Annotated in this window: 43 protein-coding genes, 1 riboswitch and 1 other annotated feature (1 of these 45 running past the window's edge); of the genes, 28 read left to right on the plus strand and 15 right to left on the minus strand. The window is 44.6% G+C overall.

The window, feature by feature from the left end:
• Positions 1-228: 228 nt before the first annotated feature.
• The 5 genes from QZZ41_RS13755 to queA form a co-directional block, all read right to left on the minus strand.
• Positions 229-540, minus strand: a complete 312-nt coding sequence (locus QZZ41_RS13755) for a GIY-YIG nuclease family protein (RefSeq protein ID WP_367267481.1) — start codon at positions 538-540, stop codon at positions 229-231.
• On the minus strand, positions 537-2,912 hold the full coding sequence (locus tag QZZ41_RS13760; RefSeq protein WP_295073332.1) for a hypothetical protein: 2,376 nt from the start codon (positions 2,910-2,912) through the stop codon (positions 537-539). The genes QZZ41_RS13755 and QZZ41_RS13760 overlap by 4 nt, the downstream gene beginning before the upstream one ends.
• A 34-nt stretch (positions 2,913-2,946) precedes the next feature.
• On the minus strand, positions 2,947-4,077 hold the full coding sequence (gene tgt, locus QZZ41_RS13765) for a tRNA guanosine(34) transglycosylase Tgt (RefSeq protein WP_295073335.1): 1,131 nt from the start codon (positions 4,075-4,077) through the stop codon (positions 2,947-2,949).
• Positions 4,078-4,202: 125 nt separating this feature from the next.
• Positions 4,203-4,580 (minus strand): hypothetical protein, encoded by a 378-nt coding sequence (locus QZZ41_RS13770; protein ID WP_295073338.1) that lies wholly within the window; start codon positions 4,578-4,580, stop codon positions 4,203-4,205.
• A gap of 25 nt (positions 4,581-4,605) precedes the next feature.
• Entirely contained in the window at positions 4,606-5,637 is a 1,032-nt protein-coding gene (queA, locus tag QZZ41_RS13775; protein WP_295073340.1) for a tRNA preQ1(34) S-adenosylmethionine ribosyltransferase-isomerase QueA, read from the minus strand.
• A gap of 220 nt (positions 5,638-5,857) precedes the next feature.
• A riboswitch (Lysine riboswitch) is annotated at positions 5,858-6,030 on the plus strand.
• A 102-nt stretch (positions 6,031-6,132) separates the two neighbouring features.
• On the opposite strand from queA, the gene asd reads away from it, so the two are divergent.
• From asd to QZZ41_RS13800, 5 genes are all read left to right on the plus strand, one after another.
• Positions 6,133-7,212 (plus strand): aspartate-semialdehyde dehydrogenase, encoded by a 1,080-nt coding sequence (asd, locus tag QZZ41_RS13780; protein ID WP_295073342.1) that lies wholly within the window; start codon positions 6,133-6,135, stop codon positions 7,210-7,212.
• A 302-nt stretch (positions 7,213-7,514) separates the two neighbouring features.
• Positions 7,515-8,405 carry a 4-hydroxy-tetrahydrodipicolinate synthase gene (gene dapA / locus QZZ41_RS13785; RefSeq protein ID WP_295073345.1) on the plus strand — a complete coding sequence of 297 codons (891 nt, stop codon included), beginning with the start codon at positions 7,515-7,517 and terminating at the stop codon, positions 8,403-8,405.
• A 94-nt stretch (positions 8,406-8,499) separates the two neighbouring features.
• Positions 8,500-9,249, plus strand: a complete 750-nt coding sequence (dapB, locus tag QZZ41_RS13790; RefSeq protein ID WP_295073348.1) for a 4-hydroxy-tetrahydrodipicolinate reductase — start codon at positions 8,500-8,502, stop codon at positions 9,247-9,249.
• A gap of 81 nt (positions 9,250-9,330) precedes the next feature.
• Positions 9,331-9,894 carry a GNAT family protein gene (locus QZZ41_RS13795; protein ID WP_295073351.1) on the plus strand — a complete coding sequence of 188 codons (564 nt, stop codon included), beginning with the start codon at positions 9,331-9,333 and terminating at the stop codon, positions 9,892-9,894.
• 3 nt (positions 9,895-9,897) lie between these two features.
• Positions 9,898-10,299 carry a PaaI family thioesterase gene (locus QZZ41_RS13800; protein ID WP_295073354.1) on the plus strand — a complete coding sequence of 134 codons (402 nt, stop codon included), beginning with the start codon at positions 9,898-9,900 and terminating at the stop codon, positions 10,297-10,299.
• A gap of 15 nt (positions 10,300-10,314) precedes the next feature.
• On the opposite strand, the gene QZZ41_RS13805 is transcribed toward QZZ41_RS13800, so the two are convergent.
• The 3 genes from QZZ41_RS13805 to QZZ41_RS13815 all read right to left on the minus strand — a co-directional run bounded on the left by QZZ41_RS13805 (position 10,315) and on the right by QZZ41_RS13815 (position 13,589).
• A complete protein-coding gene (locus tag QZZ41_RS13805; protein WP_295073358.1) occupies positions 10,315-11,082 on the minus strand; it encodes a zf-HC2 domain-containing protein in 768 nt (255 codons plus the stop codon).
• Entirely contained in the window at positions 11,079-11,576 is a 498-nt protein-coding gene (locus QZZ41_RS13810; protein WP_295073361.1) for an RNA polymerase sigma factor, read from the minus strand. Before QZZ41_RS13810 ends, QZZ41_RS13805 begins: the two co-directional genes overlap by 4 nt.
• Before the next feature lie 102 nt (positions 11,577-11,678).
• Positions 11,679-13,589 carry a GGDEF domain-containing protein gene (locus QZZ41_RS13815; RefSeq protein ID WP_295073364.1) on the minus strand — a complete coding sequence of 637 codons (1,911 nt, stop codon included), beginning with the start codon at positions 13,587-13,589 and terminating at the stop codon, positions 11,679-11,681.
• Between the two features lie 651 nt (positions 13,590-14,240).
• On the opposite strand from QZZ41_RS13815, the gene QZZ41_RS13820 reads away from it, so the two are divergent.
• The 3 genes from QZZ41_RS13820 (at position 14,241) to QZZ41_RS13830 (ending at position 20,680) form a co-directional block, all read left to right on the plus strand.
• A complete protein-coding gene (locus tag QZZ41_RS13820) occupies positions 14,241-18,410 on the plus strand; it encodes a glycoside hydrolase family 11 protein (RefSeq protein ID WP_295073367.1) in 4,170 nt (1,389 codons plus the stop codon).
• Positions 18,411-18,653: 243 nt separating this feature from the next.
• Entirely contained in the window at positions 18,654-19,139 is a 486-nt protein-coding gene (locus tag QZZ41_RS13825; RefSeq protein ID WP_295073370.1) for an RNA polymerase sigma factor, read from the plus strand.
• A 35-nt stretch (positions 19,140-19,174) separates the two neighbouring features.
• The gene (locus tag QZZ41_RS13830) at positions 19,175-20,680 is read left to right on the plus strand and encodes a hypothetical protein (RefSeq protein WP_295073373.1); all 1,506 of its coding nucleotides are present in this window, start codon (positions 19,175-19,177) and stop codon (positions 20,678-20,680) included.
• Between the two features lie 36 nt (positions 20,681-20,716).
• On the opposite strand, the gene QZZ41_RS13835 is transcribed toward QZZ41_RS13830, so the two are convergent.
• The gene (locus QZZ41_RS13835) at positions 20,717-21,577 is read right to left on the minus strand and encodes an AraC family transcriptional regulator (RefSeq protein ID WP_295073374.1); all 861 of its coding nucleotides are present in this window, start codon (positions 21,575-21,577) and stop codon (positions 20,717-20,719) included.
• A gap of 275 nt (positions 21,578-21,852) precedes the next feature.
• Positions 21,853-23,433: an SPFH domain-containing protein gene (locus QZZ41_RS13840; RefSeq protein ID WP_295073377.1), complete on the minus strand. Its 1,581-nt coding sequence runs from the start codon at positions 23,431-23,433 to the stop codon at positions 21,853-21,855.
• Positions 23,434-23,969: 536 nt separating this feature from the next.
• Between QZZ41_RS13840 and QZZ41_RS13845 the strand changes: the two genes are divergently transcribed.
• From QZZ41_RS13845 to asnA, 13 genes are all read left to right on the plus strand, one after another.
• A complete protein-coding gene (locus tag QZZ41_RS13845; RefSeq protein WP_295073380.1) occupies positions 23,970-25,175 on the plus strand; it encodes an RtcB family protein in 1,206 nt (401 codons plus the stop codon).
• 129 nt (positions 25,176-25,304) lie between these two features.
• Positions 25,305-25,748, plus strand: coding sequence for a GNAT family N-acetyltransferase (locus QZZ41_RS13850; protein WP_295073383.1), 444 nt, complete (start codon positions 25,305-25,307; stop codon positions 25,746-25,748).
• A gap of 12 nt (positions 25,749-25,760) precedes the next feature.
• Entirely contained in the window at positions 25,761-25,928 is a 168-nt protein-coding gene (locus QZZ41_RS13855) for a hypothetical protein (protein ID WP_175460940.1), read from the plus strand.
• Between the two features lie 90 nt (positions 25,929-26,018).
• The gene (locus QZZ41_RS13860) at positions 26,019-27,104 is read left to right on the plus strand and encodes a hypothetical protein (RefSeq protein WP_295073387.1); all 1,086 of its coding nucleotides are present in this window, start codon (positions 26,019-26,021) and stop codon (positions 27,102-27,104) included.
• 177 nt (positions 27,105-27,281) lie between these two features.
• Positions 27,282-27,755 (plus strand): sigma-70 family RNA polymerase sigma factor, encoded by a 474-nt coding sequence (locus QZZ41_RS13865; protein WP_295073390.1) that lies wholly within the window; start codon positions 27,282-27,284, stop codon positions 27,753-27,755.
• Positions 27,756-27,787: 32 nt separating this feature from the next.
• The gene (locus QZZ41_RS13870; RefSeq protein WP_295073393.1) at positions 27,788-28,873 is read left to right on the plus strand and encodes a hypothetical protein; all 1,086 of its coding nucleotides are present in this window, start codon (positions 27,788-27,790) and stop codon (positions 28,871-28,873) included.
• A gap of 10 nt (positions 28,874-28,883) precedes the next feature.
• Positions 28,884-29,723: a hypothetical protein gene (locus QZZ41_RS13875; RefSeq protein WP_295073396.1), complete on the plus strand. Its 840-nt coding sequence runs from the start codon at positions 28,884-28,886 to the stop codon at positions 29,721-29,723.
• A gap of 278 nt (positions 29,724-30,001) precedes the next feature.
• The gene (locus QZZ41_RS13880) at positions 30,002-31,138 is read left to right on the plus strand and encodes an exonuclease SbcCD subunit D (RefSeq protein ID WP_295073399.1); all 1,137 of its coding nucleotides are present in this window, start codon (positions 30,002-30,004) and stop codon (positions 31,136-31,138) included.
• The gene (locus QZZ41_RS13885; protein ID WP_295073402.1) at positions 31,135-34,428 is read left to right on the plus strand and encodes an SMC family ATPase; all 3,294 of its coding nucleotides are present in this window, start codon (positions 31,135-31,137) and stop codon (positions 34,426-34,428) included. Before QZZ41_RS13880 ends, QZZ41_RS13885 begins: the two co-directional genes overlap by 4 nt.
• Positions 34,429-34,646: 218 nt before the next feature.
• The gene (locus QZZ41_RS13890; protein ID WP_295073405.1) at positions 34,647-36,869 is read left to right on the plus strand and encodes a leucine-rich repeat protein; all 2,223 of its coding nucleotides are present in this window, start codon (positions 34,647-34,649) and stop codon (positions 36,867-36,869) included.
• Between the two features lie 349 nt (positions 36,870-37,218).
• Positions 37,219-37,476 (plus strand) — a binding site (T-box leader).
• Positions 37,477-37,548: 72 nt separating this feature from the next.
• Positions 37,549-38,919 carry an asparagine--tRNA ligase gene (gene asnS / locus QZZ41_RS13895; protein ID WP_295073408.1) on the plus strand — a complete coding sequence of 457 codons (1,371 nt, stop codon included), beginning with the start codon at positions 37,549-37,551 and terminating at the stop codon, positions 38,917-38,919.
• A gap of 29 nt (positions 38,920-38,948) precedes the next feature.
• On the plus strand, positions 38,949-40,136 hold the full coding sequence (locus tag QZZ41_RS13900; protein WP_295073411.1) for a leucine-rich repeat domain-containing protein: 1,188 nt from the start codon (positions 38,949-38,951) through the stop codon (positions 40,134-40,136).
• Between the two features lie 69 nt (positions 40,137-40,205).
• Positions 40,206-41,216, plus strand: a complete 1,011-nt coding sequence (gene asnA / locus QZZ41_RS13905; RefSeq protein ID WP_295073413.1) for an aspartate--ammonia ligase — start codon at positions 40,206-40,208, stop codon at positions 41,214-41,216.
• A gap of 71 nt (positions 41,217-41,287) precedes the next feature.
• Here the strand turns inward: asnA and QZZ41_RS13910 are convergent, their stop codons facing one another.
• From QZZ41_RS13910 to pheS, 5 genes are all read right to left on the minus strand, one after another.
• Positions 41,288-44,143 carry an insulinase family protein gene (locus tag QZZ41_RS13910; RefSeq protein ID WP_295073416.1) on the minus strand — a complete coding sequence of 952 codons (2,856 nt, stop codon included), beginning with the start codon at positions 44,141-44,143 and terminating at the stop codon, positions 41,288-41,290.
• Positions 44,144-44,393: 250 nt separating this feature from the next.
• Complete coding sequence (gene pheT, locus QZZ41_RS13915; protein WP_295073418.1) at positions 44,394-46,850, minus strand: phenylalanine--tRNA ligase subunit beta; 2,457 nt, start codon at positions 46,848-46,850, stop codon at positions 44,394-44,396.
• Between the two features lie 34 nt (positions 46,851-46,884).
• Positions 46,885-47,196, minus strand: a complete 312-nt coding sequence (locus tag QZZ41_RS13920; protein WP_295073421.1) for a hypothetical protein — start codon at positions 47,194-47,196, stop codon at positions 46,885-46,887.
• A gap of 375 nt (positions 47,197-47,571) precedes the next feature.
• A complete protein-coding gene (locus QZZ41_RS13925; protein ID WP_295073424.1) occupies positions 47,572-48,135 on the minus strand; it encodes a hypothetical protein in 564 nt (187 codons plus the stop codon).
• Between the two features lie 2 nt (positions 48,136-48,137).
• The gene (gene pheS, locus QZZ41_RS13930; RefSeq protein WP_295073427.1) at positions 48,138-49,166 is read right to left on the minus strand and encodes a phenylalanine--tRNA ligase subunit alpha; all 1,029 of its coding nucleotides are present in this window, start codon (positions 49,164-49,166) and stop codon (positions 48,138-48,140) included.
• A gap of 618 nt (positions 49,167-49,784) precedes the next feature.
• Between pheS and QZZ41_RS13935 the strand changes: the two genes are divergently transcribed.
• The 7 genes from QZZ41_RS13935 to QZZ41_RS13965 all read left to right on the plus strand — a co-directional run.
• Entirely contained in the window at positions 49,785-50,312 is a 528-nt protein-coding gene (locus QZZ41_RS13935; protein WP_295073430.1) for a hypothetical protein, read from the plus strand.
• An 11-nt stretch (positions 50,313-50,323) separates the two neighbouring features.
• Complete coding sequence (locus tag QZZ41_RS13940; protein WP_295073433.1) at positions 50,324-52,033, plus strand: hypothetical protein; 1,710 nt, start codon at positions 50,324-50,326, stop codon at positions 52,031-52,033.
• Positions 52,034-52,066: 33 nt separating this feature from the next.
• The gene (locus QZZ41_RS13945; RefSeq protein WP_295073436.1) at positions 52,067-53,773 is read left to right on the plus strand and encodes an NAD(P)H-hydrate dehydratase; all 1,707 of its coding nucleotides are present in this window, start codon (positions 52,067-52,069) and stop codon (positions 53,771-53,773) included.
• 52 nt (positions 53,774-53,825) lie between these two features.
• Complete coding sequence (locus QZZ41_RS13950; protein WP_295073439.1) at positions 53,826-54,443, plus strand: hypothetical protein; 618 nt, start codon at positions 53,826-53,828, stop codon at positions 54,441-54,443.
• A gap of 125 nt (positions 54,444-54,568) precedes the next feature.
• The gene (locus tag QZZ41_RS13955) at positions 54,569-55,666 is read left to right on the plus strand and encodes a DUF3810 domain-containing protein (protein ID WP_295073442.1); all 1,098 of its coding nucleotides are present in this window, start codon (positions 54,569-54,571) and stop codon (positions 55,664-55,666) included.
• 30 nt (positions 55,667-55,696) lie between these two features.
• On the plus strand, positions 55,697-56,851 hold the full coding sequence (locus QZZ41_RS13960; protein WP_295073445.1) for a hypothetical protein: 1,155 nt from the start codon (positions 55,697-55,699) through the stop codon (positions 56,849-56,851).
• Positions 56,852-56,854: 3 nt separating this feature from the next.
• Positions 56,855-57,671 carry the 5' portion of a hypothetical protein gene (locus tag QZZ41_RS13965; RefSeq protein ID WP_295073448.1) on the plus strand. 338 nt of this gene lie beyond the right edge of the window, so only the first 817 of its 1,155 coding nucleotides appear in the window; the start codon lies at positions 56,855-56,857; the stop codon falls past the right edge of the window.

Genomic DNA, 57,671 nt, shown 5'->3' on the forward strand with positions numbered 1-57,671 from the left:
GGGTCAAAGGTAGGGCGTTTCTGTATAACAGAGCCGACCACCTCCGCATTTGCGGTGGCAGCCAGCTCGGCAAGCTCGTCTATTGAAGCCTCCGCGTCGAATTCACCTGTATCGACGCAGGCGAGAACGGCTTTTACGGGCAGCTCCTCTGTGTTGTTTTCGTACATATGGTACTCCTTATGGATATGCTCCGATTGTTTATGTCCGGAAGTCGGAAAGTTCTTTTTATCATACAGGCTCCCGGCGGTAAAGCTTCGTGAGCTCCGCGCCGAAAAGCTCGCTGAAGCATGAATTATCGGCTATGAGCCTTAGCTTCTGCGCCTTTGTGAGATGTTTTATCCGGTATTCGAGCTTAGAAGCGATACTGCGGTTCTCACAGCTCCACAGCGCTTCAAGGGACTCAGCTTTGTGGGAACGGGTGTACTTTGCGCATTTTTCCGTCCTGCCGAAGTGCTCGTCCATGCGGCGCTCCACGTTGTTGGTAATTCCGGTGTACAGCAGTCCGCCCTCGCATTTTATGATATAAACGCAGTACATCATGTCCAGAAAGCGAACAGGCGCTGTACCTCATATGCCATTTCGGGGAAGCTCCTGTCATATATGTCGTAGCGGAAAGCCTGATTGAACGCCTGTACTCCGCCGACAACAAGAGCCCATATTACAGAGAAGCACATGAAGCCGCGGACAAGCTTTTTCATTGTTTCGTCCTTGGCCTTTCCGAAAAGGAAGAATATCACTGCAAATGCACCGAGGAGAGACTGCCACGCGAAGTCAGCCATATATCGCACTGCGTAGCCGCTCTCCCATACCGATGCGACTATACCGAAGGGTATGAGCAGACAGGGAACTCCGATAATGAATGCTGCTTTTAGCTTGTTCTTTCTGCCGTTGATCTGCTTCAAGGCCCTGAATGAGAGCAGATAAGCGAACATGGGGAGCGCAAGATAGAACAGTCCCGAGGTATTGGCTGTAGACGGGAAATCGTAATAGAAGAAGCCGCCAGCGTCCATTGACTGGTACGCCGAGCTGATAAACGGGTAGCTTGCTGAGAAAACGGGTGGATTGAAGAAATAGTTGTAAACGGGTATCCACGACAGACGGGTGTGGAACTGCGTCCTTGTAAAGTCGTTTATGGTCAGCGAGTATTGTATGCCGAACTCAAAGGGATTGCCGAAACGGTCGAAGTTGTACCACATCTGTACAAGACCGATACAGACCATGGGGAGTATTGCACAGAGCAGGTATCCTGATGTATTTCCGCCGTTTTTCTTCTTGTCTCCGGAAGCCGCCGACTTTACTCTTGGCACAGCCATGAGCATGAAGACGGCTGCCGTGATACAGTAAAGCACAAGTGTAGGCCTGCACAGCACGGCTGTGGCAAAGAGCAGGGAGGATACGGCAGTTCTCGGCAGAGAGGGCTTTCCCTTTCCTATTATGTTTGCAGAGAGCATGAAGTATACCGCCCATGTGAGGGTGGCAAAGCCTGCCGCAAGCGCTATTTCGTAGAACTGCGGTCTGCCGATGCTGAAGCATATGCCGCTGACTGTCTGTATTATCATAAGTCCGCATATCACTATACCCGATGGTATCTTCGGGAACAGCTTCCTTATGAACATCATGTACAGCTTGGTAAGTCCTATGATACCTGTCAGGGCAAAAAGCAGAACAGCCATGGAAGCGGGGAAATAGTATCCCGTGAGCAGATGATACGGCATGAAGACCAGTACTACCGGAGCTATGCCGTAATAGCTGTAGTAATGACCGTTATAGTAAACGTGGTCCCATTTATAGGACAGCTTTGCCTTGTCGCGGGCGTCTCCGTCATAGGGGGCGGAAAAGCTGTTGAATTCGTCAGCGGGCTCGTCAAGTATCCTTGTGCTGCCGTGTTCAAAGGCGTCAACAAGCTCCTGTGTGACCTGATTACCCGCGGGGCGCTGCATTATATCTATGATAGAGTAGTTATCGAGCTTCACAAAGGTAATGAGCACAGCTGCCACACAGGCGGCGTCGGTTATGATAACCGAGGCTATATGACACAGGCGCTTGCTGTCGGAAAAGCTCTTCTGCATAGCCCTGCTGTGCAGCATAAGTCTGACGAGACAGACGCAGAATACGATAAGGAACAGTCTTGCCCATGAGATGTCCATGGGTATCTGACGGTTGAATGTTATGCCTTTTATTTCTATTTTTCCGTTGTCAAGGGGAGCAATCCGTATCCTTAGACTGCTGACTTTTCCTGAAAGGTGCAGCTGAACGTATCGGGAATGGTGCTTGCCTGCTGCAATGAGCTGAGAAGCTACAGCGTCACGGTAAACGGCAGTATTGGTCTCGTCCATGGAGTCTATGGTCACCATTGTGCCCTTGGTGTTTTTTGCATGGGCGATGTCGAAATACACGTCGGCGACTTCCTCGTCTATGCCGTCAAACTGAAATACGGCGTTATTGCAGCCATACAGGGAAATATCATTTCCGTTGCATTCAACGCTTTCGCTCTTTGCGCATTCCTCGGCTGAGAAGCTCATCTCACCGTAGCTGCCGGACCACAGTCTGTAGGTGGGGATATTGAAAAGCGTGACCTCAAGCACTGCTGCTGCCAGGACAGCCTTTACCGCAGTAAGGACGATCCGGTACTTGTGCTTTTTGTTGTAAAGGCAGAGGAGCATGGACGCTCCTGCCGTGCCGCCGAGGAGCAGGCAGGCTCCAGTATACGGGGCTGCACTGAAAAGTCCGAGGGCTTCGGCAGCGGCTGCAAGTACAAGGAGCAGAGCGGCTCCGCGTGAGGCACCGCGTACTGCTGACAGTCTTTTTGAGGGCTTTTCAGAGTTTTTCAGGTCGTTTCCGAGCTCGTGCAGAAAAACAGCGGTCACTGCGACAGAGACCGCAAGCATAAGTAAAAACAAAAAAGTATTCATATAAACTCCGTCCGTATATCGGCGTAAGCCGTTATTATATCCTTGTGGCAAGAAGCTGTGAGTACTTGCCTCTGAACTGCTCGAAGCGGTCCTCGTCTATGGCTTCTCTTATCTTTTCCGTAAGGGTATTGTAGAAGTACAGGTTGTGCTGTACAGCCAGTCTGCCTGCAAGCTGCTCGTTTGCCTTGAAAAGGTGGCGTATGTAGGCTCTGCTGAAATTGCGGCAGGTTGGGCAGTCACACTGCTCGTCCACAGGCCGTGGGTCGGTCTCGTAGCACTTGTTGTTCAGGTGCATGATGCCGCTCCATGTGAAGACAGTAGCGTGGCGTGCGTTTCTGCTTGGCATTACGCAGTCGAACATGTCAACTCCGCGGGCAACAGCCTCGATTATATTGGAGGGGGTACCCACGCCCATGAGGTAGCGGGGCTTATGTACCGGCATATATGGCTCTACAACGTCGATTATGCGGTACATCTCATCGGTAGCCTCGCCGACTGCAAGACCGCCGATAGCGTAGCCGTCAAGATCCAGCTTTGCAATGTCCTCCATATGCTTTATGCGCAGATCGTCAAACGTAGAGCCCTGATTTATTCCGAAAAGAAGCTGATCCTTATTGATAGTGTCCGGGAGGCTGTTTAGCCTTGACATTTCCTCCTTGCAGCGTATCAGCCAGCGAGTGGTGCGCTCGATAGAGTCGGCAACGTACTTGTAGGGAGAGGGATTCTCGATACACTCATCGAAAGCCATAGCAATGGTGGAGCCGAGATTGGACTGTATCTGCATGCTCTCCTCCGGTCCCATGAATATGCGGTGACCGTCGATATGTGATGCGAAGTATACTCCCTCTTCCTTTATTTTACGCAGCCGGGCAAGTGAAAACACCTGAAATCCGCCGCTGTCGGTGAGTATGGGCTTGTCCCAGTTCATGAACTTATGAAGTCCGCCCATCTGCTTGACCACATGGTCGCCGGGTCGCAGATGCAGATGATAGGTGTTGCAGAGTTCCACCTGAGTTTTAAGCCCCTGCAGGTCAACTGAGGAAATACCGCCCTTGATCGCAGCGGCAGTTCCCACGTTCATGAAGCAGGGGGTCTGAAATGTGCCGTGAACGGTCTCAAAAGTACCTCTGCGGGCTTTTTTATCGGTTTTAAGAAGTTTGAACATAGCTTCTCCTTTTATTTTAATTCATAATCCGCAATCAATAATTCATAATTAGTTTGTCGGCTTACTCCGATGAACCGGAAATATCCTGTTATTACGAATCACATGTTCCCGGCTGAAGCTGCACTTCAGTCAAGATCGAATATCTTGCCCTGATCGGGGGTCCTGTCCTCGCGGCGTCCGTAGAAGCCTATGAGCTCGCCCTTTGTGTTTCTTATGGCGAGGATATACATATCCATATTATTGGTATCGTCATGGAAAGCAAAGACCTTGTTGTTCTTCCTGTCCTCCTTGAACCACTCAACGCTCATATCCACCTTGCTCATCATTTCCTCGTCCATGAGAGTGGAAAGGAGCTTGCCCGTGATAGGCGCTGCAGGAGTATAGTACATCATAGCAGCCGGGTTTTCATATATTATCCTGTAATCGAGGTTGCAGAGAACTATTGGTCCCTCCTCTGAATCGATTATCCCCTTGAAAAAGTCGAAAAGTTCGTTTTCAGCCATTGTTAATCTCCTTGATTATGCTTTTTTATAATATGCACATACTGTCGCCGAAGCTGAAGAAACGGTAGCGCTCCTGCACAGCAGTCCTATATGCGTTCATCGTATTATCGTAGCCCATGAAAGCCGATACCAGCATTATCAGTGTGCTTTCGGGCAGGTGAAAGTTTGTTATGAGGCCGTCTATGCACTTGAACTCATATGATGGATAGATGAATATATCCGTATAGCCCTCATGCTCGGAAATATCCCCGTAGAACGTGGCAACGCTCTCAAGTGTGCGGCATGTGGTGGTACCCACTGCGATGACTCTTCCGCCGTTACTTTTGGTCTCGTTTATGAGATCAGCGGTTTCCTTCGGGAGGTAGTAGTGCTCACTGTGCATTTTGTGGTCGAGGACGTTGTCCTCCTTGACGGGACGGAACGTACCGAGACCTACATGAAGCGTAACAAAAGCTGTTTTTATGCCTCTTGCGCGGATATCGTCCAGCATTTCGGGAGTAAAGTGCAGTCCTGCTGTAGGAGCAGCCGCAGAGCCGAGCTCTCTGGAGTATACGGTCTGATAGCGTTCGCGGTTTTCGAGTTTTTCCTTTATGTATGGCGGCAGGGGCATTTGTCCCACGTCCTCGAGGGCTGTGAAGAAGTTGCCCTCGCATTCAAACTGCACGATGCGGTTGCCGTCGTCCTTGACTTCGACTACCTCTGCCACAAGTCTTCCGCCGCCGAATGAAAAGCGCGTTCCGACCTTGGCCTTCTTTCCCGGGCGGCAGATTATCTCCCAGCGCTTGTCGCCCTTCTGTTCGAGAAGCAGGAATTCGATAAAGGTCTGATTGCCTATTTTCTCGCCGTAGAGCCTTGCAGGAATGACCCGTGAGTCGTTCATGACCAGAAGGTCACCTTCTTTGAGGTGCTCGCATAGATTATAGAAGTGGTCGTGAGTTATTGCTCCCGTTCTGCGGTCAACGCACATCATGCGTGAAGCGTTCCGCGGCTCTATGGGAGTCTGGGCTATGAGCTCCTCGGGCAGCTCATAGTAAAAATCGGATTTGAGAAGTTCCATTAATATCTCCTTCTGTTCAGCCGTCAGCCTTTAGCTGTCAGTCATTATTAAGCGGCTTTGCCGCTTTTATTCGGGCGTACACTGTGCGCCCCTGCAATAAGCTGACGGCTCATGGTTAAAGGCTGAGGGCCGGAATCATAATTCTGCACAGCAAAAATATGATTTGACAAATAAAATTTCAAGAATGTATTGACAATAGCAGATTTAAGTGCTATTATAGTTACAAGGTAGAGGCGCGGCTGCGAAAAGTACCTGCACACGGGACGACCCGTCCGATGGTGTTCAGCGAAAGGCAATGCCGCCGAAGAGCTGTCTTTGGTAAATTCAGCTCTGGCTGCACACTTAACAGGTTTGCAGCTGTCATCATGCTTTTGATGGAGAGCTATCGGCATATTTTATTTCTGATATGTCAACATTTCTATTATAACGCATGATGAGCCGGTTTGCAACCGGTTTTTGTTATTTTATGGAAAATTTTTTTAAGGAGAGGTCAATATGAAACAGTATAATGTTGGTATTATAGGCGCAACAGGCATGGTAGGACAGAGATTTGCAACTCTGTTGGAGAACCATCCTTGGTTTAATGTAAAGGTTCTTGCAGCTTCACCAAGAAGCGCAGGTCAGACATATGAGCAGGCAGCAGGAAGCCGCTGGAAGATGGCAGTTCCTATGCCGGCAGCTATGAAGGATATGGTCCTCATGGACGCTACGAATGATATCGAGAAGATCGCAGGCATGGTAGATTTCTGCTTCTGTGCCGTTGATATGAAGAAGGACGAGATAAAGGCTCTTGAAGAGGCTTATGCTAAGGCTGAGTGCCCTATCGTTTCAAATAACTCAGCACACAGATTTACACCTGATGTTCCTATGGTAGTGCCTGAGATAAACCCTGAGCACATCGAGATCATCAAGGCTCAGCGTGAGCGTCTCGGTACAAAGAGAGGATTCATCGCAGTTAAGTCAAACTGCTCTATCCAGAGCTATGTTCCTGCACTCCACCCACTTAGAAAGTTCGGTCTCAAGAACGTTCTGGCTTGTACTTATCAGGCAATCTCAGGCGCAGGCAAGAACTTCGAGACATGGCCTGAAATGGTTGATAACCTTATCCCTTACATCGGCGGTGAGGAAGAAAAATCCGAGCAGGAGCCGCTCAAGGTATGGGGCGAGATCAAGGGCAACGAGATCGTAAAGGCTACAGCTCCCAATATCACAACACAGTGTCTCCGTGTCCCTGTTTCGGACGGACATACAGCTGCTGTATTCGTAACATTCGAGAACAAGCCTTCAAAGGAAGAGATCCTCAAGCTCTGGGCTGACTTCAAGGGTGTTCCTCAGGAACTGGAGCTTCCAAGCGCACCTAAGCAGTTTATTCATTACTTTGAGGAGAACGATCGTCCACAGGCAAGACTTGACAGAAATCTCGAAGGCGGTATGGCTGTTTCAACAGGTCGTCTCCGTGAGGATTCACAGTACGATTATAAGTTCGTTTGTCTTTCACATAATACATTAAGAGGTGCAGCAGGCGGCGGTGTCCTCCTTGCAGAACTCCTTGCAGCAAAAGGCTATTTTGACTAAGCGGGGAGCCCCCGCGGGTTTCCACGTTGTCGCTCGAAAACTCGCTCACTCTATACAAATGGCATAATCTGCTTTCGCTTACAGCAGATTATAATTAAGATGTAGGGAACGCCTCCCAACAGGAGCCGCGCCCCTCTGTCAGCTTTGCTGACATCTCCCCACACTGTGGGGAGTCACCATCGGCGTTCCGCAGTTCAAAGGGCTATCGGGAACGCCAGCCTTGCAATTAATATACTGCATGAATATTTCGTAGGGGACGGCGTCCTCGACGTTCCATTCCATTTTATGAAAGGAAAATAGCTATGAAGAATACAATTTTCACCGGCGCAGCAATTGCTATAATCACTCCAATGAACGCTGATGGTTCTATCAACTACGATGAGCTTGGACGTATCATTGACGATCAGATTGAAAAGGGCACTGACGCTGTTGTTATCTGCGGTACTACAGGTGAGTCCGCAACTATGACTGATGACGAGCACCGCGACTGCATCAAGTTCGCTGTAAAGCACGTTGCAGGCAGAGTTCCTGTTATTGCAGGTGCAGGCAGCAACGACACACACTATGCTGTTGAGCTTTCAAAGGAAGCCGAAGCAGCAGGCGCAGATGCACTTCTCCACGTTACTCCTTATTATAATAAGGCTACACAGAAGGGACTTATCGCGCATTTTACAGCTATCGCTGATGCTGTTAATATCCCGATAATCCTTTACAATGTTCCAAGCAGAACAGGCTGCGGATTCGATGTTGCAACTGTAAAGGAGCTTGCTAAGCACAGAAATATCGCTGCTATCAAGGAAGCAAGCGGCAATATCAGCTATGTTGCAAAGCTTGCAGCTGCCTGCGGTGATGATATAGACATCTACAGCGGCAACGATGATATGGTAGTTCCTGTCATGTCACTTGGCGGAAAGGGCGTTATCTCTGTTGCTTCACACGTTATTCCAAAGGAAATGCACGATATGGTGCAGCTCTGCCTTGATAACAACTTTGCAGAAGCTATGAAGCTCCAGATCAAGTACCTTGATATAATCAATGACCTGTTCATTGAGGTAAATCCTATCCCTGTAAAGGAAGCTATGAATATGGTGGGCTGGAATGCAGGTCCTTGCCGTCTGCCTCTCTGCGAGATGACTGAGGAGCATAATGCTAAGCTCAGAGCTACTCTTGCAAAGCACGGACTTATTAAGTAATTAAGAATTAGGAGTGCGTAATTCGGTATTAATATCCGTCCCGTCAGGGACACATTAATTCCACATTTCGATTTAAATAAAGGATGTGTAAAACATGACAAATATAGCTATTTGCGGTGCTAACGGCAAAATGGGCAAGAATATCTACAATTGCGCATCAGAGCGCGAGGACTGCAAAGTCGTTGCAGGTATTGATATCTATACCAAGGAGTACGCAGATTTCCCCATAGTTGAGACTCCTGCACAGCTCCCCGTAAAGCCCGATGTAATAATCGACTTTTCAAATCCTGCTTCACTTGACGGACTTCTGGACTACTGTTTCTCAACAGGCACTCCGTTAGTAATAGGTGCAACAGGCTACAGTGACGAGCAGATCGCCAAGATAAAGGCTGCTGCACAGCAGATACCTGTTTTCTTTACATTCAATATGTCTCTCGGTATCAATCTCCTTGTAGAGCTTGCTAAGAAGGCAGCTGCCGTACTGGGCGATCAGTTCGATATCGAGATAGTTGAAAAGCATCACAATCAGAAGATAGACGCTCCAAGCGGTACGGCTATCATGCTTGCAAACGCTATCAACGAGACTCTTGACAATTCAAAGCACTACGTTTACGACCGTCACTCACGCCGTCAGAAGCGCGAGAAGTCCGAGATCGGTATGCACGCTATCCGCGGAGGCACTATCGTAGGTGAGCACGATGTTATATTTGCAGGAAATGACGAAGTTATCACACTTTCTCATTCCGCTGCTTCAAAGACTGTTTTTGCAGCAGGTGCTGTAAATGCGGCTGTATTCCTCAAGGATCAGAAGCCGGGACTTTATGATATGTCAAAACTTGTATAAGACATCTTCCCCTGATGTAGTTCCTATGTCAGGGGAGATTTATTTGATGAATAATTTATCGGGAAATGAAAGGGGAAAGCTATGCTGACACATATAGGTACACAGACTATTGAAACGGAAAGACTTATACTCAGAAAATTTGAGTATTCGGACTGCGATGCTGTCTTTAAAAACTGGGCAAGCGATGAAAAGGTACAGACTATGTACTCAGAGCCTACATACTCCACAATAGAGGAAACAAATGGACTTCTGGACAAGTATATCAGCAATTATTCCCGTGAGGACTATTACCGCTGGGCAGTCATCGATAAGGAAAACGGTGAATGTATCGGACAGATAGCCTATTTCCTCGTTGACGGAAAAAACCATTTTGCAGAGATAGAATACTGCATAGGTGCACAGTTCCAGTGCAGGGGATATTGTACAGAGGCTGCAAAGGCTGTAATAGCTTTCGGATTTGACAAGATGAACCTGCATAAAGTTCAGATATGCTGCAAGACTATAAATGCTCCTTCAAGGAAAGTTATTGAGAAATGCGGACTTACGTTTGAGGGCACTCTCAGGGACTATTTCTTTATGGACGGGCAGTATGTAGGCAGGGAATATTTCTCGATATTGCGTGAAGAATACGAAAACAGGAGGTAATTTATGGCTGATATCGAAACACTTGAAAAAGTACGCGAATTGTTCAGAAATGACCGATTTGCGACTGAAATGGGAGCAGTCATCGACGAGATAGACGACCATTATGCAAAGGTGAGCCTTGTTATAAACGAGCATCACAAGAATGCTGTCGGCGGTATAATGGGCGGAGTTTACTTCACACTTGCGGATTTCGCATTTGCTGTGGCTTCAAACTGGCAGAAAGCAGGAGTTGTGGGACTCAACTGCGATGCTTCGTTTATCGGAGTGCCGAAAACTCAGCGTATAATCGCTGAGGCAAAGCTCATAAAGGACGGCAGGAGCATCTGCTGCTACAACGTGGATATACGCGATGAGCTGGGAAATCCTGTTGCTGCTGTGCAGTGTATGGGATTCAGAAAATCATAAAAGCGAGGGAGAGTATCAAAGATACTCTCCCCATTTTTTCTGTGCGGCTTTTTTCATTGCTTCAAGCTCTTCTGCATGAGATTTGAACATATTCTCTGTTTCAAGGATATGTTTAGATGTGAAATACTGGTTAAACAGGTCTGTGAGCCCGTTGTTCACCTCAAATGTTGTATATATTACATTGTCACCCATTAGTATCGGAATACTCTTACGGTGGACAGACAAATCGGTTTTGCCGAACATACTATAAGATATCATAAGTACAGGCTGTTTTGTGTCATTGGAGCGGAGCATCTCGTCACTGCCTTTAGGTGATATCACCATGTACCCTACAGAGAAATCCAGATAATCGGGAAGAATCACAGCGTAAACATAATCATCGTCATCATCGACATAGGTAGGAGAAAACTTTGCCGTAGGAGTTGAATTATCGATACGCCGCATTCCCACGCACATTTTCTTCATGGGGCGGTATTTCAGAAAGTACCATGCTCCGTTTACTGCTCCGAAAAGCACTAAACATATACACATAAGCGCGGACATTATTTTGGTAAATCGGCTGCGTTTCAGTTTTTTGCCGACTTTTTTGAAAGTTTCGGCTTCGCTTGGGGCGGTCTCGTTTTTTGGAGCAGGAAGAGACAGCTCCTCATACAGCTGTCGGCAGTTCTCACAGCTGCGGAGATGCTCCTCTAAAAGCTCTTTGGTCTCATCGCTGCATATCTCCTCTTTGTACAGCGGCAGCATATCTATTATTACATTGCAGGGGATGCTGCTGTTTTTCATAAAAGTTCCTCCTTTTTCATTAACTGTATAAGCTTCTGTTTTGCGCGGTAAAAAGTCACGCCTGCCCAGTTTTCGCTTTTGCCGAAAACATTTCCGATGTCGGAGAATTTCAGCTCAGCAAAAACTCTCAATGTGAACACCTCGCGGTAGGGTTCTTCGAGTTCGTGGAGAAGATGATGTATGCGCAGGGAAGTGTCCTTGTTTATGATATCTGTCTCAATATTGCTGTCGGAGGCAGGTTCGTCAATAATGTCAAGGGAATGGTTCTTTGTTTCGGCTTTTTTGAGGTGGTCGAAGTAGAGATTTTTTGCGATAGTACACAGCCATGTCCTTACAGAGCAGCTTCCTTTGAAGCTGTCGGCATTAGTCATAGCCTTCAGCATGGTATCCTGCAAAATGTCCTTGGCAAGCTGCTCGCTGCCGCACATTCTCAGGATAAAGGAATAAAGGTCGGGGCTGTATTTTTCGTATATTTCGTGGAATTCCCGTTTCATCTTTTCACCTCCTCATAAAGTTAGACGAATGAAAAACAGTTTTATTACAAAAAATAAAAAAGTCTCTTTTATCAGTTTGTACTGAATAAAGAGACTTTATTTTTATACAAATTCGGAGAGTCTTGCTTTTTTCTTTTCTTTTTTGACAGTGTACATCTTGTCATCGGCTTTGTCGATGACATCGTAGATAGAGTTCTCATCTTCTTCGGAAGTGATTATACTTCCGATACTTGCGGATATGGTATAAGGCTTTTTTACTATACTGTTTATGTTTTCAAGCTCGTCATAGAAGCGGTTTTCGAGTTCCTCAGCATCGTTTTCGTGAGCATTTGCGGTAAGGATAACGAATTCGTCACCGCCGAAACGTGCGCATATCCTTCTTGTGCCGCTGCACTTGCGGATAATGGCTGCAAGACGCTGTATAGCAAAATCTCCCTCATTATGACCGTAGTTGTCGTTGATGTACTTCAGACCGTCCATATCTATAAAGCTTATCAATACTTTATTATGGTGTGCGATACTTTCTTTGAATATATTCTCAGCAATATTGAAGAAACCGTTGCGGTTATAGATATTGCAGAGGGGATCGATGACATACAGTCGGTTGAGCTCGTCCATAGCCTTGTTGATGTGGCAGAGCTTGCGTATATTTTCCATTGAGATGCTGAGATCCATTGTAAGCGTATGGCACAGCAGACTTGATATTGGAAAGTCACTGTTGGTGATTATGTAATATCCGAGACATCTCTCGCTGAAATGGAGAGGGAGAAAATAATTGACTTCATAGCCTTTGCCGAAGCCCTCGGGGAACATATCCCTGCTGGGGAAAAGATCAACGCTTCTTCGTTCGCCTTTATCAAGAATAAGCGGAGCTGTCATATATCTGGAATAGCCTGTACGGCTTGAAAGGTCGGGAGCGGAAACATAAGTCTCCTGCCAGTCCTCGATAAGACAGAGACAGAACTTTTCAAGATTAAGGTCGTTCATGTTCTGGGCGATAACTTCAAATGTTGAAGCTACGGTCTCGGCACCTGCAAGCTCGGCAGTGAGCTTATTGAGCGCGTGGATATTATTGTTAGTGACTTCCATGCGGTTGTAGGTTCGCTTCTTGTATGTTTTTAGGTCATCGGCAGTTTCATCTGTACAGCCGCAGCTTTCAGAGAAAACAGGAGATGATTTAAGTATAGTGGCTTTCGGCTGTTTATTGCCGTAGAGCAGATTTACAAGGATATCACAGGCTTTATAGCCTGCTTCAAAAAGCGGACGCTTTACAGTTGTAAGAGCAGGGGAAGAGTTACGGGCATTGAATGTATTGTCGAAACCTGTAACGATAACATCGTCGGGTACTTTATACCCGTATTTTTCCAGTGAAGATACTACTGTAAGAGCCATACTGTCATTGGCACATATAAAAGCATCAGGAAGTGAAAGTCCCGACCTTACGAATTCGTCGATAGCTTCCTTGCCGTCGTGACTGCGGAAATTACCGTAAAAAACTCGTTTTTCATCAAGCTCTACACCGTTTTCAGCCATTGCCTCACGTACAGCATCAAAGCGGAGACGCGCTTCGGGATTTGCGAGAGGACCTGTTATGCAATTGATGACCTTAGCATGATGATGTTTGATAATATGCTCGACAAGCTCCTTCATTACGGAGTAGTTATCGATACATATACTGTATAGCTCAGGATCGTCTGTAGGTTCAAAAACAACTGTAGGCTTATGGGCGGCGGTTATATCACTGAGGAGCTTGTGACGGATCTCGGGATCGCCAAAAGTGTTTAGCATAAGCAATATACCGTCGAATTTTGAATAATCTATCAGGTCATAGATACTGTATTCGCCGAGATCGAACCTTCTGTTGTTGACAAGTCCGCCGAAAGCTGCGAAATATGACACGCTCAGCTGGTTCTCTTCAGCAGATCGGTTTATACCGCATATGATGTTGTTCTGATACTCTTCGTCAAGTGCCGAAACAACAACTGCGATCTTTTTAGTGTTCCCAGAATCCATATTATCCCCTCTAAAAATCAGAAAATAAGTTTATACTTATTTATATTATAATATATCAATATTAAAAAATAAAGGTTTTGAGAATTTTTTCGGTGTTTTACACATCTGAAAATGTTTCTGTTTGTGCATACCTACAAAAGAAAATTTAGCAATATAAAGCTGTAAAATGGTAAAATCATAATATAAAGTGGAAAATATTACTGACCATTTTTATATAATGAGGGGAAAAACACTGCCGTCAAATTGTGAAACGATGGAGAATAATCAATATAATTTTTGTGTATATACTATAAATATATAATATGGCAGAAAGGCAAAAAGTCAGCACAAAAAGTAATATTTTACAATAAATCTACCACTTGTAAATAGCATTTTTTCTCGAAAAATAGCAAGTTAAAGTACTATCACAGTAGAGTGTATAAAAATACGCAACATTCAGCAGCTAAAATGTACAAAAACAGCAAAAAATGAGCAAGTGAAATTATTGTTAGCAAATTTTGACTTGAATAGTTCACAGAAATGTAATAAAATGATAACAGAAGCTGAGGAAGAGGAGGGACGCGAAAACAGACTGGTGTTTTTGTGCTTTTCCTTAGTTAAGACGAAAAGATATCATTTATTATTACGAAATGAAAGTGAGGAATGATCGACATGAAAAAGAGCAACTTCAAAAGATTTGTCAGCGCAGGCATTACTGCACTGATGGTTGCTTCAAGTATCCCTGCTGTTCCTGCTGTAGTAGCAAATGCTGCTGACGCCCAGCAGAGAGGCAATATCGGCGGATACGACTACGAAATGTGGAACCAGAACAGTCAGGGTCAGGTTTCAATGCAGCCGGGCGCAGGATCATTTACCTGCTCATGGAGCAACATTGAAAACTTCCTTGCACGTATGGGCAAGAACTATGACAGCAAAAAGCAGAATTACAAGAGCATAGGTAAGGACATTACTCTTACTTATGATGTTGAGTACACTCCAAGAGGAAATTCGTATATGTGTGTATACGGATGGACAAGAAATCCTCTTATGGAATATTACATCGTAGAAGGCTGGGGCGACTGGAGACCACCCGGAAACGATGGTGAAAACAAGGGCACAGTATCACTTGACGGAAATACTTACGATATTCGTAAGACAATGCGTTACAACCAGCCGTCACTTGATGGTACAGCTACATTCCCACAGTACTGGAGTGTACGTAAGTCAAGCGGTTCGGCTAACAACCAGACAAACTACATGAAGGGTACTATCCACGTTGGCAGACACTTTGACGCATGGTCAAAGTCAGGTCTTGATATGTCAGGTACACTTTATGAGGTTTCACTCAATATCGAAGGTTACAGATCAAACGGATCTGCTAATGTAAAGAGCGTAAGAGTTTACGAGAACGGAATCGACGGCGATACAGGTGAGACAGGTACAACAACACCAGTACAGACTGTAAAGGCTGACGATAACGGCAATTACTTCACAAGTACATTCGAGAGTGGCAAGGACAACTGGTCAGGCAGAGGCGATGCAACAGTAGCAACTGATTCAAGCGACTACTATGACGGCAGCAAGTCACTCTATGTTTCAGGCAGAGGACAGGAATGGAACGGCTGCGCTATCACACTTGATTCAAGTGCATTTGTTCCCGGTCAGACATACAGCTTCAGTACAGCAGTACTTCAGAAGTCAGGCAGCACAGTAACAATGCAGATGTCACTTCAGCAGGGCGACGGCAACGGTGCTTCATATACAAGCATTGCAACAGCTGACGCTAAGAGCGGCGAGTGGACAAAGCTTGAAAACACAAAATTCACTATCCCTGATAATTCAGGCGATATGATCCTTTATGTCGAGACACCTCAGGATTCTGGTGATCTTTGCGACTTCTACATTGACGCAGTTCAGGTATCTGAGTCAGGCAAGGCTTCATCTGTTAAGACAGGCGGCGGTACAGTAAGCGCAAGCTCAACACCTACACCTACACCTGGCGGTGAAAGCGGTACTTCAGCACCTGTATCATCAGGCGAAGGCGTTGCAGCACATCAGAACATGGATTACACCTACAAGAAGGGCGGAGACGGCTTCAAGGATCATGCAGGTCCGTTATTCAGACTCGGTACTTCTGTAAGTGCAAACGAGATCAATACATCACAGGGACAGAATTTCATCAAGCAGCACTACAACTCAGTAACCTGTGAGAATGAAATGAAGCCTGATTCTATCGTAGCTGGTGTAAGCGGCGATAATGTAAATATCAGCCTCAGAAATGCAGATCCTATTCTTAAGTTCGCTCAGCAGAACGGCATCGGCGTTCGTGGTCATACCTTCGTATGGTACAGCCAGACTCCAAACTCACTGTTCCAGGAGAACGGCAGAGATGTATCTGCTGACAGAATGAACAAGCGTCTTGAGAGCATGATAAAGAATACATTTGCTGCTATCAAGCAGAATTATCCTAACCTCAAGCTCCATTCCTACGATGTATGTAACGAGCTCTTCGTTAATGACGGCGGTGGAATGAGACCAGCAAGCAACTCAGGTTGGGTAAGAGTATACGGTAACGACAGCTTCGTTATCAATGCATTCAAGTATGCAAGACAGTATGCTCCTTCAACAACAAAGCTTTACCTCAACGACTATAACGAGTACATGTCTGCAAAGACAAACGATCTCTACAACATGGCTAAGAAGGTAATGGCTGAGGGCGACTACATCGATGGTATCGGTATGCAGTCACACCTTGACTCAAGATATCCTTCAGCAAGTGAGTACGAAACAGCTATCAAGAAGTTTGAGAGCCTCGGACTTGACGTTCAGGTAACAGAGCTTGATATCACAAACAGCACAGGTTCAAATGATAAGCTTTATCCTCAGATCTTTGAGGTTATCTGTAAGCACGCAAAGAACATCTCATGCGTAACTCTCTGGGGTACAACCGATGAGAGAAGCTGGAGATATCGTGAAAACGGTGGTTCACCACTTCCATTCAACAACTATCAGCCTAAGTCATTCTACAATGACATTATCAAGATAATGGATAAGTATGCTGATGAAATGGAGAAGACAACCACTACAACAACTACCACAACTACAACCACACAGCCTGCAACAACTACTACAACTGTAGATCCTAAGGTTGCACTCGAGGCTAAGGTTTCTAAGTGGGGCGATGCTAATAAGGACGGCACAGTTGATATGGGCGACGTAGTTCTTATTATGCAGTCACTTGCAAATCCAAACAAGTATGCGCTTACTGATGCACAGGCTGCAAACGCTGACGTAAATCAGGCAGGCGGCGGTGTTACAACAAGCGATGCTCTCACAATCCAGAAGTTCCTCTTAGGACTTGTTAAGTCACTTCCTGAGAGCTATTCAGAGAGCATAACAAATCCTCCTGTTGTAACTACTACAACTAAGAAGGCTACAACTACAACAACTACTAAGGTTGTTACAACTACAACAACAAAGGCTCCTACAATAAGCGGAGAGAAGTTCAGCGTTGGTAATGGCAAGAACCAGTACAAGGGCACAAGCGATGGCTACAGCTACGAGATCTGGCTTGACAATACAGGCGGAAGCGGTTCAATGACTCTCGGCAGCGGCGGTACATTCAACACAGAGTGGAGCGCACAGGTAAGCTCAGGTAACTTCCTCGCTCGTCGCGGTATGGACTTTGACCGTACAAAGAAGGCTACAGACTGCGGTAAGATCGTAATGGATTACGCAGCTGACTATTCAGCAAGCTCACAGGGTAACTCAAGACTCTGCGTATACGGCTGGATGACAGATCCTCTCGTAGAGTACTACATCATTGAGGACTGGGTAAACTGGCGTCCAACAGCTCAGGGCGGCAGCAAGACTGTAACAATCGACGGTGCTGAGTATGAGATATTCACACTCGATCACTATGGTCCTACAATCCTTGACAATCAGTCAAGAAACTTCAAGCAGTACTTCAGCGTTCGTAAGTCTAAGAGAACATCAGGTACTATCACAGTATCAGATCACTTCAAGGCTTGGGCAGACGCAGGTTGGAATATCGGTAACCTCACAGAAGTTGCACTCAACGTAGAAGGTTGGGAGAGCAGCGGTAAGGCTAACGTATCAAAGCTCACACTTAACGTAACAGGCGGCAGCAGCACAGGTCAGACAGGTCAGACAGGACAGACAGGTCAGACAGGTACTACACCTACAGTTGATAAGTCAAAGAAACTCTGCGCTATCTCATTCGATGATGGTGCATCAGCTCAGAGCAAGAGCGATCCTGGATACAGAATCATTGATGCTCTTGTTAAGAACAATATGACAGCTACATTCTTCAACGTAGGCAGCTGGATCAAGACAAATGAGCAGATCAAGTATGAGTATGAAAAAGGCATGGAAGTTGCTAACCACACTCAGACTCATCCACACCTCGGTCAGCTTGGTTCAGGTCAGATCAGAAGTGAGTGGGAGCAGTGCAACAGCAAGCTCAAGAGCATCATCGGCACTGAGCCTTCACACCTTATGAGATTACCTTATCTTGAGAGCAACGGTACAGTTCAGTCAGCACTCTATGACGTTCCGCTCATCAGCTGTGCAATCGATACAAAGGACTGGAACAATGCTTCAACAAATGATATCGTAAATACAATCAAGCAGGCTGCACAGAACGGTTCACTTGAAGGTGCTATCGTACTTTGCCACGAGAACTATGCTACAACAGCAGCAGCTATGGAACAGGTTCTTCCATGGCTCGCACAGAATGGTTACCAGAACGTAAGCATCTCTGAAATGGCTAAGGCTCACGGCAAGACACTTGCAGGCGGTCAGGTTCATACAAGAGCTTAATTAATGCTAATGTATTAAAATTATGTGCCGATCACAGAATCGGTGGTCGGCACATCTTAATTAAGATTTCTCCAAATTTTAATATCCCCTGAAAGGCAGTCGGTTTCCATCGGCTGTCTTTTCATTTTTTATTTGGATATGAAAAAAGCGCGAAGCTGCACCATTTGATTTTATTTTTCATATATGCTATAATTCAATGTGACCATTTTGATTTTCGGTGCGTGTTTATAGTGAAAGGAGCTGATGATATTGCTTAATAACGGCTGCGCTCGCGAGGCGGTCGAGAAATACGGCGATATGCTGTACAGAATATGTCTCGTTATGCTAAAAAATACTGCCGATGCAGAGGACGCTGTGCAGGAAACATTTATAAAACTTGTGCAGAGACCAACTGCATTTGACAGTGCAGATCATGAAAAAGCATGGCTCATCACTGTAGCCACAAATAAATGCCGCGATATGCTGAGGTATCGTAAAAGACATAAAACAGAAAGCGAAGAGCTTTTACAAGGATATTTCATCGAGAATAACGACAGCGGGATACTTGAAGCTTTGTCGGAGCTTGATGAAAAATACAGGATCATCCTTGTACTCTATTATGTTGAGGACTATAAAATAGATCAGATATCCGAAATTACCGGGATAAGTGTTTCGGCAGTAAAAATGCGCCTTTCGAGGGGAAGAAAGCTGCTGAAAGAAAAATACCGAAAGGAGTATGTTGTAGCATGACAAATAATTTGAAAAATGAATTGGAGAAAATCAAAATGTCTAAAGATACAAAAGAAAGAATAATCGCTGCGTGTGAAAACTCAGTGAGAAATAGATCCATAAGCAAAACAGATAATGACGAATATACAGATCATGTATTCACAGCCGAGAGAATCAAGCCTAAAAATCGTCTCCTGCGCAGTATAAGTGCTGTTGCAGCCTGTGCAGTTATTGCAGGCGGTATAGGTACAACAGGTTATCTGCTCAACAGAAACGGAAGCGTACCTGCTACAGAGACGGAGACTACAGAGCCGGTTGAAGAAAATAAAACTGAGATTACTCCGTTCGGAGATTTCAGTACCTTTGACTTTGATGTTTACAGAGGTGCTAAAAGAGAAAAAATAGAGATCAACACTGAAACAAAGGATAATATCGCTGTTTTCCTTAATAATTTCAATTGGGGCGAGGAAGTGCCTCTTGATGATGTTCCTGTGGAAAAAATTGAAAAAGAAGATTTCGATGTATATTCTTTTGAATGGAAGAAAGATGGTATATCATATGCTTTGGCAATTGTTGATATTGGATTTGCTATGTCAGCTCAGTATTCAATTCCGGATGCTGAGAATGGTATCCCTGAGGTTGAAAATGGTAAGAGCCGCCGTATTAATTATGAAGCCTTTGATAGGGGAATGAAGGCTATAATCGGCACCGAAATTGACGATAATACTATAACTCCCGTATTATGTGAAAAGTCGCCGTTTACTGATCTGCTCGCTACGGATTATGAGATCTCACCTTATACCCTTGAGTACGAAATTCCTGCACAGGAAAAGCGAGATCAGCTTGCAGAACTCTTTGAGTCTCAGACATGGTATGAATTTGACGGTACTGTTAATTATTACGGCTGGCCTGTACATCCAAACAGAAATAATCTGACGATCAAGTATACCGAGGGTACGACTGTAAGCTATATTTCAGCTGATTTCCGAAATACAGCCTGCATTTACAGTGCAACATATGACGGAGATACCTTAGTTGATGATGACTGGAGATTCTATAAGTGTGAGGATATGAACTTCGGTGTAAAGATCTGTGATATGTTTGGAACGATTATCCCAGACGATTTCCGCTATCCTGAAGATGAGCCCGTTGAACTTGAAGAAGAGGCTGACGCTCCGTTATCTTCTGTTTTGGAGGACCTTAGAAATACGGACAATGATATTACTTTAAACAAGTATGTGAATTATAATTGGGAAAAAGAGAAGCTTACTGACGAGCAGATCGACAAGCTGAAGCAGTATTTTGAGACACATGAGCTGAAGAACGAGGATCTTGTACCTGATATGTGGAAAGGATTCGGTTCTCAGGAATTCTGCGAGTCATTCGGAAATAACTTCATAATGATATGGGGGGATAACACATTTAAGGATCTGGACTTTTCAGATGACAGACAGTTTATTGCAATACATTTCGACTCTGGAAATGCCCATGGATATGATACAAAGATATATAAGCTCCATGATGCAGATCAGTTAGAGTTCCTTTATGATATCTTAGGATAAAATAAAAACCGCACATCATAACGATGTGCGGTTTCTTTATCTAAGTGCATATAGTTTTTTGAAGTCTGTGGGTGTACAGTGTTTTATCTCCTTGAAGATACGGTTGAATGTGGTCAGACTCTTGAAGCCCGAACGCATAGCAACGTCTGTGATCGGTATGCCGGGATCAAGGAGAAGAAGCTCGGCAGCCTTTGTACGTCTTGCGTTTATGTACTGCAAATACGACATTGAATTATACTGCTTGAAGATACGTGAGAAGTGGTATTTGCTGTAGCCTGCAACATCGGCAAGCTGGTCAAGCGTGATATCGTACATATAGTTATTGTCGATATACTTGAGGACAGTACCGAACTTTTCACTGTATTCGTCTATCTTATCGTCATCACAGTCCATAACGATCTTCTGCTGTTCAAGCTGGTACTCGCGAAGAGCCATAAACAATTCGATCACCTTAACGTATATCTTTACATCAGCCAGTTCTGAATTTGAGGTATACAGCGAAAGTATATCGAGCATTGTCTTTTTGGCGAGTACATGGAGCTCTTTGTCCATATCCATATTAATGAGCACAGGTGAATTCAGAGAGCGCATAACAGGTTCAAGGGCAGATATCTCGCCGAGGATACTGTTATCGCACTGGAAGATTATACGTCTTCCCGGAATAGCAGGCATACCGTGAAGCTCGCCCGGTGGAACGATGAGAACATCGTTTTCGGGGATCTTGTAGTCAATGCCGTTTACCCTTACCGTATACTCATTTTTCAGCGGCATAATAAACTCAACAGCATTATGCCAGTGAACAGGATATTCTTCGTTCTGAACATTGTCATAGAGCATGGCATATTTTTTTGTGTCATACTCGACTGTCTCAAAGTCTCCTGAAAGATGTTTTATCATTTTAAATACCCCCCCTCTGACATTAATAGTGCAGAGGCTTGTGACCAAATATTGCTATCGTTGGTCGTTGCTTATTCAATAATTCTAATACCATTATAATCTATATGACGACTTTTGTAAATGGTTTTTGTGCAACTTTGTGAAAACTATACAAAGCGACTAATCAAATTTTGCGCAATATGGAAGTACCAATTACAGATGAATTACAAATGGGTAACAAAAAATCCCCCTGATGACCGCATATCATCAGGGGGATAAGGTTTTTGCTAAAATTGTTACGATTCAGGTGAGTTATCGTCGTCTGTATCAAACTCAGTATAGTACTGATAATCGTCAGAGTCAGAAGCATCATCCTGTGTATCTCTGTTTTCTTCGTAGCTGTATACGTATTCGTCAGCGTTATCAGAGCTTTCAGACTCGTCAGCAGCTGTTGTTGCAGCCTTCTTGCCTCCGAGGAAACCAGCCAGCAGATCTCTGAGGTCAACGCCTGTTGCAGCTGAGAGACCATCAGTTACCTTAGTGGTAGAACCAATGATATCACCAACCAGCTTGCTGGAGTTTCCGTCGCCGTACATTGTGATCTTGTCAACCTGTGACAGAGGTGTAGCAGCATTCTTAACGACCTCAGGCAGAGCCTTGAAGTACATTTCGAGGATAGCAGCTTCACCGTATTTTTTCATAGCCTCAGCCTTAGCGTTGATACCTTCAGCCTCAGCAAGTCCCTTTGCACGGATAGCGTCAGCCTCTGCCTTACCTACGGCAGCGATACCTTCAGCTTCCTGCATCTTAGCGAACTTCTGAGCTTCAGCCTCAGCCTTCTGAGCCTCAGCCTCCTGCTCACGCTGGAAACGATCTGCCTCAGCTTCTTTCTTGAGCTGATAGAGCTTTGCGTCAGCTTCCTGCTGTGCCTTATAGCGGTCAGCTTCAGCCTTTTTCTTGATCTGAGCTTCGAGAGCCTTTTCAGTTACCTCAGCCTCGCGAGCCTTGAGTTCTACGTCCTTTTCGGAAGCAGCGATGTTAGCGTTAGCCTTTGATACCTCAATGGACTTACGCTGTTCCTCGCGCTGGATCTCATAAGCTGCATCAGCGATAGCGAGCTGTGTATCAGCTTCTTTTTTGAGCTCAGCCTGACGGATAGCGAGTTCGTTGTTTTTCTGAGCGATCTCGGTCTCTGCAAGTATCTTAGCGTCATTAGCTTCTTTCTTAGCCTGAGCCTTGGCGATCTCGATCTCCTTTTCGGACTCAGCACGTGCGATAGCAGCCTTCTTCTGGATCTTTGTGGTGTTGTCGATACCGAGATTTTCGATAAGGTTCTGGTCGTCGGTAAAGTTCTGAACGTTGAAGGAAACTATCTCAAGACCCATTCTGTTGAGGTCCGGAGCAGCGTTTTCCTGAACTTTTTCAGCGAATGCCTTACGGTCATTGACCATAGCCTCAAGGGACATCTGACCAACGATCTCACGCATATTACCTTCGAGAACCTCTCTTGCAACCTTTGCAACGTAAGCGGTATCCTTGTTAAGGAAGTTTTCAGCACCCAGCTTTATGAGAGTCGGGTCACTGCTTACCTTTACGTTAACGTTAGCGTCAACATTGATGTTGATATAGTCTGCTGTAGGAACAGCACTTGAAGTCTTTACGTCAACAGCTATGAGCTGGAGCTTCAGCTTGTCGACACGCTCAAAGAAAGGTATACGAATGCTCGCCTTACCGATTATGATCTTTTTTCTCAGACCTGAGATGATATAAGCGGTATCCGGGGGAGCCTTTATGTAACCAGTGAAAATAATTATAAGAAGAAGGATAATACCTACTGCGGCGGGAAGAACAACTCCCCAGTTAACATCATCGAACATATAAACCTCCATATCACGATGCTGTGCTTATGCGGAGCACATAAATTATTAACAGCAGTTGACTCGTTTCAACTGCATGACATAATTATATATTATTTTTGCTTTTATGTCAATAGGCGACAAAAAATACGCTTCGTATAGATGATATATGTGTTTTGTGCATAATGAACAGAAGATATGTTTGAGTCAATAAGTTCATATGAACCTATTGAATAGTTCTGAGAACTTTAAGTGTGATTTTTAGGCAATTTTTATCCTCTTCGGCTAATTATTACAGTTTGGTTACAGTTTTTTATACGGCTTGACTTTAAAAACTTTGACTATTATAATAAATCCATATTCTATGAAAGGACGGTGAACACCATGACCATATTTACAAAAAATTATCAGATGTCAGAATTTAATATCACAACAGAAAAGCATGGAGTTTGCCCGAAGTGTTCAGCCATGTGCTGAGCTTTTGCGTATAAAGAGCATTATGCACTCCTGCGGGAGTGCTTTTTTTATGCGCTCGGGCGGGCTCGGAAAGGAAAATTATGATCGTTTTAAACGGAAAATACAATTCAGCCAAGGTCTTTACGGAAGTGATCGAACAGGACGCTGTTTCACAGATCATAGCATTTTGTAGCCAGCCCATGAGTGCAGGTTCACAGATCAGGATAATGCCTGATGTCCATGCAGGTGCAGGCTGCACTATCGGTACTACCATGACTATCACGGATAAGGTGATACCTAATCTTGTGGGAGTGGATATCGGCTGCGGAATGGAGACAGTAAGACTAAAGGAGAAGCATATCGAATTGCAGAAGTTGGACAAGCTTATCTACGAGAAGATACCTTCGGGATTTTCAATCAGAGAAAAGCCTCACCGCTACTGCGAGAGGATAGACCTTACGGAGCTTTACTGCTACAAGCATATTGATCCGCTTCGTGCTGAAAAGAGCATCGGTACTTTGGGCGGCGGAAATCACTTTATCGAAGCAGATAAGGGCGAGGACGGCAGTATTTATATCGTTATCCACTCAGGCTCACGTCATCTCGGTGTGGAGGTGGCAAAATACTACCAGAATGAAGCCTACAGACGGCTCAATAAAAGCTCCGATAAGGAGGTCAGTGAGCTTATCGCGCGACTGAAAGCCGAGGGTAAGCAGAAGCAGATACAGTCGGAGCTTAAAAAGCTGGAAAACACAAAAACCACAGATATCCCCAAGCACCTTGCATACTGTGAGGGAGAGCTCTTCAATCAGTATATCCACGATATGAAAATAGTTCAGCAGTTCGCAATGCTCAGCCGTCAGGCTATGATGGACGAGATCATCAAGGGTATGCATCTGCACGTTACTGAGCAGTTCACGACAATACATAATTATATTGATACCGATACTATGATACTCAGAAAGGGAGCTGTTTCGGCAGCGGCAGGCGAGAAACTGCTCATACCTATCAATATGCGTGACGGAAGTCTCATCTGCACAGGCAAGGGCAATCCCGACTGGAACTGCTCCGCGCCACATGGTGCAGGAAGGCTTATGTCTCGTTCACAGGCAAAGCAGAGCTTTACAGTGTCTGAGTTCAAGAAGCAGATGGACGGTATCTACACTACATCTGTAAATGCGCAGACTCTGGACGAGTGTCCTATGGCTTATAAGTCAATGGAAGATATCGTGGATAATATCGGCGATACTGTGGAGATAAACGAGATCATCAAGCCTGTCTATAACTTCAAGGCAGGCGAGGAGTAAATATAAATTCAGCTTGGCTGAATTTGTATCAAGTTGAGAGTTCAGAGTGAAGAGTTGAGAGTTAAAGTGTTCGTTTCATTCAAATTATAACTCTCAACTCTCAATTCTAAACTGATTTAAAGGTGAAAAATGGAAATATATACAATGACAAATACCCATGAAAAATGGGAGAGTGTTGCGGCTTTTGCCGAGAAATGCTCATGGGGAGCAGGAAAGAACCTCGCAAAGCTTATGTGCAAAGACTTTTTCAAGAACTGGGAGCGCGTATTTGCTGCCTTTGAAAATGACGAGCCTGTGGGCTTCTGCACTCTTACCGAAAAGGACGAGCTTGCTCCTGAATATCCCTATTCGCCGCTCATAGGCTTCGTGTTCGTTGACGAGGCTCACAGAGGCAAGAGGATATCGGAGAAAATGATAAAGGCAGTTCTTGAGTACGCAAAAACTATCGGATATGACAAGGTGTATGTCATGAGCGGCGAAAAGGGACTGTATGAAAAGTACGGTTTCAGCTATATGGGCGACTTTGAGTCAATATATGGCGGTAAAGATCAGCTGTTCGTGATATCACTGTGAATGGAGGAAATAATGGATAAATTTGTGTCTTATGACAAAATGAGCAAAAAGGAGAAAAAGAAGATAGACTCCGCAAAGCGCGGCAGCTGGAACGGAGTTGACCCTGCTACAAAAACGGTGGATACTGACAAAAGACGCTACAGGCGCAAGCCGAAACACCCAGAGAACTTTGATGAATGATATTCTTGATTTTTTACGTTAAAAATGATACAATATTGTTTAAGAGAGGTTTTTGTCAAATAAAGCCGAATAAAACATAAGAGGTGTATCATGTCAGACGAACCTATTTATCATCCTATCAGTTGTGAAGAATTTTATCCGCTTACCCAAGATGAATATAATTTTGTGCGTAAGAAGAAAAACAAAAGAGTTCCTGTATTTCTTGCGTTAGGAGCAGGCATAATTGTTTTAGCGGCAATTCTTGCGTTCATTTACAGCGAAAGTACCAGTGGCTTTTTCACTGGCTTTACGTATGGTCTTATTTTTGGCGGAGTACTTCTTGGCATAGGTATATATAAGCTTCTGGATACTCCTATTGGCGGACGATACGGTACCATAGTATCATGTCATACCGTTGAAGAGACTACAGGTTCGGGTGATGATCGGTCAACAACGATATACTATCATTTTATTGTAAAGCTTGATGATACGGGTATCATACTCAAGGATTTTGTGGGCACTATGCACAGCAAAACAATCCGGACGGGTTCAAAGGTTTTGGTAGTAAAAAACAAGAACAGCTATCCTGATGTTTTTCTTGCTGATAGTCTTATTGAATCAGGAGTATATTCTCCGCCGCCTGATGAGACTAAAGAGTTTCAGGAATTGGTGCGCGAGCACGGAGGCAGAGTTTCAAATATTGACGATCTTGAATTTTATGACCTGTCAGATGAAGATATTCAGTCTGTAAAATACTTCAGAAAGAGATACTACAGAGGTGTGCTGATAGTGTTTGCCGTAGCTGCTGTTTTTATGATACTTTTTGAATTACTTTTCAACAGGTACATACAGATCACTTTTGCTACGCTGGTATTTATATTTGGCATATTTGCTGCATCAGTAGGTATTATCGGTGTATTGATATGGATATATCTTATGAAGTATATTGATAAAGAATATTCTGCAAGGCACGTTATCATAAGGAATATGAGAACGGAAAGTGTTATGAACTTAGCGGGCGACAGTCATCAGGAGGTCTTTTATACCTTTGAGACAACGGATACGCAGGAGTTACTGAACGAGATGACACTTGATGATATGGGAGCTTTAGTAAAAAGTATAGGTACTGAGGTCCTGCTATTAAAAGATAAAAAGGGAAGATACAGTATATTTAATCTTATGTCGATCTTATCATGATTGACAAACTCATGGTAAGATGATACAATAAAATATGTTTGGAAACTGCGGCAATAATATCCAAATTAGTGCCGCAGTTTTTGTGCAGGCGTACAAAGATGAGGCTTTGGAGGAAAAAGTGAGCCTTTTGGCGACATTTATATTACAGAAGCTTATCGACGGAAGGAAGTGAGACTGTTGATAGAGCCTGAACATTGCACGCTGATAATCGAGAAATACTATCGGGAAATATTCAGCTACTGCTACGCAAAGCTCGGATACAGTCATCATTCCGCAGAGGACTGCACACAGGAGGTCTTTGTGGTCTTTTTCTCAAAGCATGAAAGGCTTGACGAAACGGATAATATAAGGCTGTGGCTCTACAGAACGGCAGATAACGTCATAAAGACATTCGTGCGGAAAAGTCCACCGTCTGCTGTGAGTATCGAGGACAGTCCCGAGGCAATGAATATCGCTGACAGCGGCGGATTTACGGAAGTATCCGACAGTCCGCTGGACATTCTGGAACCGGAAGAAAGGCAGCTTCTGGAGGTATATTACGACAGCGATTACGGACAACGTACAGAGGCGGCAAAAAAACTGGGGATATCACTTCCTGCATTGTACAGGAAGGTGCATAAGATAAAGAAAAAACTTCGTGCCGCAGAATGAATAATGTCTACCATAAACAAGGAGTGATAATATTGAAAGATAAACTGATCTCCGATAAGCTTTCGGATAATCAGATGCTTGAAGACCTTCAGAGGCTTCTTGATGAGGAGCTTTCAAAGCCGTTAGAGGAGCGTGATCTTGATGCCATTAAGGAAATCACCGATGCTGTTATCAGTATTAATGACGAAGAAGTTCCGAAGCCTGTTTCTGCGGACAAAGTCCTCGGAGAAGTCAGTGCAAGGAGAAAACGCGGACGGATCATACAGCTGCGCAAATGGACAGCTATCCTCGCAGCCTGCTTTGTCATCTGCATCGCAGCAAACATCTACACCATCAACACCTTCGGCGCAAACGTCGTCGAGACAGTAATGAAGATAGCAAAATCAGGCTTCAGCGTTGACCTTAACGAACTGAGAGACATTGAAGCTGATGATCCTATAACAACTACCGCACCGCCTATGCCTACAACAGGCACATATATGCAGACCGGAACATTGGCAACGACAACGGAAACGACAACAACTGCTATTGAGACATGGGCAGCAGGTACTTATGGCATTACTACGGTACCTATGGCGACACAGACTACTGCGGCTCAGCCGTCATCATCAGGCGGTTCTGCAACAGTTCCGATGCCGGGCAGTTCAGGTACTGTTGACAGCATTATTGAGAACTGTGACTACTATTCAAGAGATATTGCAAGAGAGATACTTACGAAGTGTGAGGAGCACGATATCTATCCGTGCTATCCCGAAACTCTGCCATATCTCCTCGAAGATCTGACACTTGACGAATATCACTTTGAGCAGATGAATGACTCGAAGGATATGTACTTTACATTTACTGACGGCAGCAATTCTCTTGATATCATAATCGAGGAGTATGTATCTGCCGACCGTATGCCCGATGTGCTCATACCAAGTGATGAATACGAATATGAGACATTCAGGAACGATCACCTGAAAGGTATCGTTATTGATGAAGGCTATGGCACTACCATAGTATTCGTAAAGGATAATACAGTTTATACTCTTCATGGCACGGGATTCTACAGAAATGTATGGGCAGAAGCTGCAATGGGCTTTGTTCCGTATCCCTCGGAATTCATAAAAAAGTGAGGGCAGCGGTATGAAACTAAAATACATCACAGCTGCCTGCTTGGGCGTTATGCTAATGTATGCACCAGTTCAGATGAAAGCCGCATCGGTTGACAACAGTGTATATGAACAGTATGAAAATGCTATAGGACTTATTGAAAAATGTTCCCTGAAATGTTCTTCATATGAAGAAGGATATCTTGATGTAACTGCTAAAACTCAGGTATCGGGAAAGATGAAAGAGGTCGGCTTCAAGAATATAGTCGTACAGTTCAGCAGCGACGGCGAGAACTGGTACGATGAATATACCTACGGCGACCATACGGGAACAGACACGAAATACCACAATCTCAACGGACTAAGGCTGAAAGTCCGCGGAGGTTATTATTACAGGATATCCTGTGTCCACTATGCAAACGGAAGAGCATACGGTGACGATAGTGTAAGGACTCAGACCGCTGTCAATGTTTCATCGGCAGTATGGGTAGAGGCTGAACCTGTTATCACCACGACTACTACAAGACCTGTCACTACTACGACTACCACAAGAAAGGTGACAACTACTTCAACATCAAAGGCAACTTCAAAAACTACATCAAAACTTACAACTAAGACTACAGGCGTTCCTGCAAGGACGACTTCGGCGATGAACGGTATCTACGCTGCGGGAGCAAGTACTTCAACAGCGGCAATGACTACAGATGCTGTTAAAAAGGCTGTAACTACAGCTAAAACCACAACTGCTGCAACTACAGCGGCAGCAAACTCGCCGAAAACAGGAGACAGACCGCCTGTACTGGAATTTACTGCACTATGCAGTGCAGGTGCAGCTGCACTTTTCCTCTACAGCAAAAAGGCAAAGCACAGCTGATATGAAATAGCTTTGTATTGGGGGCTTATCAGAAGATATCTCTGACGGAGAGGCAGAATGTAATTGGGGTTTTGCCTGTCTGAAAAGCTTCTGCGCGGGCGGTCACACAGCTGTTCCGTGTTTTGTATATACATTTCTCAATTTATCCCTGTCCGCAGCACTTGGACAGGGATTTTTTTTACATTTTCTTCGTTGACACTGAGCCTCAAAGTTTGTATAATTATAGTAAGAAAATGGTTACTGTATGGTATAAAAGCTCTATAACAGGAGGTTTTGAAATGAAATTCATACATTTGTCCGACCTTCATCTCGGAAAGCGGCTCAATGAGTTTTCCATGACAGAGGATCAGGATTTTATACTAAGGGAGATATATAGCATAATATCAGAGGAAGAGCCTGATTTTGTCATAATCGCAGGGGATATCTATGACAAATCCGTTCCCTCGGCAGAGGCGGTACACCTTTTTGATGCATTTCTCACTAAGGCGGCAGAGCGCACGGGACACATATTCGTTATAAGCGGCAACCATGATTCGGCGGAGCGTATTGCCTTTGGTTCGCATATAATGGAGAAAAGCGGCATACATATGTCACCTGTGTTTGACGGGAATATAGTGCCTACAGTACTGCATGACAAGTACGGGGACTTCGGAGTGTATATGCTGCCTTTCATCAAGCCTGTGACTGTGCGCAGGTTCTTCCCCGATACTGTTGTAGAAAGCTATACCGATGCGGTAAATGCGGCGGTAGACGCAATGAATGTGGATTTTACAAGGCGGAATATAATCATAGCTCATCAGTTCGTGACAGGTGCCATGAAAAGCGACTCAGAGGAGGTATCGGTAGGCGGTATCGACAATGTGGAGTCGTCGGCTTTTGACGGCTTTGACTATGTTGCTCTCGGACATATCCACAGTCCGCAGAACGTTGGAAGCGAGAGGATACGCTACTGCGGTACTCCGCTGAAATACTCATTCTCGGAGGCGGAGCAGGAGAAGTCCGTAACCGTAGTGGAAATGCGTGAAAAGGGCAGACTTGATGTGAGAACAGTACCGCTTTCACCGAGGAGAGATATGCGCATTATACGTGGTGCATTTGATGAAGCGATATCAAAAGAGGTAAGCAGTGAGGGCGATGTGAACGATTATATCCATATTGTCCTTACAGACGAGGAGGATATCCCCGAGGCTATGGGCAAGCTGAGAACGGTATATCCCAACATAATGAGCCTTGAATATGACAACAGCCGTACAAGGAGCGAGCATGGCAGCATGGCGGCTGCAAAGCCTGAGGCCAGGCTGCCTATAGAGCTTTTTGAGGAGTTTTATGAATTCAGCAACGGCAGGGAAATGAGTCCGCAGCAGCGTGAACTGATGCAGTCGCTCATAGAAAAGATATGGGAGGGCGAAGAATGAGACCTGTAAGACTTGAAATATCAGGATTTGGTCCGTATTCGGGAAAGACAGTCCTTGAACTCGACTCTTTCGACAAAAAGGGACTTTACCTTATTACAGGCGATACGGGAGCAGGAAAGACGACTATATTCGATGCGGTCACATACGCTCTTTACGGCAGTGCAAGCGGCACTAACCGCGATGACGACAGTATGCTAAGGTCGAAATACGCTTCTCTTGATACTCCGACATACGTGGAGCTTGATTTTGAATACAGCGGTAAGATATATAAAGTGAACAGAAATCCCGAGTATACACGCAGAGCCAAGCGCGGCGGCGGAGTGGCTCAGGAGCCTGCAAATGTTGTTTTCACCTATCCCGACGGCAAAGCAGTCTCGGGTATAAGAGACGTTGACGCGGCTGTTAAAGAAGTCATAGGTCTTACCGAGAAGCAGTTCAAGCAGATAGCAATGATAGCGCAGGGCGACTTTATGAAGCTCATAACCGAGGATACGGGACAACGCCGCGAGATACTGCGTCATATCTTCAAGACCAAGAACTATCAGACCTTGCAGGAGACACTGAAACAGGAGAGCAGTGCGCTGAAAAATGCCTGTGAAAGTCACCGCGGCAGCATAAATCAGTACGTAGGCGGCATAGTATGCGGTGAGGATGACGAGTACGCCGAGGAAGTTACAAAGCTGAAAGAAGAGCTGCCGCCTGTTGAATATATCTGCGAGATCGTGGAAAAGCTCATTGTCCGTGACAAGGCAAGAGCTGAGGTCTGCACTCGTGAGAGCGAGGAGCTTGACGAAAAGCTGGCGGAAGTCAATGCACGTATCGCAAAGGCAGAGGAAAGAGAAAAGGCAGCTGCCGAGCACGAAAAGACTTCAAATATGCTCAGTGAATTGCAGCATCGCCGTAAGCTCCTTGCCGAGGAGCTTGAAAAGGAAAATGAACGCAAGTCCGAGCTTGAAAGGATAACAGCGGAGCTTGCCCGTGTAGATGCGGAGATACCCGAATACAGCAAGATAGCGGAAAATAGGAGACTTGCATCGGAGACTGAAAGGGATATTGCGGAAAATACCGAGCTTCTTATCAAAGCAGTGGAGTCAAAGGAAGCTGCCGAGACGAAGCTTGAACAGATAAAAGTTGAGCTTTCTTCACTTGAAGGTACAGGTGAAAAAACAGTCGAACTCACCTCACAGCGCGAAAAGCTTGAAAAGCGCGGCGAAGAGCTTGAAAAGCTTTCCGAAATGATAAGAGAATGTGAAAAAAGCGAAGCCAATGTGAAAAAAGCCGAAGCAGAGCTGAAAGAAGAGCAGGCTGAGCATGACAGGCTTATGAAGCAAAGCGAAATGCTCTGTGCTGAGACTGAAAAATCCAAAAAGCGCAGAGGCGAGCTTGAAAAATGCGGTGAAGAGCGCGAAAAGCTGCTTCGTGAAGAGGAAAATCTTATCAAGCGTCAGGATCAGCTGAAAAAGCTTTCTGAGGATATAGAGGCGTGGAAGAAGTGCCGCAGCGACCATAAGAAAGCAGTTTCTGCCTATAAGGAGGCTGCTGATATCGCCGAAAAGATAGCGGCTGACTACGAAAGCAACTACAGGGCTTTCCTTGACGATCAGGCAGGAGTTCTTGCGGCAGGACTGAAAAGCGGTGAGCCCTGTCCTGTGTGCGGTTCATGTGAGCACCCTGCACCTGCGAAAAAACAGGTGAAAGCACCCTCGGAGAATGAGCTTGAGGAACTGAAAAGCAAAGTGGATAAGGCACGGGCTGAGGCAGAGAAGCGCAGTTCAGCTGCTTCCGGGTTAAAGGGAAAAGCTGAGGAGCTTGAAAGGAAGCTTTCAGACAGTGCAGATGAGTTCCTGGGCTGCGGCAGTGACAAGTGGGCAGAGCGTTGTGGGCATGAGCTGATAAACTGCGGCAGCGAGAGAAATGAGCTTGAAAAGAAGATAACCGAGATCGAAAACCTTATTGCAGAGCGTGATAAGCTGACGCAGGATATTGCTTCAAAGGAAAAGCAGGCAGCAGGTATACTTACCGCTGTTGCCGAGACTGACAAGAAGCTGACGGAGCTTCGCGGCAGGAGAGCCATGACTGAGGGTGAAGCTAAGCAAATGCGCAGCAATGCGGAGGAAAAGGCAAAGGAGATAATATGCGGAGAAGTAACCGGAGATATCCGCAGCATGATAACCTCGGAGAAAATAAGTCTTAACGGACAGCTCGTACAGAACAGTGCGGAGCTTGCCGAGGAACAGAAAAAGGCAGCTTACAGGAAAGAGCTTGAAGAGCTTATCCCTAAGTGTGAGAAGAATATCGCCGAAAAGACTCAGAGCATAACCGATCATACAGCCGCAAAGGCTGCGGGGGAGAGCAGGCTCAGAGAGCTTGCCGAGCGCATGGCTGAGCTGAAGCAAAGACTGCATTTTGAAAGCGGAAAAGAAGCTGCCATGTATGCGGACTCACTTCAGAAGCGTATCAATGAGATACGAAAGTCCTTTGAAGCGGCAGAGCAGGCTATGAAAGGCATTGAGAAGCAGTGCTCGGAGGAGGCAGGAAAGCTCAAACAGCTCACCGAACAGCTTGAAGGTCTGGGCGAAATGGACAGTGCTTCAGAGGTTGCAGAAAGGACAAGGCTTACCGAAGAAAAGTCAAAGCTCACCGAAAAGCTGAGAAAGCTGCATACTCAGCTCACTATGAACAGGACCGCACTTGAAAATATCAAGGGCGGCTCGTCTGAGCTCGCAGAGCTTGAGGAACGCTATAAATGGGTGAGAAATCTGGCTGATACCGCAAACGGAAAGCTGTCGGAGCAGAGCAAGTTCATGCTTGAGACTTATATACAGACAGCGTATTTCGACAGGATAATCGCCCGTGCCAATGAGAGACTGAAAGTCATGTCGGAGGGGCAGTACACACTTGTCAGACGTACGGAGTATGAGGACAAACGGGCGCAGGTGGGACTTGAACTTGATGTTATCGACCACTATAACGGCTCGACGAGAAGCGTTAAGACACTTTCGGGCGGAGAGTCCTTCAAGGCATCGCTTTCTCTTGCACTTGGTCTATCTGACGAGATACAGTGCTCGGCAGGCGGAATAAAGCTTGATACCATGTTCGTTGACGAGGGATTTGGTTCTCTCGATGAAAACTCTATAGAACAGGCAATGAGGGCACTTAACACACTTTCCGAGGGCAACAGGCTTGTGGGGATAATCTCCCATGTACAGGCACTAAAACAGCGTATCGACAAGCAGATCGTAGTTCGTAAGGACAGAGATGGCGGCAGCCGTGCGGAATTGATAGTGTGATCATTGCTTTGTGCATTTTGTCTAAATACATATCTTAGCGCAAGCGGAAAATCCGAAGTTTAGAGACTATATCAAGGTTTAGCACCGTTATTTTTCACAAAATTTACCAGATGATGAACTGGTTTATTGATTTTTAGTCGGAGAAATGCTATAATTAATGTATAATTCTGTATTGTAATAATATAGATCCAGACAAAATCCCTATGGAGGATAACAGAATGAAAATGACAAGATGTCCTGAGAAGCATCTTTACGATGCTGATAAATATAAGACTTGTCCTTATTGCGCTGAAAACGGCGATAAAGCCCAGCGAAAGGGAAAAGTCGTAAAAGTCAAGGTTAGGGCTGTTAAGGCAAGTCAGAACGCCAATACAGAAACCAAGCCAGCACCAAAGGCAGAAAACAAGCCAGCTGAGGCAAAGCCAGCACCAAAGGCAGAGAACAAGCCAGCTGAGGCAAAGACAGCACCAAAGGCAGAGAATAAACCTGCTGAGGCAAAGCCTGCACCAAAGGCTGAAAACAAGTCAGCTGAGGCAAAGCCTGCGTCAAAGGCTGATAACAAGTCAGCCGAGGCAAAGCCTGCGCCAAAGGCTGAAAATAAGCCAGCTGAGGTAAAGCCTGCACCAAAGGCTGAAAACAAGCCTGCTGAGGCAAAGCCTGCACCAAAGGCTGAAAATAAGCCAGCTGAGGCAAAGCCTGCGCCAAAGGCTGAAAATAAGCCTGCTGAAGCAAAAACAGCAGAGACTAAGCCAATAGGTGCGATCCATGCTCCGAAAGCGGAAAACAAGCCCCTTGGTACGATCCATGCGCCAAGTTTTAATAATAAACCTGCTGAGACTAAGTTTGCACAAAAGACTGATAATAAGGCTGCTGATATAAAGCCAAATGACAAGAATAAGGGGAAACCTGTCAGCACAGATGACGGCAATGAGCTTGCTCAGAAGATAATGGATTCTATTCCGGAGTCACAGAAGCAGAAGTTCAAGGACACTGAAAAAGAGGACTTTAGCAATAAGAAAAAGGTGGATACTTCACCTGCGCCCGTCAAGCTTGACAAGATGCTTGATATAAAGCATGACAGTATCAGAGACAACAGCTTGTTTGCTCCTAAAAAGGATGACAGGAAGCATGACGGTGCGAAAAAGTCGGAGGAAAAGAGCGCGTTTGCTCCAAAGCCTGATGCTAAGGCTGAGGAAAAGAAGTCCGAGGGCATCAAAAAGGACGAGAAGCCCGAAATAAAGAGCTCAATTGCTCCAAAGCCTGATGCTAAGGCTGAGGAAAAGAAGTCCGAGGGCATCAAAAAGGACGAGAAGCCCGAAATAAAGAGCTCACTTGCTCCAAAGGATGATGTTAAGGCAGAGGAGAAAAAGTCAGATGACATCAAAAAGGACGAGAAACCCGAGATAAAGAGCTCACTTGCACCAAAGGCTGATGCTAAGGCTGAGGAGAAGAAGTCCGAGGACATCAAAAAGGACGAGAAGCCCGAGATAAAGAGTTCACTTGCTCCAAAGCCCGATGTAAAGGCTGAGGAGAAGAAGTCAGAAGCATCTGATGATTATGAAAAGTACGGCGAACTTATAAATGATGAAAATATCGAGATAGATGACGAAAATAACATGGCTATCGACAAAAACGGTACCCTTGTGAAGTACGTGGGAACTACAGAATCTATTGTTATCCCCGAAAAGGTAAAGGTAGTCGGCAAGTATGCGTTCCGCGGCAATGAGACTGTAAAGAAGATAGTTATGTCGGACAGCGTACATATCGTTGAAAAGTTCGCATTCTGTCACTGCTTCAACCTTGAAGAGATAGTATTCTCAAAAAATCTTGAATCTATTGGAGAAAATGCATTCCTGAAATGCCTGAGACTCAAGGAGATAAATCTTCCCGAGTCTGTGAAGAAAGTGGGCAAGGGTGCATTCGGAAGATGCAACAGCGTTGAGAGTGTTGTGCTTCCTGCGTATTTGCAGCGCATAAGCGATCTGATGTTCTTCTCATGCAAGAAGCTCAGAAGAATAGTAATATCGGGTTCGGTTGAAGCTATAGGCAATGCGGCATTCTCTGAGTGCTACAGCCTTAAAAAGATAGTTATATCGAATTCAGTTACCACTATCGGTGAAAGCGCATTCTCATGGTGCAGATCACTTACGGCAGTTGATATCCCGAGTACTGTGAAATCCATTGGAAACTGGGCTTTCTATGGCTGTCAGAACCTTATGGATCTTAAAATAAGCATGAATACCAAGGATATCAAGGAAGACGCTTTCAGCGGCTGCGAGAGCCTTTACAATATCAATATAATCGAGTTTGAAAATGAAGCTATCCCGATCGATGAGATACGAAAGGGTCATAAGCAGACCATAAGGATACTCAAGCAGATAAACCGTAAAAAAGCAGAGCGTTATGCTCGCGAGCACGGTTTCAGTACATTGTTCATATAATATAAAGATCATTATTCCATTCAGAAAAAAGTAAGTCCGAAAGCGTTTATTGCTTTCGGACTTATCTTTTACTATATTTTAAAGAGAGGGGAGTGAGGTCTTGATCACATTTTTCCAAGATCATCTGCGCTATGAATTCGGAAGTGTGATTTATTTCCATGGTTATAATATACACCTCTTTTTTGTAAGACATCGCATTGACAGGTGAAATAATCGGGAAAGCTTTGTGTAAGAAAATGTCGGAATGTGGTGTTTTTGGCATATGTTCTGATGAAAATGTGAAAAGTGTGAACTTTTTTATGCTTTTTCTCTTGACAAGACTAAATAAAAGTGATATAATACATACAAATAAAATGCAACGACAGAGAGAAGTAGCATGGAATTTCGTTCCCAGAGAGTGCGGGTATGGTGAGAGCCGCATATCAGAGTCTGTGTGAATAACACTCCCGAGCAGCAAACCGAAAGGGTGTCGATTTAAGAGGGACAGCGTGTGTTTTTCTTGAGCACTTGAGTAGGGGCGACGTATTCCGCACGTTACAGCGGCTCAAAAGTGATCGCTTTTGCGGTAATTCAGGTGGCACCACGGGTAATATGCCCCGTCCTGTAGTTTCAGGACGGGGCTTTTTGTATTCCTGCTCGTCCTGTATATACATTTATATACTGAAAGGAAAAGATCATTATGAAGCACATTGATGTCAAGGAGATAATCACCACTAAGGATTATGTGGGCAAGCAGGTAACAGTATGCGGCTGGGTACGTACATCACGTAACTCAAAGAGCGTTGCATTCGTTGAGGTAAATGACGGTACTTCCCTTAAAAACGTACAGGTCGTTGTTGATAAGGGCGACAGCGATTACAAAGAGCCAAGAGTTGGTATGTCCGTAAAGGTAACAGGTACAGCAGTAGAGGGCAGAAATGACACAGTTGAGATAAACGCTGTTCCCGACGGTATCACTGTACTGGGCGATGCTCCTACAGATTATCCTCTCCAGAAGAAGGGACATACACTTGAATTTCTCCGTACTATCCCACACCTCAGAGGCAGAACGAATACATTCAACGCTGTATGGCGTGTACGTTCGGTACTTGCTGCTGCAATACATGAATACTTCCAGAAGAACAACTATGTTTATGTAAACACACCGCTTATCACAGGCAGCGACTGTGAGGGTGCAGGTGAGATGTTCCAGGTAACAACTATCGGCTACAGCAAGGATTACAAGAACGAGGAAGAGTACTACGCTAACGACTTCTTCGGCAGAAAAGCAGGTCTTTCAGTATCAGGTCAGCTTGAGGGCGAAATGGCTGCAATGGCTATGGGTAAGATATACACATTCGGTCCTTCATTCAGAGCCGAGAACTCAAACACTCCAAAGCACCTTGCTGAATTCTGGCACGTTGAGCCAGAGGTAGCTTTCGCAGAGCTCGATGACGTTATCGAGATAGCTGAGAATATGCTCAAATATGTTATCCGTAAGCTCCTTGACACCTGTCCTGATGATATGAAGTTCTTTGACGCTCACTTTGAAAAGGGACTTATCGCTCGTCTTGAAGAGCTTATCTCACACGATTTCGCAAGAGTAACATATACCGAGGCTATCGAACTTCTCAAAAAGTCAGGCGAGAACTTTGTTTACCCTGTAGAGCGGGGCTGCGATCTTCAGACAGAGCATGAGAGATACCTCTCTGAAAAGGTATTCAAGAAGGCTGTATTCGTTACAGACTATCCTAAGGACATCAAGTCATTCTACATGAAGCAGAATCCTGACGGAAAGACAGTTGCAGCTGTAGACTTACTTGTTCCGGGCGTTGGCGAGATCATCGGCGGCAGTGAGCGTGAGGCTGATTATGAGAAGCTTATCGCTGCTATGAACGAGAGAAAGATGAACCTCGACCTCTACAGCGACTACCTCGACCTCAGAAAGTTCGGAAGCGTACCTCACGGCGGTTTCGGTCTTGGATTTGAAAGACTTATCATGTACACAACAGGCATGGCTAATATCCGTGACGTAATCCTGTTCCCGAGAACAGTAGGTTCTATCAGATAAAAATTGAGAAAGTGATATAGGGGGAAATCATGAAAAGAACACTATTCGCAGTATTAGCTTTATCATTTGCAATAACCATGTCATCATGCGGAGCTGATGTGGTCAAGCATGAAAAAAAGCACGATGAAAAGACTTCTGTTGAAACGACTGAGACTGAAAAAGTTACAGAGACTACAAAAGCTACAGAGGCTGAAGAGCATGATGAATATGATGACGAATATGATGAAGATGAGGAATATTCTCCGGAAGAAGCCTTTGAGATCGGATATATTTCGGCAAAGAAGTCAAGTGAGATCCAAAGTAAAAAAATGTCTATAAAGCCTGATGACAATGGCTTTCTCATCAAAGACGGCGTGCTTTATGACTATAAAGGAGTAATGCCGAAGGTGGAGATACCTGACGGTGTTGAGCGCATAGAAGCATATGCATTCTGGAGCAACAATGTTGTGGAAGCTCTTTATATACCTTCTTCTGTAAAGGAGATAGGTGCAGGGGCGTTCTGGAGCTGTTCAAATCTGAAATTTGTTCAGGCTGAGGAGGGGCTCGAAGCTATTGCCGGTTCAGCTTTCTGGAGCTGCGGCGGACTTGAAAACGTAAATCTCCCAAAAAGCATAACAAAAATGGGCGAAGGCGTTTTCTGGGCAATAAACGATATAACGGTTCATACTCCCGCAGGTTCATATGCAGAGGAATATGCAGAAGATAATGGAATGAACTATGATAATACTTATGTTGAGTATTCTATGCTGGACAGAAAGAATGTTATTCTTGGTTCGCAGTATGCCTACAGCACAATGACTGAATTCCTCATTCCCGAGAATATTACGGGTATTGAGTCAGATGCATTTGAATACAGCAAACTGACAAAGATATTCATTCCAAGAAATGTTCAGTATATCGCGCCTGATGCATTTGAATACTGCTATGACCTGAAAACCGTGACTATAGACGGCTGCCCCGATGTAAGGGCAGAGGCTTTTGAATACTGTGAAGGTCTCGAGGAAGTACGCTTCAATGAGGGCTGTGAAAAAATAGGCGATAGTGCGTTTGCTTACTGCGATAACCTGAAAGATGTGTATCTTCCCGAAAGTATGAGATCTATAAATGAAAGAGCATTTGAATATACAAATGCTGATCTGAAATTACACGTTCCCGCAGGTTCTTATGCGGAACAGTATGCGATATCTATGAAGATATCATACGATAACAATTATTAATGTACAGCACAGAAAGCATCAATGGAGCTGTTTTCTGTAAAAATATCAAGTAAAGGAAAGTGATTAATCATGTCAAGATCGCTGTATATCCCTGAGGGCTATAAGTCAGCCCTTACGCTGAGAGAAACTCAGCACGCAATCAAATACATCAAGGACGTTTTCCAGCAGGCTTTATCATTTGCACTGACTCTGGACAGAGTATCAGCACCCCTTATCGTTAAAAAGGGCAGCGGTATAAATGATGACCTTAACGGCGTTGAGCGCAAGGTGGATTTCGATATCAAGGAGATCGCCGCAGAAGCAGAAGTAGTACAGTCACTTGCAAAGTGGAAGAGAATGGCTCTCTATCGCTACGGATATAACCCCGGTGAGGGTATTTATACGGATATGAACGCTATCCGCCGCGATGACGATACAGACAATACACATTCCATATTCGTTGACCAGTGGGACTGGGAAAAGGTCATCACCCGTGAACAGAGAAATATCCAGTTCCTCAAAGAGACTGTAAAGTCAGTGGTTAAGGCTATCGCCTATACAAAGCGCAAGGTAAGTCTCCGCTATCCTCAGATATCAGGCAAGATCTGTGAAGAGCCTTATTTCATAACTACTCAGGAGCTTGAGGACAGATATCCCGATAAGACAGGCCACGAGCGTGAGCGTCTTATCACTAAGGAGCACGGAACAGTATTCCTTATGGGTATAGGCGGAAAGCTTGCAAGTGGCGAGAAGCACGACGGCAGAGCTCCAGACTATGATGACTGGGCACTTAACGGTGATATCCTGTTCTGGGACGAAGTTCTGGATGATTCTCTTGAAGTATCCTCAATGGGTATCCGTGTCGATGCTGAGTCGCTTAAAAAGCAGCTTGCAGAGTGCGGTGCAGAGGACAGAATGCAGTACAAGTATCATCAGATGATAGCTGACGACACACTTCCGCTCACTATCGGCGGCGGTATCGGTCAGTCAAGACTTTGTATGCTTCTCCTTAACAAGGCTCATATCGGCGAAGTTCAGTCGTCCATATGGTCTGATGAGATGATAGAGAAGTGCGCAGCAAACGGCATAACTCTTCTTTGATAACAATAGCAAAGCCCGAAAGCGTATGCTTTCGGGCTTTATTTTGTATGTGATAAAGAATGAGGTTTATATCAGGCAAGAGTATCTATAGTGAGGTCAAGTCCCTGCATAGCGGCTTCGTTGCCGAATACGCATATATTTCCGCAGTTTCTGAGCTTTTCGGCAGCATCAGCAAGCTGCTTCGGAGTGACTTTCAGCATATTCTTTTTTATATCTGCACGTTCTTTATAGCTTATTCCTCTGAACCAGAAACCATCGGCCTTTATGCTCCTGTTTCCGTCTGAGTAAAGCGGTTCATCCTTTGCGATAGAACTGATGATATACTGTGTGATATCGGGATCATTCTTGCAGTATTCAGCTGTAAAATCAGCAGCTTTGCGGTAGGTCTCGATAGTTGTCTTTGGTGACGGGTCACGGTATGAGTAGAATGACTGCTCGCGTGAAGGTGATATCATTGCGCCTGTACCGTATGCGCCGCCCTTTACTCTTACTTCGTTCCAGAGATATTCAAGGGAAAGAGCACGGAAAAGTACATTGCGTACAGCCATATCTGCTGAATTATCAGGCAAAGCCATAGCTGTGTATGATATGCCAGAAGGAATGATGACGCCCTGTCTTTCAGGGATATCAAGAGTATATACCATTTCATCGCTGGCAGAGGGAGTACCCTCGGGAAGCGAGCTGATAAGCGGCTCAATGGATATACCGTAGCTGTCTGTGATACTTGCAGTAAGACGAGCTGAACATATGATGCGCTTGCTGATAGAGTTTATATCAGAAATAAGCTTTTCGGGAGCATTAAGAGCTGCGTGAAGACGCTTGTATCCTTCATATCCCGAAACAAGTTCAACAACTGCTGATTCAGCAGAAAGTGAAGCTTTTACACGATTCATGGAGTATGAATGTCCATTTGACATGATATGCTGCTTGAAATCTTCATCTGCCTGCTTTAAGATCTCGCATATAGCTGCATTATCGTTGAACTGAGTGTCAGTTATGATCTCGCTGATGAGAGAAAGTGCTTCGTCTGTATTCTTTTCGAGGAAACGTGCCTTAACGGAGAGGAAAGGCTTGCACTTATCCTTTACGCCCTTTTGCGAGAATACATTCACATTGTAGGAGATGCTTCCGAGGAGACCTGTTACTCTGCGCTGTACTTCAGCAGCCGAGCTTTTTGAAGTTGCAAGAGAACCGTAAAGCTCACACATTGCAGCAGCGGCTGAAAGCTCCTGCTCGGTGCAGTCTGCAAGTGAGAAATAAAGATTTACTGCGGCTATGCCCTTATCGGAAGCTGGATGGCGCAGAACTGTTACGCCATTGCATTTTGTCTCATTTGTTTCAAATGCCAGTGGTCTGTCGCTGACCTCGGAAAGTGCAAGGTGAGGCATAGTTGCCAGCTGTTCGGGAGTATCTACAGACTGCTGCCAGCTGTCAAGCTTTTTATTCTGCTCGATGATAACATCTATCTCTTCGCAGGCAAGTTTGTTCATTACATTTGAAAGTCGCTTTTCTTCGGCAGCCTTCTGCTCTTCGCCGTATGTGCGTGACGGGAGCAGATACAACTCAGCCTTGCCGTTTTCGTCAAGAAGCCATTCATGAAGGAGCTTTTCAAAATAATCGGTGTCGAGCTTGCTTCTGAGTGAGTCGTATACTTCACCGAGTTCAAGGTAGCAAAGGGGATCACCGCCGTAGAGCCATGCTGAAAGCACATCGGTATTGCGTGTAAGACCTCTTGGTTCTTTTCCTGCGCGGAACTTGAATTCAAGGCGGTTTATTGCGGCTTTGAGGAGTTCACGGTCAATACCGTCCTTGCAGAGCTTTGAGACAGTATCTCTTATAGTCTCTTTCAGCTTTTCGCAGCTTTCAAGGTCGGTGTTGCTTATGCAAAGGAAACCGAAAGGCTGAAGAACGCCGTCGCTGACTTCGAGAGATGCATCAAGGCAAAGCTCTGTATCGAGGATAGCTCTTTTGAGCGGAGCATCGTTTGAGCCTGTAAGTGCTTCTGCGAGTATGGAAGCGGCTGTGATCTTTTCGCGTTCTTCCCAGCTTCCGAGGACCTTGCCCATAACGAGATATGTATGCTTTTTATCGTCATCGTCCTGAGATATCTCATAATAGCACTTCTTTACTGTGGGAGCGATAGTCTTCTGGAAAGGTATTTCCGTATCAACTTCGCGCTTGTCATAGCGGCTGAGGTATTCGCCGTCGATAAGTTTGAGAACGTTGTCGATATCTACGGGACCGTCAAGGAATATATATGAGTTTGAAGGGTGGTAGTATTTTCTGTGACCTTCGATGAATTGTTCATATGTTAGGTCTGTGATATGCTCGGGAAGTCCGCCTGACTCGAAGCGATAGCAGGTGTCAGGGAAGAGCACGCCCATGAGCTCTGTCTCGATACGGCTGTATATAGAGGAAAGTGCGCCCTTCATCTCGTTGAATACAACGCCCTTGTATACAGGCTTGTCGGACTTGCTGCGCATTTCGATGTGCCAGCCCTCCTGATAGAAGATATTAGGGTTGTAGTATATAGCAGGATCAAATACTGCATCGAGATATACCTGTGTAAGATTCATGAAATCCGTATCATTTCGGCTCGATACAGGGAAAATGGTCTTATCGGGATATGTCATTGCGTTAAGGAATGTGTTCATAGTACCTTTCATAAGCTCAAGGAAAGGCTCTTTTACGGGATATTTCTTTGAACCGCCAAGTACTGAATGTTCAAGGATATGGAATATACCCGTATCGTCTGTAGGCGGAGTTCTGAATCCTATGGAGAAAAGCTTGTTTTCACCGTCGTTTTTGAGCCAGATGAGCTTTGCACCTGTTTTGTCGTGCTTCATTTCGATAAGCTCTGAACCGCTGTTCGGAGCAGGAGTTATTCTTGTTACGGTAAAGCCGTGTATATTATCGTTTATCTGCATTATTTGCCTCCTAAATTGGTTTATAATATAAGTATATCATTTTTTGTAAATATATGCAAGTGTACTTACTCATAATTAGCACACGTTAACTCCGTTGCTTGGGCAATTAACGCAAAAAGGCGGACTCGGTTGACCGAATCCGCCTTAAATTTTACATTACTGCGCTGTAAGCAAAGTAAAAGTAACGTTTTTGTTAAAAGTGAACGAGCTTGCGAGTGTCAACGTGGCATGGGTACAGCGTCACGCTGCCTTAGCCTCTGAGCTCTGCGCCGATAGCATTGAGAGCTTTCAGTACGCGCTTCATTGCTCCGTCAGCCTGCTCGTCTGTGAGTGTGCCTTCGTGTGAACGCATTGAGATAGAGTAAGCGATACTCTTCTTGCTGTTCTTCTTCATATCGTCGCTGCGGTATACATCGAAGAGAGTTACCTTTTCAAGTATCTTTCCTACTGCGCCCTTGATAGCCTTTTCAAGCTCTGCAACAGGCATATCCTCGTCAACAAGGAGACTGAGGTCACGGGTAGTAGCAGGGAACTTAGGCAGCGGCTGATATGTTATCTTGTCAGCAGCAGCTTCCATGAGCTCAGGGATATTGAGCTTTGCAACGTAGGTCTTTACGCCTATTTCATATGTCTCCTGTACATCAGGGTGAACCTCGCCCATGATACCGAGATATTTGCCGTCCTTGATGATAACTGCGCTTCTGCCGGGGTGGAGAGCGTACTTCTCATCGAATTCATCGCAGTCGTTTGCGCGGATATACTCAACATCAGCTATTTTAAGCTCAGCAAGGAGCTGTTCCACCATGCCCTTGAGGGTGTAGAAGTCAGCATCGCCGCCGTACATACCGATAGTGAGTCTCTGAGGCTCATCTGGAAGTGAGTAGTTGTACTTGTGCTTCTGCTTGCCGCTGTTAGCGAGAGTATCGCCGTTGATGAAAGGCTTCTCGACTTCGGCAGGGAGGTACTCCTTAGCTATCTCAAAGAGACAAGCCTTGTCGTTGCGGTTATTGTAGTTGAATGAGAGAACGTCCAGCATCGAAGGGATAGTAGATGTTCTCATAACGCTTGTGTCCTCACCGAGAGGATTTACTATCTTTACTACCTTGCGGAGCTTGCTGTCAGCAGGAAGCTTTATCTTGTCGAAATACTTAGGTGAAACGAATGAGTAGGTTGCTATCTCGTAGCCGCCCAGTGATACAGCAGCATTTCTCAGTGTACGTGCGAACTTCTGCTCCTCAGTGAATTCAGCTCTTGCTACGCCGCGGAAATCAGTTGAAGGGATATTGTTGTAGCCGTAGATACGAGCAACTTCCTCTGCGATATCAGCCTTGCAGCCGATGTCTATACGGAATGAAGGAGCTATTACCTTGCCGCTTTCTACCTTGAATTCAAGGCGTTCGAGGTACTTTATCATATCTGCCTCAGAGATATCTGTGCCGAGGAAATTATTTATCCACTCTGCACTGAAATCAACTGTTGCAGGAGTCTTGTCTGTGTAGTCGCGGTCGATGACTGTGTTGAGGACTTCACCTGCACCGAGCTCTTCAACAAGCTCAAATGCTCTCTTTAAGCAGGTCATGGAGATAAGTCTGTCAACGCCCTTTTCGTAACGAGCAGAAGCGTCAGACTTGAGACGGAGCTTCTTTGAAGTCTGTCTTACCTGTGTAGGCTCGAAGTATGCAGACTCGAATACAACTGTGGTTGTATCGTCCATGATACCGCTGTACTCGCCGCCCATGATACCTGCAACTGCTACAGGCTTCTTCTCGTCAGCGATAACGAGCATATCCTCTGTGAGTTCACGCTCAACGCCGTCAAGAGTCATTATCTTCTCGCCGTTCTTAGCGTTGCGGACATTGATATGAGCTCCCTCAACGTAGCGGAGGTCGAAAGCGTGCATAGGCTGACCGTATTCAAGCATAACGTAGTTTGTGATATCAACGAAATTATTGATAGGACGAACGCCGCTTGCACGGAGTCTCTCTCTCATCCAGCGAGGTGAAGGACCGATCTTTACATTCTTTACGATACCTGCGCAGTATCTCTGGCACTTTTCTGTGTTGATTATATCTACCTTGAGCATTGAGTTGATATCGCCGTCAACGCCCTTGAACTCGGGAGCTTTTACGTTCAGCTCTGTACCGTAGGTAGCAGCAGTCTCTCTTGCAAGACCGATAACGCTGAGACAGTCGGGACGGTTTGATGTTATCTCGAACTCTACGGAAGTATCGTCAAGACCGATAGCTGTGTGGATATCCTCGCCAAGCTTGCAGTCCTCTTCGATAACGAATACGCCCTCAGGATCAGCGTAAGGGAAGTCGTGAGCTGTAAGACCGAGAGTATCGAGTCCGCAGAACATACCGAAGCTCTCAACTCCGCGCATCTTGCACTTCTTTATCTTGCCCTCGGGGAGAACAGCTCCGTCAAGAGCAACGGGAACCAGGTCTCCTTCTTTTACGTTCTTAGCGTTTGTAACTATCTGTATAGGAGCTTCTGCGCCGATGTCCACCTGACATACGAACAGCGCGTCAGCATTTTCGTGAGGTCCCTTTGAGAGTATCTTACCAACTACTACGTTGGAGATATTGCTGCCCTCTTTTTCGTAGCACTCTACCTTTGAGCCGCTCATTGTGAGGGCATGGCAGAAATCCTTTATAGGCATATCGGCTTTTACGTAATCGCCGAGCCATTTCATAGATAAATTCATATCTTTTTTTCCTTTCATTTTATTGATGGCGGTATCATCGGAGATCGTCCGTACTGCCATATTGTGAACAAGCTTTCATAAGCTTTTTATAAGCTTCATCGCGTTCTTCTCTGTCCAAAAAATCCAGTGATTTTTCAGCAGAGCTGTGATCGTGACTGTTTATTCTGATATTTATCTTGTATTCGGGGATTTTGTTGTTTTCGTTATCTGTTTGATAAGTATCAAGCATTTTGACCTGATCGATGTCAGGTATTCTGATAAGCTCTGGCGTTGAAAAATCAATAACTGCGTCTTTATTCAGAAAGATAAAAGATGAATTTGAGATAAGTTCAGATTTTTCAAGCAAAGCGTCTGCGTCTTCATCACTTTCTATCGCCAGCTCCGTGAAAAACTTTTTTATTCTGTGTTTCTGCTTTATTAAGTTAACTGACAAAAAGGAGATAAATATCGCACAAAAAGAACATACTATAAGTCTGTGCCATATATTGCAGTCGTCAGCTTTAAAAATCATAGTTATCATTATGAGTGAGACCAGACAAGAAAAGGATAATACAATTTTTAATGCTTTATATTCTGCATATATATGCTTTTTAATTTGCTTATACATGGATTTACCTCTTGTCAACTGCTGTGTTTTTGAATAATACTGCATTTGTCATAGATAAATTCATATCTTTTTTCCTTTCGATTTATTTGAAATATCATCATACTTTTCGGGTATTCAGTTTTTGATGAACTGATTCAGCTGCTTCGATACCGCTCTGAATATCCTTCTGTTTTCCAGGTTTGATTTTTTCTGACTGCAGAAGAGGCGGTTTCCTGTAAATTTTCTTATGCGCCATTTTTTGCCGTTTTTGCATTTTAACTCTATATAAGACCTATCAAATTTCCTACCTTTACGATACAAGATATATGGTATCGGGAGTACAGATCTGATATCGTCATATCTGACAGCCACTGGTATCTCAAAGCTGACGAAATACTCATTCAGAAAGAAATGGGTATCGTTGAATGATAACGAACATTTTTCAATCTGCTCTTCAATATCGGGGAGCTCTTCCTTTATCTTTTTCAGACGGCGGCTGTAAATAAAGAAATATAGCCAAGTGAGAAAAGCGATGAGCAGAAGTAGTCCCAATAAAAAGTATTCGAAAGACAGCATATCAAGATCTGCCCCAATAGTTTTGAGCTCGATTATCCAGGATACTATCAACAAAATGATAACAGAGAAAAGTATGATATTAGGCAAATAGCTTTTTTTCAGTGCCTTTCTGTAGCGTTCCATGCTCAGAACTGCTCTAAGAAACGCACATCGTTCTCATAGAGGAGACGGAGATCGTTGATATCGTAGCGTCCCATTACCATACGCTCCAGACCGAGACCGAATGCGAAGCCTGAATACTCCTCGGGGTCGATACCGCAGTTCTCAAGCACCTTCGGGTGAACCATACCTGCGCCGAGAAGCTCGATATAGCCCTCGTCCTTACACATTGAACAGCCCTTTCCGCCGCAGTTGAAGCAGCTTATATCTACCTCACAGCTTGGCTCTGTGAACGGGAAGTGGTGAGGACGGAAACGGAGCTTGCAGTCGTTGCCGTAGAGCTTCTTCATAAGCATTTCGAGAGTGCCCTTGAGGTCGCTCATTGTGATGCCCTTGTCAACTACGAGTCCCTCTATCTGATGGAAGAGAGGAGAGTGAGTAGCGTCAACAGCGTCCGAACGAAATACTCGTCCCGGTGAGATGATACGGATAGGGGGCTTCTGGTTCTCCATTACGTGTACCTGTACGGAAGAAGTCTGTGTACGAAGAAGTACAGAATCGTTTGTTCCCTCGATGTAGAATGTATCCTGAGTATCTCTTGCGGGGTGATCTGGAGGAAGATTAAGAGCCTCGAACACGTGGTAATCGTCATCGATCTCGGGACCGTCAGCGATATTGAAGCCCATACCGATGAATATTTCTCTTATCTCGTTTTCCACCTTAGTGAGTGGGTGGAGCTTTCCGAAAGGAGCGTGTTTGCCGGGGAGAGTAATGTCGATCTTCTCCTCAGCCAGCTTTGCAGCCTGTGCGTTTGCTTTCAGTGAAGAAAGCTTAGTGTTCAGAGCTTCTTCGATATCTGCTCTTACCTTGTTTGCGAGCTGACCGATAACAGGTCTTTCTTCTGCGGAGAGCTTACCCATCTGTTTGAGGATAGCTGTGAGCTCACCTTTTTTTCCGAGGAACTTTATCCTCAGGTCGTCCAGTGCCTTGATCTCAGTGCAGGCATCAAGCTCCTGCTTAGCCAGAGCTTCGATCTTTTCAAGCTGTTCTTTCATTGTTTCACCTCAAATAATTAATGCTTAATTCTTAATGCATAATGCATAATTGTTGTGTCCGCTTCGTGGACGGATCAAAAAAATAATATAAACTTTATGACCATTGCCTGTGCGCTATGTTTTGAGTATTTCTGCACAATGTCGGGGCAATCACAAATAATTATGAATTATGCATTCTTAATTATGAATTAAAAAAAGCCCTGTCCAACAGGACAAGACTTACCTTGCTTTTATACCACCCATTGTCAGGAGAGCCGACACTCTCTTGTCTTTAACGCAGACCTACGTCTCAGCCTACTACGCGGTATCTCTATCGCGCTTCCGCTTTGCCCCTCGTGAGTGAACTTCGGTATGTAAAGCAGCAGGACGCTCGCACCTTTTCGTCCTTCTCTGATGAAGCTTATGCACACTTACTCTCTCAGTCAACGGGTTATAACATAATTATATACGCTGTTTTGAAAAAAATCAAGGCTTTTTTCAAAAAAATCCCGAGTAACAGCAAACTTGTGAAAAAAAGATGAAGCATTTGAAAAAAAAGATATGATTTATTGCATTCTGACTAAAAATGTGTTATTATTAATTTGTATCACTTTAAAATTATTGAATGGAGATAATATAATGGATAATTTTGCAGAACAGCTCGTAAAAAAGAACGAAACAAAGTCAGACAAGACCAGAAGAATAATGTTTCTTGTTGTAGGCGGCTTGTTCACTTTGTCGATCTTGACTCTTTCCCTGCTTCAGATAAGAAATCCTATCATATCTGTTCTGGGTTTTTTCCTTGCGGCAGCAGCAGGCTACGGAACTTATAATTTCTTTCAGAATACGTACGTTGAGTATGAGTATTCTTTCACCAACGGCGAACTTGATGTTGACAAGATAATTGCCAAGAAGAAAAGACGTGAGATGCTTTCGACCAATGTCAGACAGTTCACTGCATTCGGAAAATACAGCGATGACATTGAAGAGACAGATGATATGACAATAGTATTCGCAACGGATAATATTGCTTCCCATGAATACTATGCGGATTTCACTGACGAGTCTGTCGGTTCGGCAAGGCTGGTATTTTCACCCGATGAGAGAATGCTTGAGAATATCACAAAATTCCTGCCTGCAAAGCTCAGAACTAAGCTTTCCGATTGAAAGGAGCTTAAATGGAGAATAAAAAGGAAAAGAAAAGCTTACTTTCAGGTCTGACGGTTCTTATTATTTACATAAGCGGACTTATATTTGTAAGCTGTTTCCATGAACCGTGGTTTGATGAGTCGCAGGCGTGGCTGATAGCAAGATGTGCTTCATTCAAGGAGCTTTTTACCTATGTCCCTCATTATGAGGGACATCCGCCGCTGTGGCATCTGATACTTTCGGTATTTGCGAAGAACGGAGCTCCCTTTGACCTTACGATAAAGGCGATAAATATAACGTTCAGTGCTGCGGCAATGGCTCTTCTCATATTCCGTTCGCCGTTCCCGAAAGCGGTAAGATATATCCTGCCTTTTACCTATTTCTTTTTTTATCATTACGGAGTATACTGCCGACCATATTCAATGACCATGCTTGCGTTCATGCTTGCTGCAATAACTTATAAAGAACGTAACTCAAAGCCGTGGAGGTATATTTTTTCGCTTATCTTCCTGTGCCTTACATCAGCTTACGGTATCATGTTGGCAGGCGGACTCTGTCTTGTGTGGACCTTTGAGATAATATCAGAGCTCCATAAAAATAAAAAGATCTTTCTTTTCTGGAAAGACAAGCGTTTTTATTCCCTTTGCTTTATCCTTTTGACAGCAGTAATGCTTCTCATTATGATAATTCCTGCGGATGACTGCTATTACGGAGGCGTGGATAACGGAGGAAGTATCTTAGAGATACTGACGAGAATAAGGGATTATGGTACTGTCATTATACTTCCTTTTGAAAGTTGGAGCGGAGTGTTGTTTGGCATAAACGGTGAAAAAGACTATACTTCCATATTTATTGCAGAAGCCGTGATCGGGTTACTGATCTGGACTGCACTTATTTTAATAACACGAAAGAACAGAAAGTTCTTTACATTCTTTGTTCCGTATATAATAATGGCTGTATTTATGGCATTTCATTATATGTCGGCACATCATATAGGTATAAGCGGACTTTTCCATGTGTTTGTTTTCTGGATAATGGCAGAGCAGGAGGGCGGAATACAGCTGCCTGAGTCATTTATAAAAATAAAGAACAGTTTCGGTTCTCCATTTATACGCAAATTCATTTTGAGCGTAGGCGTTATTATATGTCTCATGCCTGTAGTGTACAGCATAGGTGCTTCTTACATGGATATAAAAGGAGAATGCGGAACAAGCAAGTATGCTGAGATAATAAAGGAAAACCACCTTGAAGACAGGAAAATAATGGCTCAATGGACCGTTACATACGATAAAGGCAGTGATAATGTCTTTAAAGTGCTTGAGATCCCTTCCGAACACGGAAAGATAGAAAGCAACAGCACATATCTCATGGGCGATCCTGCTATGATACAGCCGTATTTTGACAGAAATATATTTATGAATTTCAATGTTGACTGTCCTGATGACTTGTATATGCACTATAAGTATAAAGAAGACGTTGATGCTGTATTTGCAAGCTGGAGGGAGAAGGGGCTTCCCGATTTTATACTTGATTATTGTCCTATTGATGAGGTATATGACGAGGAAACACTTGAGGGCGTAAAATACCTTCCTATTTATGAGATTCAATTTAATGTATTTTATAAGCTTGATTTCAATAATTATTATGAGCGTTTATACATACGCGAGGATCTTCTCGGCGAATATCCTCAGTTCAAATGGATAGACGATCAAAGGGGAAATATCTACGAAAGAAAATGATTTTATCTTAATATCTGAGATGGAGGAATGGATATGCAGATCGTAACACCGAAGCAAATGGGGAGACTTGAGGAGCGTTCCGAGAAGCTGGGGGTATCAAAAAGGCAGCTCATGGAGAACGCAGGAAGAAAGCTTGCAGAGCTTATTGACGGCTACTGCCGCAATGAAGCGAAGCTGAGTCCCGAGGAATGTTCGGTAGTATTTCTTGCAGGTACGGGAAATAACGGCGGCGACTGTTTTGCTGCGGCTGATATTCTTCTGTATAAGGGGTATAAGCTGACTATCATACACATAGGCGGACTGCCGAAAACTCCTCTTGCTCAGGAAATGATGAGCAGACTGCCCAGAGAAAAGATAAGCTTTATCGAAGGCTTCCGCAGCGGCAACGTGGAAGCTGCTATAGAAGCGGCAGAACTGGACTATATGACAATACAGCCGAGAAAGCCCGATCCATCTGACGATAAAAATGAGCATAATCCTCTTGATGATATACTCAATGCCGAGAAGAAGCGCATGGGGCTCATAAAGGGGGCTGTTGTAGGTGCGCAGGTGCTTGTTGACGGAGTTTTCGGCACAGGCTTCCACGGAGATCTTGACAAGGATATAATGGGTATTTTCGGCATAGGAACTGCGGCTTACAGGATAGCTGTTGATGTACCCAGCGGCGGGAACAGTGCGTCGGGTACGATATCTGCCGGTATCTTCAAGGCAGACGAGACTATGACCTTCGGATTTATAAAATCGGGTATGTCTCAGTTCCCGTTGAAGAAATACTGCGGAAAAATCACTATCGCAGATATAGGTATACCCAAAGAAGCACTGAAAATACTTGAGGGCGAGCGCGAATATTTCAGGATAGAGCGTAATTTCCTTGCTGCATATCCTCAGAAAAGGGAGAGAGATGCTCATAAGGGCTGCTTCGGAACAGTTCTCGTTATCGCAGGAAGCTCTTCCATGCGCGGTGCAGCGGCTTTTGCTGCACTTGGCGCACTTCGCAGCGGAGCGGGACTGGTAAGAGTGGCTTCTGTTGAAAAGTGCATAGATACTGTATCTGTGCTTGCTCCCGAGGCTACATTTATCGAGCTTGACAGCGATGATTACGGATTTATGCTGTATGACAGCAGCTGTGAGCCGTTGTCAGCGGCTATGAAAAAGGCTACAGCCATAGTTATTGGCTGCGGAATGGGCGTGACTCCCGATACCATAGAGCTTACGAAATTTGTGGTGCAAAATGCGGAGTGTCCTGTAATAATAGACGCTGATGGAATAAATTGCATAGCAAAGGACATAGATATTTTAATGAAGAAGCGTACAGACATCATTATAACTCCTCATGTGGGAGAGATGGCAAGGCTTCTCAGCTGCGATACGCAGATGATATCCGAGAACAGACTGCTAGCTGCGGAAAAATATGCAGAGCAGTACGGTATCACCGTAGTGCTCAAAGGCGGCGGAACTGTTGTGGCTGACAGCCGTTACACGGCGGCAAATCATACAGGCAATGCAGGTATGAGCGTTGGCGGCAGCGGCGATGTTCTTGCAGGTATAATCGGCTCTGCTGTCGCACAGGGATGCGGCATTTTTGACGGTGCCTGTGCAGGTGTGTATATGCACGGACTTGCAGGTGATATCGCGGCACAGAAGCTGAGTATGGAAGCAATGCTGCCGAGAGATATAATCGGCAATCTTCCCGATGCATTCGGTATACTAAAGGAAAAGAAGAAAAATATGACCGTATAACTACGGCAGGATGTGAAAATGTATTTTCATTACTATGAACGGAGCTGGTATTATGAAAAGAGTTTTTACATTCGTATCAACATTGGCGGTGGTGCTGTGCCTGACAGCCTGTGCAGTACCCGTTGGCAGTAAGAGTTCGCGGAAGAACGGGCTTTCAAGTCCATTTTCTGCATCTGTCAGCATTACTCTTGACCGCCTTGAAGCTGAGGGCAGTATCAAACGCTTCGGCGAGGGCGTGTGGGAGATAGAGTTCTCCGAACCCAATACTCTCAGCGGCGTAAAGCTGGAATTCAGCGAGGGAAATGTCATAGCTTCATACAAGGGGCTGACGTTTTCTGTTCCCCAGTCGGCTGTGCCCGTAAAGGCAATGATGCTCAATCTTATGAAGGCAGTTGACGAAAACGCCAAGACGGAAGAACTCAGCGGCAAAGAGGACGGCGATATGCTGAAAATAGAGGGTACTCTTGACGGCGGAGATTACACTCTTACCGTTGACAAGGACGGTCTGCTCAGTGGGTTCGATATGCCAAACAATAAGCTTACCATGAGATTTACCGAGATGAAAACTGCGGAGATAACATTGGAGCAGGTGACTTCCGAAACAGTTACCACTTCTGCTTCTGTGACATCATCGACCGATGTTCAGACAACGGTAACTACAACTGCATAAAGTTTGCGCGGACAGCTTTTGCTGTCCGCTTCTTGTTATGAAAAAAATGCCTGTTGATTATTTTAATGAATTATGGTATAATTAGGTTGATTTCAAATATTTCCGTATGGAAAAGGGGGAGAATGATGAAAAAAAGATACAGTATACCGCTTATTATCATAGCGGTCATGGTACTTCTGAATGTTATTTCTCGTTTCAGTACGGCTTTTTCGGATTTTTACGTGGAAAACATATTCCATTACATATCGGCGGCTGTTTCATTCGTTACGGGAGTATTTCCGTTTTCACTTGGGGAAATGCTGACGGTTGCGGCTGTAGTTCTTGTAATTATCGGTATACCGCTTTTTCTTCTGCTCCTCATTTTCAGAAAGGGCAAACGCAAAAAAACTGCCGCATTTGCTGGTACACTTGTTTTGTGGATACTCTGCTATATTACCACCACTGAGACTATGAACTGCTTCATAATGTATCAGTGCACTCCTCTTGCGGAGAAATGCTTTCCCGATGCACACGAGCATACAAACGAGGAGCTTACTCAGCTTTATGGTGCATTTATAAAGAAATGCAACGAACTCTCAAAGCAGGTGCAGCGAGATGAGAACGGCTGCTTTAAGCTTACCTGCGACTTTCAGAAAGAAGCAAAAAAAGCTATGAAAAATGCTGCGGACAAGCTTTCACCGCAGCTCAGAGGCTATTATCCCGATGCAAAGCCTATTGAATTTTCGTACTTTATGAGCCAGTCTCATCTTACGGGAATATATCTGCCTTACACTATTGAAGCCAATTACAACGATGATATGATAAGAGCCAATCTTCCGTCAACGGTCTGCCATGAGCTTGCTCATCTGAAAGGCTTTATACAGGAGGACGAAGCCAATTTTATATCATTTGTAGCTACAACACAGAGCGATAATGTGGAGTTTCAGTATTCCGGCTATCTTGATGCCCTTGAATATGTACATAATACTGTCTGGGACAACGACGTGGAGGAAGCTTATCCGCTTTCTGACGAGATATGCGAAGAAGTTCTCATGGACTGGTTCAGGTTCATGCCCGAGAATTACTGGGAAGAAAATGCAGATAAGGAAGTTATCTCCACTGAGACTGTCAGTGAGGCTTCAAGTGCGGCAATTGATACGAATATAAAGATGAACGGAAGAGATGAAGGCATAAAGGCTTATTCTATGGTAGTTGACCTTTTGCTCGATTACTATTTCCCGTAAAAGCAGTGAATATCCAAAAGGAGAATTATAATGAAAAGGATAATTGCAGGCATTTTAGCAATGACAGCGGTAATGGGCATACTTACAGGCTGCGGAAAGGACGCTGCCGATGATGCGGAAGAGAACACAACAGTTGAAACAACTGCCGTTTCCGAAGAAGATACCACTACCGCAGAAGAGGAAACTACCGTAGAAAAAACAGAAGCTGACGTCAGCGATGTTTCTTGCGAAGATGTTATATATGAATTTATTGACGCTTACAATGCGCAGGATTATAAGAAAACATTTGAAATGCAGATGCCTGACGATATTATGAAGGTCATTGATTTTTCTGTGAAATATGATGAAAAAGAAAAGCGTAATGCCGATGAGATAATCAGGGAGTCTCAGCGTAAATTATACGGCAATGCTGATGATGAGCACATAGAGGTAAAGATCAAAAACATCATTGAAAAGGAACCTATGACAGATAAAGAACTTCTGGATCTGAAATATTCTTTTGGTATGTATGCATGGATGATAAAATTTGTCGATGAAAAAGGGAATGATCCTGATTTTGATAATGATAGCTTTGAAGAAGAAATTACAAATACAAATATCAATGATTTCCTGGAGCTGTCTGACATATCCGACGGTTACCGCGTTGAGATGGAGCTTGAAAACGAAAAAACAGGATACACTTATGAAGGAAATATTTATGTTATGAACTATAAGGGCAAATGGAAGATAAACGCCAAATATATCCTTGGTTCTAACATGATCAATTCGCTGAAACCCCTTGAAGGATTTGCAAGAAGCATATATAATGCACAAAACAGTGCAATTGTCGAAATGGACGAAGAGTGCGCAGGTATAGGCTGGAAGGACTGCTTTATAATATGTTCTGATGAAAGTAAGGATTATAATGTCCCTGATGAATTTGAAAGGGATATCTTTATGAAAAAGATTAGGCGGTATTTTGATGCTATAGATAAGACAGAGTGGTTTTCTGTTATATACAATGGTATTTCGCATACGGTTGCATATGTCAAGGATAAGCCCGAGACTATAGAGACCTTCCCTGACTTAAAATATGATAAAGAAGAAATTATCAGTGCAATGGGCGAAAAGATATCTGATGATATGTCATTTGATGAAAGATACAATATCTGTGTCGATGTAATAAAAAATAAAACGGAGGAATAAAAAATGAAAAAAGTAATTGCAGGAATTATCGCATTAACAACAGTAATATGTACATTTACAGGCTGCGGAAAGGACGCTGCTGATGATGCGGCAGGTACTTCGGCAAGTACAGCGGCAGAAACAACTGCTGCACAGGAGAAAACAACAGATGAAGAAGAGACTTCTGCTGCATCTGCAGAAACAGGCACATATGAAGATGCTGTCAAGGCGTTTATCGAGGCATTTTTAGCAAATGACCGTCAGAAAACTCTCGAAATGCAGTACCCTGACGGTATAATGGATTTCGTCAAGGTATTTATGAGATCAGAAGAAAGTGAAGAATGGACCGAGGAAGATGTCATATCATTGTTGCAGTATGGTATGTATGATGATTTTGATGAAGACGAAAAAGTCACATTCAAGGGTATCATCAGTGCCGAGCCATTGAGAAGCAATGAAGAAAGTGAAATAAAAGAAGCGTTCTCCACTGTAAAATGGGCAATTAACTACATAAATGAACATGGCGGACCTGATAAGGCAGACCCTGATGAACTTGATGAGGAGTGGGAGAATCTGGATTATGACGAGTACCCATGCGAAGTCGATATCGAAGAGGGCTATTATGTTACCTTTGAAATTGAAGACGATGAAAGCGAGACTAATGAGGGAACTCTTTATGCTGTACGTATTAAGGGGGAAAACGGCTGGAAGATCAGTATTGGTGATATACATGGCAATGTTAAAGCAAACAGAAAAGACTCACTGAATTCCACAGCTTCATCTTTAGACAAAGCTCTGAATACTGCACTTGTGGAGATGGACGAAGAGGGAAAGCTGACTT

The organism is Ruminococcus sp. (genome assembly GCF_016283395.1).

Excerpts from the sequence above, each read along its gene's own strand:
- QZZ41_RS13755 (WP_367267481.1), bottom strand. The coding sequence starts at position 540 with ATGATGTACTGCGTTTATATCATAAAATGCGAGGGCGGACTGCTGTAC.
- QZZ41_RS13760 (WP_295073332.1), bottom strand. The coding sequence starts at position 2,912 with ATGAATACTTTTTTGTTTTTACTTATGCTTGCGGTCTCTGTCGCAGTG.
- tgt (WP_295073335.1), bottom strand. The coding sequence starts at position 4,077 with ATGTTCAAACTTCTTAAAACCGATAAAAAAGCCCGCAGAGGTACTTTT.
- QZZ41_RS13770 (WP_295073338.1), bottom strand. The coding sequence starts at position 4,580 with ATGGCTGAAAACGAACTTTTCGACTTTTTCAAGGGGATAATCGATTCA.
- queA (WP_295073340.1), bottom strand. The coding sequence starts at position 5,637 with ATGGAACTTCTCAAATCCGATTTTTACTATGAGCTGCCCGAGGAGCTC.
- asd (WP_295073342.1), top strand. The coding sequence starts at position 6,133 with ATGAAACAGTATAATGTTGGTATTATAGGCGCAACAGGCATGGTAGGA.
- dapA (WP_295073345.1), top strand. The coding sequence starts at position 7,515 with ATGAAGAATACAATTTTCACCGGCGCAGCAATTGCTATAATCACTCCA.
- dapB (WP_295073348.1), top strand. The coding sequence starts at position 8,500 with ATGACAAATATAGCTATTTGCGGTGCTAACGGCAAAATGGGCAAGAAT.
- QZZ41_RS13795 (WP_295073351.1), top strand. The coding sequence starts at position 9,331 with ATGCTGACACATATAGGTACACAGACTATTGAAACGGAAAGACTTATA.
- QZZ41_RS13800 (WP_295073354.1), top strand. The coding sequence starts at position 9,898 with ATGGCTGATATCGAAACACTTGAAAAAGTACGCGAATTGTTCAGAAAT.
- QZZ41_RS13805 (WP_295073358.1), bottom strand. The coding sequence starts at position 11,082 with ATGAAAAACAGCAGCATCCCCTGCAATGTAATAATAGATATGCTGCCG.
- QZZ41_RS13810 (WP_295073361.1), bottom strand. The coding sequence starts at position 11,576 with ATGAAACGGGAATTCCACGAAATATACGAAAAATACAGCCCCGACCTT.
- QZZ41_RS13815 (WP_295073364.1), bottom strand. The coding sequence starts at position 13,589 with ATGGATTCTGGGAACACTAAAAAGATCGCAGTTGTTGTTTCGGCACTT.
- QZZ41_RS13820 (WP_295073367.1), top strand. The coding sequence starts at position 14,241 with ATGAAAAAGAGCAACTTCAAAAGATTTGTCAGCGCAGGCATTACTGCA.
- QZZ41_RS13825 (WP_295073370.1), top strand. The coding sequence starts at position 18,654 with ATGATATTGCTTAATAACGGCTGCGCTCGCGAGGCGGTCGAGAAATAC.
- QZZ41_RS13830 (WP_295073373.1), top strand. The coding sequence starts at position 19,175 with ATGTCTAAAGATACAAAAGAAAGAATAATCGCTGCGTGTGAAAACTCA.
- QZZ41_RS13835 (WP_295073374.1), bottom strand. The coding sequence starts at position 21,577 with ATGATAAAACATCTTTCAGGAGACTTTGAGACAGTCGAGTATGACACA.
- QZZ41_RS13840 (WP_295073377.1), bottom strand. The coding sequence starts at position 23,433 with ATGTTCGATGATGTTAACTGGGGAGTTGTTCTTCCCGCCGCAGTAGGT.
- QZZ41_RS13845 (WP_295073380.1), top strand. The coding sequence starts at position 23,970 with ATGATCGTTTTAAACGGAAAATACAATTCAGCCAAGGTCTTTACGGAA.
- QZZ41_RS13850 (WP_295073383.1), top strand. The coding sequence starts at position 25,305 with ATGGAAATATATACAATGACAAATACCCATGAAAAATGGGAGAGTGTT.
- QZZ41_RS13855 (WP_175460940.1), top strand. The coding sequence starts at position 25,761 with ATGGATAAATTTGTGTCTTATGACAAAATGAGCAAAAAGGAGAAAAAG.
- QZZ41_RS13860 (WP_295073387.1), top strand. The coding sequence starts at position 26,019 with ATGTCAGACGAACCTATTTATCATCCTATCAGTTGTGAAGAATTTTAT.
- QZZ41_RS13875 (WP_295073396.1), top strand. The coding sequence starts at position 28,884 with ATGAAACTAAAATACATCACAGCTGCCTGCTTGGGCGTTATGCTAATG.
- QZZ41_RS13880 (WP_295073399.1), top strand. The coding sequence starts at position 30,002 with ATGAAATTCATACATTTGTCCGACCTTCATCTCGGAAAGCGGCTCAAT.
- QZZ41_RS13885 (WP_295073402.1), top strand. The coding sequence starts at position 31,135 with ATGAGACCTGTAAGACTTGAAATATCAGGATTTGGTCCGTATTCGGGA.
- QZZ41_RS13890 (WP_295073405.1), top strand. The coding sequence starts at position 34,647 with ATGAAAATGACAAGATGTCCTGAGAAGCATCTTTACGATGCTGATAAA.
- asnS (WP_295073408.1), top strand. The coding sequence starts at position 37,549 with ATGAAGCACATTGATGTCAAGGAGATAATCACCACTAAGGATTATGTG.
- QZZ41_RS13900 (WP_295073411.1), top strand. The coding sequence starts at position 38,949 with ATGAAAAGAACACTATTCGCAGTATTAGCTTTATCATTTGCAATAACC.
- asnA (WP_295073413.1), top strand. The coding sequence starts at position 40,206 with ATGTCAAGATCGCTGTATATCCCTGAGGGCTATAAGTCAGCCCTTACG.
- QZZ41_RS13910 (WP_295073416.1), bottom strand. The coding sequence starts at position 44,143 with ATGCAGATAAACGATAATATACACGGCTTTACCGTAACAAGAATAACT.
- pheT (WP_295073418.1), bottom strand. The coding sequence starts at position 46,850 with ATGAATTTATCTATGAAATGGCTCGGCGATTACGTAAAAGCCGATATG.
- QZZ41_RS13925 (WP_295073424.1), bottom strand. The coding sequence starts at position 48,135 with ATGGAACGCTACAGAAAGGCACTGAAAAAAAGCTATTTGCCTAATATC.
- pheS (WP_295073427.1), bottom strand. The coding sequence starts at position 49,166 with ATGAAAGAACAGCTTGAAAAGATCGAAGCTCTGGCTAAGCAGGAGCTT.
- QZZ41_RS13935 (WP_295073430.1), top strand. The coding sequence starts at position 49,785 with ATGGATAATTTTGCAGAACAGCTCGTAAAAAAGAACGAAACAAAGTCA.
- QZZ41_RS13940 (WP_295073433.1), top strand. The coding sequence starts at position 50,324 with ATGGAGAATAAAAAGGAAAAGAAAAGCTTACTTTCAGGTCTGACGGTT.
- QZZ41_RS13945 (WP_295073436.1), top strand. The coding sequence starts at position 52,067 with ATGCAGATCGTAACACCGAAGCAAATGGGGAGACTTGAGGAGCGTTCC.
- QZZ41_RS13950 (WP_295073439.1), top strand. The coding sequence starts at position 53,826 with ATGAAAAGAGTTTTTACATTCGTATCAACATTGGCGGTGGTGCTGTGC.
- QZZ41_RS13955 (WP_295073442.1), top strand. The coding sequence starts at position 54,569 with ATGAAAAAAAGATACAGTATACCGCTTATTATCATAGCGGTCATGGTA.
- QZZ41_RS13960 (WP_295073445.1), top strand. The coding sequence starts at position 55,697 with ATGAAAAGGATAATTGCAGGCATTTTAGCAATGACAGCGGTAATGGGC.